General features: G+C 57.2%; 47 protein-coding genes and 4 tRNA genes (1 of these 51 cut by a window edge). 28 read left to right on the forward strand and 23 right to left on the reverse strand.

Annotation, left to right across the window (positions count from 1 at the left end):
* The first annotated feature begins 209 nt into the window (after nucleotides 1-209).
* The gene (locus RVM24_RS02720) at nucleotides 210-1802 is read left to right on the forward strand and encodes a BCCT family transporter (RefSeq protein ID WP_106695358.1); all 1593 of its coding nucleotides are present in this window, start codon (nucleotides 210-212) and stop codon (nucleotides 1800-1802) included.
* A 67-nt stretch (nucleotides 1803-1869) separates the two neighbouring features.
* Here RVM24_RS02720 and RVM24_RS02725 read toward each other — a convergent pair whose 3' ends face one another.
* The 4 genes from RVM24_RS02725 to RVM24_RS02740 all read right to left on the reverse strand — a co-directional run bounded on the left by RVM24_RS02725 (nucleotide 1870) and on the right by RVM24_RS02740 (nucleotide 5666).
* On the reverse strand, nucleotides 1870-2817 hold the full coding sequence (locus tag RVM24_RS02725) for an alpha-L-glutamate ligase-like protein (RefSeq protein ID WP_106695359.1): 948 nt from the start codon (nucleotides 2815-2817) through the stop codon (nucleotides 1870-1872).
* A 1-nt stretch (nucleotide 2818) separates the two neighbouring features.
* Entirely contained in the window at nucleotides 2819-4336 is a 1518-nt protein-coding gene (locus RVM24_RS02730) for an inactive transglutaminase family protein (RefSeq protein WP_431474919.1), read from the reverse strand.
* Complete coding sequence (locus RVM24_RS02735) at nucleotides 4333-5133, reverse strand: ATP-dependent zinc protease family protein (RefSeq protein WP_431474920.1); 801 nt, start codon at nucleotides 5131-5133, stop codon at nucleotides 4333-4335. The genes RVM24_RS02730 and RVM24_RS02735 overlap by 4 nt, the downstream gene beginning before the upstream one ends.
* Nucleotides 5134-5279: 146 nt before the next feature.
* On the reverse strand, nucleotides 5280-5666 hold the full coding sequence (locus RVM24_RS02740; RefSeq protein WP_431474921.1) for a hypothetical protein: 387 nt from the start codon (nucleotides 5664-5666) through the stop codon (nucleotides 5280-5282).
* Nucleotides 5667-5934: 268 nt separating this feature from the next.
* On the opposite strand from RVM24_RS02740, the gene rmuC reads away from it, so the two are divergent.
* Together rmuC and RVM24_RS02750 are read left to right on the forward strand one after the other, a co-directional pair.
* Nucleotides 5935-7602, forward strand: coding sequence for a DNA recombination protein RmuC (rmuC, locus tag RVM24_RS02745; protein ID WP_431474922.1), 1668 nt, complete (start codon nucleotides 5935-5937; stop codon nucleotides 7600-7602).
* Between the two features lie 4 nt (nucleotides 7603-7606).
* A complete protein-coding gene (locus RVM24_RS02750; protein ID WP_431474923.1) occupies nucleotides 7607-8488 on the forward strand; it encodes a tetratricopeptide repeat protein in 882 nt (293 codons plus the stop codon).
* A 27-nt stretch (nucleotides 8489-8515) separates the two neighbouring features.
* On the opposite strand, the gene RVM24_RS02755 is transcribed toward RVM24_RS02750, so the two are convergent.
* Nucleotides 8516-9535 (reverse strand): AraC family transcriptional regulator, encoded by a 1020-nt coding sequence (locus RVM24_RS02755; RefSeq protein ID WP_106695362.1) that lies wholly within the window; start codon nucleotides 9533-9535, stop codon nucleotides 8516-8518.
* A gap of 189 nt (nucleotides 9536-9724) precedes the next feature.
* On the opposite strand from RVM24_RS02755, the gene RVM24_RS02760 reads away from it, so the two are divergent.
* Together RVM24_RS02760 and RVM24_RS02765 are read left to right on the forward strand one after the other, a co-directional pair.
* Entirely contained in the window at nucleotides 9725-10795 is a 1071-nt protein-coding gene (locus RVM24_RS02760; RefSeq protein WP_431474924.1) for a CaiB/BaiF CoA transferase family protein, read from the forward strand.
* Nucleotides 10796-10966: 171 nt separating this feature from the next.
* Nucleotides 10967-13546 (forward strand): penicillin acylase family protein, encoded by a 2580-nt coding sequence (locus RVM24_RS02765; RefSeq protein ID WP_431474925.1) that lies wholly within the window; start codon nucleotides 10967-10969, stop codon nucleotides 13544-13546.
* A 114-nt stretch (nucleotides 13547-13660) separates the two neighbouring features.
* Here RVM24_RS02765 and RVM24_RS02770 read toward each other — a convergent pair whose 3' ends face one another.
* Nucleotides 13661-16570: a hypothetical protein gene (locus RVM24_RS02770; protein ID WP_431474926.1), complete on the reverse strand. Its 2910-nt coding sequence runs from the start codon at nucleotides 16568-16570 to the stop codon at nucleotides 13661-13663.
* A 377-nt stretch (nucleotides 16571-16947) separates the two neighbouring features.
* Between RVM24_RS02770 and RVM24_RS02775 the strand changes: the two genes are divergently transcribed.
* Nucleotides 16948-18462, forward strand: coding sequence for a fumarate hydratase (locus RVM24_RS02775; RefSeq protein ID WP_058091821.1), 1515 nt, complete (start codon nucleotides 16948-16950; stop codon nucleotides 18460-18462).
* Between the two features lie 43 nt (nucleotides 18463-18505).
* Here the strand turns inward: RVM24_RS02775 and RVM24_RS02780 are convergent, their stop codons facing one another.
* The gene (locus RVM24_RS02780) at nucleotides 18506-18829 is read right to left on the reverse strand and encodes an MGMT family protein (protein WP_106695367.1); all 324 of its coding nucleotides are present in this window, start codon (nucleotides 18827-18829) and stop codon (nucleotides 18506-18508) included.
* 23 nt (nucleotides 18830-18852) lie between these two features.
* Nucleotides 18853-19614, reverse strand: a complete 762-nt coding sequence (locus RVM24_RS02785) for an SDR family oxidoreductase (RefSeq protein ID WP_058091817.1) — start codon at nucleotides 19612-19614, stop codon at nucleotides 18853-18855.
* A 72-nt stretch (nucleotides 19615-19686) separates the two neighbouring features.
* Here RVM24_RS02785 and RVM24_RS02790 point away from each other — a divergent pair, with 72 nt between their 5' ends.
* From RVM24_RS02790 to gspD, 6 genes are all read left to right on the forward strand, one after another.
* Nucleotides 19687-20256 carry an FxsA family protein gene (locus RVM24_RS02790; protein ID WP_431474927.1) on the forward strand — a complete coding sequence of 190 codons (570 nt, stop codon included), beginning with the start codon at nucleotides 19687-19689 and terminating at the stop codon, nucleotides 20254-20256.
* A gap of 196 nt (nucleotides 20257-20452) precedes the next feature.
* Nucleotides 20453-20740 carry a co-chaperone GroES gene (gene groES / locus RVM24_RS02795; RefSeq protein ID WP_058091815.1) on the forward strand — a complete coding sequence of 96 codons (288 nt, stop codon included), beginning with the start codon at nucleotides 20453-20455 and terminating at the stop codon, nucleotides 20738-20740.
* Between the two features lie 76 nt (nucleotides 20741-20816).
* Nucleotides 20817-22466 (forward strand): chaperonin GroEL, encoded by a 1650-nt coding sequence (gene groL, locus RVM24_RS02800; protein ID WP_106695369.1) that lies wholly within the window; start codon nucleotides 20817-20819, stop codon nucleotides 22464-22466.
* 168 nt (nucleotides 22467-22634) lie between these two features.
* Complete coding sequence (gene gspN, locus RVM24_RS02805; RefSeq protein WP_061331775.1) at nucleotides 22635-23426, forward strand: type II secretion system protein N; 792 nt, start codon at nucleotides 22635-22637, stop codon at nucleotides 23424-23426.
* A 1-nt stretch (nucleotide 23427) separates the two neighbouring features.
* Nucleotides 23428-24282: a type II secretion system protein N gene (locus RVM24_RS02810; RefSeq protein WP_061331724.1), complete on the forward strand. Its 855-nt coding sequence runs from the start codon at nucleotides 23428-23430 to the stop codon at nucleotides 24280-24282.
* Nucleotides 24283-24314: 32 nt separating this feature from the next.
* Nucleotides 24315-26270: a type II secretion system secretin GspD gene (gene gspD, locus RVM24_RS02815; protein WP_061331725.1), complete on the forward strand. Its 1956-nt coding sequence runs from the start codon at nucleotides 24315-24317 to the stop codon at nucleotides 26268-26270.
* Nucleotides 26271-26382: 112 nt separating this feature from the next.
* Here the strand turns inward: gspD and RVM24_RS02820 are convergent, their stop codons facing one another.
* From RVM24_RS02820 to purE, 6 genes are all read right to left on the reverse strand, one after another.
* On the reverse strand, nucleotides 26383-28380 hold the full coding sequence (locus RVM24_RS02820; protein ID WP_431474928.1) for a M48 family metallopeptidase: 1998 nt from the start codon (nucleotides 28378-28380) through the stop codon (nucleotides 26383-26385).
* Between the two features lie 10 nt (nucleotides 28381-28390).
* A complete protein-coding gene (locus RVM24_RS02825; protein WP_058091810.1) occupies nucleotides 28391-28978 on the reverse strand; it encodes a LemA family protein in 588 nt (195 codons plus the stop codon).
* Nucleotides 28979-29001: 23 nt separating this feature from the next.
* Nucleotides 29002-31062: a putative bifunctional diguanylate cyclase/phosphodiesterase gene (locus tag RVM24_RS02830; protein WP_431474929.1), complete on the reverse strand. Its 2061-nt coding sequence runs from the start codon at nucleotides 31060-31062 to the stop codon at nucleotides 29002-29004.
* Nucleotides 31063-31317: 255 nt separating this feature from the next.
* Nucleotides 31318-31896: a superoxide dismutase [Fe] gene (gene sodB / locus RVM24_RS02835; protein WP_431474930.1), complete on the reverse strand. Its 579-nt coding sequence runs from the start codon at nucleotides 31894-31896 to the stop codon at nucleotides 31318-31320.
* 74 nt (nucleotides 31897-31970) lie between these two features.
* Nucleotides 31971-33089: a 5-(carboxyamino)imidazole ribonucleotide synthase gene (locus tag RVM24_RS02840; protein WP_106695374.1), complete on the reverse strand. Its 1119-nt coding sequence runs from the start codon at nucleotides 33087-33089 to the stop codon at nucleotides 31971-31973.
* Between the two features lie 174 nt (nucleotides 33090-33263).
* On the reverse strand, nucleotides 33264-33755 hold the full coding sequence (gene purE, locus RVM24_RS02845; RefSeq protein WP_061331731.1) for a 5-(carboxyamino)imidazole ribonucleotide mutase: 492 nt from the start codon (nucleotides 33753-33755) through the stop codon (nucleotides 33264-33266).
* A gap of 173 nt (nucleotides 33756-33928) precedes the next feature.
* Here purE and RVM24_RS02850 point away from each other — a divergent pair, with 173 nt between their 5' ends.
* From RVM24_RS02850 to RVM24_RS02875, 6 genes are all read left to right on the forward strand, one after another.
* Entirely contained in the window at nucleotides 33929-34885 is a 957-nt protein-coding gene (locus tag RVM24_RS02850) for a hypothetical protein (RefSeq protein WP_061331732.1), read from the forward strand.
* Between the two features lie 146 nt (nucleotides 34886-35031).
* Complete coding sequence (locus tag RVM24_RS02855; protein WP_061331733.1) at nucleotides 35032-35892, forward strand: DUF2846 domain-containing protein; 861 nt, start codon at nucleotides 35032-35034, stop codon at nucleotides 35890-35892.
* 49 nt (nucleotides 35893-35941) lie between these two features.
* A complete protein-coding gene (locus RVM24_RS02860) occupies nucleotides 35942-36199 on the forward strand; it encodes a hypothetical protein (protein ID WP_061331734.1) in 258 nt (85 codons plus the stop codon).
* Between the two features lie 190 nt (nucleotides 36200-36389).
* Nucleotides 36390-36465, forward strand: a tRNA-Val gene (locus RVM24_RS02865).
* Nucleotides 36466-36515: 50 nt separating this feature from the next.
* Nucleotides 36516-36592 (forward strand) — tRNA-Asp (locus tag RVM24_RS02870).
* A 10-nt stretch (nucleotides 36593-36602) separates the two neighbouring features.
* A tRNA-Val gene (locus tag RVM24_RS02875) sits at nucleotides 36603-36678 on the forward strand.
* A 136-nt stretch (nucleotides 36679-36814) separates the two neighbouring features.
* Here the strand turns inward: RVM24_RS02875 and RVM24_RS02880 are convergent.
* The gene (locus RVM24_RS02880) at nucleotides 36815-38221 is read right to left on the reverse strand and encodes a 3-oxoacyl-ACP reductase (protein WP_061331735.1); all 1407 of its coding nucleotides are present in this window, start codon (nucleotides 38219-38221) and stop codon (nucleotides 36815-36817) included.
* Nucleotides 38222-38473: 252 nt separating this feature from the next.
* Between RVM24_RS02880 and RVM24_RS02885 the strand changes: the two genes are divergently transcribed.
* The 4 genes from RVM24_RS02885 (at nucleotide 38474) to RVM24_RS02900 (ending at nucleotide 41788) form a co-directional block, all read left to right on the forward strand.
* Nucleotides 38474-39748, forward strand: coding sequence for an acetyl-CoA C-acetyltransferase (locus tag RVM24_RS02885; RefSeq protein ID WP_061331776.1), 1275 nt, complete (start codon nucleotides 38474-38476; stop codon nucleotides 39746-39748).
* A gap of 97 nt (nucleotides 39749-39845) precedes the next feature.
* Nucleotides 39846-39922 (forward strand) — tRNA-Met (locus tag RVM24_RS02890).
* Between the two features lie 139 nt (nucleotides 39923-40061).
* Nucleotides 40062-41282 carry a serine/threonine transporter SstT gene (sstT, locus tag RVM24_RS02895; protein WP_286922443.1) on the forward strand — a complete coding sequence of 407 codons (1221 nt, stop codon included), beginning with the start codon at nucleotides 40062-40064 and terminating at the stop codon, nucleotides 41280-41282.
* Entirely contained in the window at nucleotides 41282-41788 is a 507-nt protein-coding gene (locus RVM24_RS02900; RefSeq protein WP_286922442.1) for a shikimate kinase, read from the forward strand. Before sstT ends, RVM24_RS02900 begins: the two co-directional genes overlap by 1 nt.
* Nucleotides 41789-41811: 23 nt before the next feature.
* On the opposite strand, the gene RVM24_RS02905 is transcribed toward RVM24_RS02900, so the two are convergent.
* Genes RVM24_RS02905 through RVM24_RS02915 form a run of 3 tightly spaced genes read right to left on the reverse strand, consistent with a single transcriptional unit; the run spans nucleotide 41812 to nucleotide 45403 of the window.
* Entirely contained in the window at nucleotides 41812-42819 is a 1008-nt protein-coding gene (locus tag RVM24_RS02905) for a hypothetical protein (RefSeq protein ID WP_286254677.1), read from the reverse strand.
* 53 nt (nucleotides 42820-42872) lie between these two features.
* On the reverse strand, nucleotides 42873-44081 hold the full coding sequence (locus tag RVM24_RS02910; protein WP_061331794.1) for an acyl-CoA dehydrogenase family protein: 1209 nt from the start codon (nucleotides 44079-44081) through the stop codon (nucleotides 42873-42875).
* A 17-nt stretch (nucleotides 44082-44098) separates the two neighbouring features.
* Nucleotides 44099-45403 carry an acyl-CoA dehydrogenase family protein gene (locus RVM24_RS02915; RefSeq protein WP_061331795.1) on the reverse strand — a complete coding sequence of 435 codons (1305 nt, stop codon included), beginning with the start codon at nucleotides 45401-45403 and terminating at the stop codon, nucleotides 44099-44101.
* Between the two features lie 217 nt (nucleotides 45404-45620).
* Between RVM24_RS02915 and RVM24_RS02920 the strand changes: the two genes are divergently transcribed.
* On the forward strand, nucleotides 45621-47369 hold the full coding sequence (locus tag RVM24_RS02920; RefSeq protein ID WP_106695382.1) for an autotransporter assembly complex protein TamA: 1749 nt from the start codon (nucleotides 45621-45623) through the stop codon (nucleotides 47367-47369).
* Nucleotides 47366-51145, forward strand: a complete 3780-nt coding sequence (locus RVM24_RS02925; protein ID WP_431474931.1) for a translocation/assembly module TamB domain-containing protein — start codon at nucleotides 47366-47368, stop codon at nucleotides 51143-51145. Before RVM24_RS02920 ends, RVM24_RS02925 begins: the two co-directional genes overlap by 4 nt.
* Nucleotides 51146-51155: 10 nt before the next feature.
* Here RVM24_RS02925 and RVM24_RS02930 read toward each other — a convergent pair whose 3' ends face one another.
* Genes RVM24_RS02930 through RVM24_RS02940 form a run of 3 tightly spaced genes read right to left on the reverse strand, consistent with a single transcriptional unit; the run spans nucleotide 51156 to nucleotide 53582 of the window.
* Nucleotides 51156-51842, reverse strand: a complete 687-nt coding sequence (locus tag RVM24_RS02930) for an SIMPL domain-containing protein (RefSeq protein WP_431474932.1) — start codon at nucleotides 51840-51842, stop codon at nucleotides 51156-51158.
* A gap of 2 nt (nucleotides 51843-51844) precedes the next feature.
* A complete protein-coding gene (locus tag RVM24_RS02935; RefSeq protein WP_431474933.1) occupies nucleotides 51845-52588 on the reverse strand; it encodes a gamma-glutamyl-gamma-aminobutyrate hydrolase family protein in 744 nt (247 codons plus the stop codon).
* Nucleotides 52581-53582 carry an amidoligase family protein gene (locus RVM24_RS02940; RefSeq protein WP_431474934.1) on the reverse strand — a complete coding sequence of 334 codons (1002 nt, stop codon included), beginning with the start codon at nucleotides 53580-53582 and terminating at the stop codon, nucleotides 52581-52583. Before RVM24_RS02940 ends, RVM24_RS02935 begins: the two co-directional genes overlap by 8 nt.
* Nucleotides 53583-53748: 166 nt before the next feature.
* On the opposite strand from RVM24_RS02940, the gene lexA reads away from it, so the two are divergent.
* Both lexA and RVM24_RS02950 read left to right on the forward strand, forming a co-directional pair.
* Nucleotides 53749-54357, forward strand: a complete 609-nt coding sequence (gene lexA, locus RVM24_RS02945) for a transcriptional repressor LexA (RefSeq protein ID WP_058090186.1) — start codon at nucleotides 53749-53751, stop codon at nucleotides 54355-54357.
* Between the two features lie 40 nt (nucleotides 54358-54397).
* Nucleotides 54398-54889, forward strand: a complete 492-nt coding sequence (locus RVM24_RS02950; RefSeq protein WP_138436616.1) for a cell division inhibitor SulA — start codon at nucleotides 54398-54400, stop codon at nucleotides 54887-54889.
* A 6-nt stretch (nucleotides 54890-54895) separates the two neighbouring features.
* Here the strand turns inward: RVM24_RS02950 and RVM24_RS02955 are convergent, their stop codons facing one another.
* Both RVM24_RS02955 and RVM24_RS02960 read right to left on the reverse strand, forming a co-directional pair.
* Entirely contained in the window at nucleotides 54896-55156 is a 261-nt protein-coding gene (locus tag RVM24_RS02955; RefSeq protein WP_072677681.1) for a hypothetical protein, read from the reverse strand.
* Between the two features lie 61 nt (nucleotides 55157-55217).
* A complete protein-coding gene (locus RVM24_RS02960) occupies nucleotides 55218-55700 on the reverse strand; it encodes a DUF6586 family protein (RefSeq protein WP_286922437.1) in 483 nt (160 codons plus the stop codon).
* A gap of 222 nt (nucleotides 55701-55922) precedes the next feature.
* Here RVM24_RS02960 and RVM24_RS02965 point away from each other — a divergent pair, with 222 nt between their 5' ends.
* Together RVM24_RS02965 and RVM24_RS02970 are read left to right on the forward strand one after the other, a co-directional pair.
* Entirely contained in the window at nucleotides 55923-57281 is a 1359-nt protein-coding gene (locus RVM24_RS02965; RefSeq protein WP_061331800.1) for a DUF1329 domain-containing protein, read from the forward strand.
* Nucleotides 57282-57371: 90 nt separating this feature from the next.
* A protein-coding gene (locus tag RVM24_RS02970) for a hypothetical protein (protein WP_061331918.1) crosses the window boundary here: on the forward strand, nucleotides 57372-57671 show its 5' portion. Its footprint extends 30 nt past the window's final position; the window shows 300 of its 330 coding nt (coding positions 1-300); it begins with the start codon at nucleotides 57372-57374; its stop codon lies beyond the right edge, outside the window.

Raw genomic sequence — 57671 nt, forward strand, 5'->3', positions numbered from 1 at the left:
CAGTGCGGAGGGGTTCAGATAGATGTCCGGTTGTACTTTCGCCTCTGAAATCTGGTCTATGCTTGAATGTGCAGTGATGACACATGTCAACTTTTGATGTTTTGAGCTCAAAATAATAAGATGACTAGCTTGTAATCTATGAGGATAGATTCACAGCTAATGAACCCGAACGAATATTCAATCGTCACACCAGACCAGGAGGCGCCAACGTGGGCGAGGTAGTGAAAGACGAATATCAGACGGATTACGTCGCAGGCCAGGACAACATAAGACCGTTTGGACTGGACCTCCATAACTGGGTATTCCCGGTCACATCAGTCATTGTTGTGCTGTTTGTCATAGCAACCCTGATGTTCCCGACAGCCGCCAAGGAAACGTTGGACGGCATGAAGTGGGACATTATCGGATCCTTTGACTGGTTCTTCCTGATCAGTGCCAACATCTTTGTGGTGGTTAGCCTGGCCCTGATCTTCATGCCCGTAGGCAAAATACGGATTGGCGGTCAGGAGGCAACGCCGGAATTCTCGACAATGTCGTGGTTTGCCATGTTGTTCGCAGCGGGTATGGGGATTGGCCTGATGTTCTGGGCCGTAGCAGAACCCGTGGCTTACTACACCGGCTGGTATGAGACGCCGTTCAATGTAGAGGCGAACTCGGCCGAGGCCCGTAACATGGCCATGGGCGCGACTCTGTACCACTGGGGTCTGCACCCATGGGCAATCTATGCTGTGGTCGCCTTGTCGTTGGCGTTCTTTGCTTACAACAAGAACATGCCGCTGACCATCCGCTCAGCCTTTTTCCCGCTCCTGAAAGATAAAGTGTGGGGCTGGCCTGGGCATGTCATTGATGTGCTGGCAGTGGTCGCCACCATCTTTGGTTTGGCGACGTCCCTCGGCTTTGGTGCGCAGCAGGCTGCCTCGGGCCTGGACTACCTGTTTGGTATGGGCGCCGGGATCAATGTTCAGATGGCCATTATTGTTGGTGTCACGGCATTGGCGCTGATTTCGGTGCTTCGCGGTCTGGATGGCGGCGTCAAGGTGCTCAGTAACATCAATATGGTCACCGCTGGCGTCCTGCTGGCCTTCGTGATTTTCGCTGGCCCGACCCTGGCCATCGTCGAGACCATCTGGATTACTTCATCCACCTACGTGGCTAACGTGGTGCCTCTGAGCAATCCGTTTGGCCGTGAAGACGAGGCCTGGTTCCAGGGCTGGACTGTCTTCTACTGGGCCTGGTGGATTTCCTGGTCACCGTTCGTGGGTATGTTTATCGCCCGGGTGTCCAAGGGCCGGACAGTGCGCGAGTTTGTAACTGCGGTACTGATCATCCCAACCCTGATTACCACCGTGTGGATGAGTGGGTTTGGTGGCTCCGCCCTGGATCAGATCCAGCAAGGCATGGGTGCACTGGCAGAGGACGGCCTGACAGAAGTCTCGCTGGCGACTTTCCAGATGTTCGCCAACCTGCCGCTGACCGGAATCATCTCCTTTGTGGGCATTGTTCTGGTGCTGGTGTTCTTCGTAACATCGTCGGATTCCGGCTCACTGGTCATCGATAGCATTACGGCCGGTGGCAAGACCGATGCACCGACGGCTCAGCGTGTGTTCTGGGTGGTGATGGAAGGTGCGATTGCCGCAGCCTTGATCTTTGGTGGCGGTGACGACGCCCTGGGGGCCATTCAGGCGGTGGCCATCAGTGCCGGCCTGCCGTTCACTGTCGTGCTGCTGATCATGACATGGGGCCTGTTGAAAGGCCTGACACACGAACGAAAACTGTTGTTGCAACGCGGTGAGCTGCTCTGACGGAGCAGCCTTCACGGCCACAAAAAACCGGAGCCTGGTGCTCCGGTTTTTTGTGGCCTGCCATTTGTCAGAATTTCCCGAAAGCTCCCATCGCGTACTGAACACGCTCCCTGGGGCTGAAATGGGGGCGCTTGAGGGCCTCGATGTTTCTCAGCCTGGGTAACAGCCCCTCCCCGTTAGCCATCTGTATGGCCAGGCCAGGGCGTGCGTTGAGTTCCAGCAGCAGGGGGCCTTTCTGGGTGTCGACCACCAGGTCTACGCCCATATAGCCCAGCCCGGTGGCTTCATAGCATCGGGACGCCATTTCCAGCATGTCTTCCCAGCTGTCAATCTGGATGTTTTCCAATGCCAGGCCAGTGTCCGGGTGCAGGGTGATCGGGCGATTGAACTGAACCGCGTTGAGGCTGCGGCCGGTGCCTATGTCCAGGCCAACACCAACGGCTCCCTGGTGCAGGTTGGCTTTGCCATCGGAATCCTTGGTGGCCAGTCGCAGCATGGCCATCACCGGATAACCCTGGAAGATAATGATGCGGATATCCGGAACGCCCTGGAAGGAGTATCTGGCGAGGGAGGGGGTGGACTGTACCAGATCTTCCACAATCGCGACGTCTGGCGTTCCTGCCAGGGAATAGAGGCCGGCCAGAATGTTGGTCAGATGGCGTTCGAGCATAGCCACGGAAATACGGGCGCCAGAGGCCTTGACGTAGTCATCGCCATCTCGCCCGGTGATCACGGTAATGCCTTTGCCACCGGAACCTTTGGCGGGCTTGATGGCGAAGCCAGCGAGCCCCTCGGCAATTTCCCGAAAATGGGATATTTCGTGTTGCTGGCGAACTACCTGCAACAACTCCGGGGTTTTGACGCCGTATTCGCTGACTGCCAGCTTGGTTTTCAGCTTGTTATCAACCAGCGGATAAGACTCCCGTTCATTGTACCGGGAAATGTAGTCCACATTTCGCCGGTTCATGTTCAGGATGCCAAGCTTTTTCAGTTTTCTGGGGGAAATCCAGTCCATATCAGTCGTAGGCCTTCATCGGGGTAAAGCGCCTTAATTCGCTGAGCTTGTAACCGGTGTATTGCCCCATCAGCAGGATCAATCCCAGCACCACCAGATGCAGTTCCGGGAAGTTGAATGTCAGGTGCCCGGCCAGCGACGTGTTCATGGCCAGATAGGCACAAATTGCGACAAACAGGCTGCCGCTGCCTTGTACCATAACTTCGCGGGCACCTTCCTCTTCCCAGAGTATGGACATTCGTTCAATGGTCCAGGCAATGATCACCATCGGGAAGAAAGTGACGGTCATGCCGGTATTGAAGCCCATTTGATAGCCGATAATACTGAGTCCGGCGGTGATAAAGATCACCAGGATGATCAGCGCAGATATTCGTGAAACCAGAAGCAGGTTGAGGCTGGAGAGATAGCCTCGTAACAGCAGACCAATAGCGACTACCGACAGGAAAGCGATCAGTCCGGGCACCAGGGTTGTCTGAACAAACGCCACGGCAATCAACACGGGCATGAATGTGCCGGAGGTGCGAACCCCGATAACAATCCGCATAAATGCCACGATCAGAGCCCCGATGGGCAGTAGCAGTAGCATCCGGAACATGCTTTGCTCTTCGATCGGGAGTTGGTAGAACCCCAGTACCCCAAGGCCGTTCTTGTTGGCCTCCAGGGTGGCCAGCTGAAGTGCGGGCACCGTCTGCCGGAGCATGGAGAAGCTTACCTGGGAGTTGTCGCCGCCCACCACATCAAGCAGCGACTCCGACCCCTGGCGCCACAGCAGCAGGTTTTCCGGTACCCCCTGTTCGGCGGTTCTTGGGTCAAAGGTGAGCCAGCGGTCACCGTTATGTATCTGCAGGAACTGCATCAATTGCTGGCGGCGGCGGGCATCTTCCAGTTTGAGTGCGTCGGCGGTGCGGGCTGGGATGCCAGCATGATTCAGCATTCGAACCAGCATTTGCAGGTAGTTGTCGTCAGCCACCAGCAGGGTGGTGTTCTGGGTTCGGCTGTCAGGCTGAAGCAGCCGGATTAGCTCCCGTGTCAGGCTTTCCGGAGAGCTGGAGCGTTCGTTAGCCTGGCGCAGTACTTCGCGGACTGCGGTAGCCTGGGGTTCTTCCCAAAAGGTGGGGGTTGGCCTCGGTTTTCGTGACCGCGCGGATTCCCCGGCACTGTCATCAGGCACAAACTGGGCTTTGAAATAGAGTGTCTGGGGGCCGGAGACATCCCGTTTGGTCCACTCGGCGCGCCGGCTGCCAGAGGTTTCGATAATAGAGAAGCCATAGCCGGGGGACGCTGCTTGTTCGGTGAGGATGCTGAACCCCGGCGGGTGCTCGGGAACATGCAAACTGATCTGTGCGGCTTCATCCTGACCCAGAAAATCAACCCGCGCCTCAATCATCCAGACCGGCCGTTGCTCGCCCGTCATCCAGGGGACACCAAGCTCGATGTGACGCCAGGTGGCAATGGAAACGCCGGCGGCGATCAGTAGCATAACAAATGCGTAGAAAGGCGCTCTGGAGCGGACGGTCATGAGTCATCTCCGTTAACGGCTTGCCTACGGTAGGAGTCAGGAAGTTCCGTGGCGTATTCCTTACCCACGTCAATGAGCATGACATCCCGTAAAACGTTCCGGCCAATCAGTACCTCGTAGGTCAGGTTAGTCCTGTCGGCCAGGGTAAACTCGGCCACTTGCTGGTGGTCGCCGATGGCAAACTGGAGCTCAACCACCACGCGCCGTTCGGCTTCTTCGGCACTGGCCTGAATGACCCGAACACGGCGCGATATCTCCCGCTCCATGGTGACCCATTCGCCGTCTGCACCGGGCACAGGTACTTCAAAGCGTACCCAGTTGCTGCCATCCCGCTCGAAACGTTTGACGTTACGTGCGTGAATCGAGGATGTCTCTGCGCCACTGTCAATGCGTGCGGTGTAGATGTGCCCAGGGCCCGCCAGGTAAAACTTCTCTATTTCCCCCACAATCACTTTACCTTTAAGCCTGTCGGCGCGCCCCTGGTTCTCTGCAACTGCAGGGCAAACCGGTGCTGCGGCCGGTGGGCAAACGGGCCTTTCAACCTGGGTAGCGATGGCATCGAGAATGGTTTGTGTGGCAGTGTCACTTTTGTGGAGGAGTTGCTCATGCCTCACGGTGGCGTTGTTTTCCATCGTCACCTGCGTGGCTCTCTGGGTTTGTACCGACGTTCTCAAGTCTTCCATGTTATGTTTGGGGACCATGAAGTAACGATCTGCCGAGCAGCCGGTGATCACAAGCGCCATGGTTGGAATAACGAACATCAGGAAGCGCCGAGTATGGAAGAACCTGTAACCCATTGATTTCCCCTGAGCTGGCTGCAGAAGCGGTTTCTGCGACCGATTGCGAATGCAGCCTGTGAATGTGTTTCTGAATCAGGCGGCAAAGTATACTACACGTGACCTGTGTGAATACTTTACAGTTGGTTAAGGCCTTGAAAATCGACTCAGGGCGAAATCAGGTGTTCCTGTCCAAGGGCGGTTTCCGAGCGGAGAAATTCCTGGATCACCGGGGAGCAATTCAGATAGAACAGCAACAGTTCGCGCTGGATATCCTGATCCTGAATGCGGGAGGCAAAGCCTACGATGTCTTTCAGCGTCTGGTCGCTCACAGCGCTGTGTTCATTTGTGGGCACTGACTGGCCATAGCGAGAGTTGAGAAGTTGGGTCAGGCGCTCAAGGTGAAATTCGCCGGTGTGGGTGATGTGAGGCAATACCCGTACAGACTCGCGCCCCGAGTGCGCATCTGAGGTGCAAAGTGCGTCATCCATGCATCCCGCACCTGTTGCCGGCATGTTATCTACGCCCAGTTTTCTCCAGAGTGCCTTGAGCATGTGCTGGTCCTGCCTTGGCGCGTTCAGGGTTCGGAACCCTGCGCCGTTGAGAGATCCTTTTATTCCTTGTAGAGCAATTTACGTTAGCCGTAAAGAAGCGGATCCCGTCACTTGCCGGAAATGCCGATCAGTCGAGGGCGGAACTGAGATCGGCACAGGTAATGAGGGTTTAACGGGCAAAAAGTTCCGCGCTTGGGGTAGACTGGTTCGCTAACACTAACCATTGAAAATCTTTGGTGTTAACACGCTACGAAAGGAGTTTCACGCTGTGGTCGATACCCTGACCAATCTTATGGAGCTACGCCCCGAATGGCTGGCCGGCTGGATTATCACGCTTCTGGTGGCGTGCGTCGCCTTGTTTGCTGGCCTGGTCTGGGCCGCTTTGACAGTGCGCAAAGTTCGTGCCGCGCTGGATCTGAAGGCACAGGAGTTGTCTGATCAGAATGTCCTGTTGCGCGAATCGGATCAGGCTCAGGCGTTGCACCATCAACAGGTAAGCCATCTGGAACAGCAGATAGAGCAGCAGCGGCAAACCCTGCTGGAGCGGGATAACAGTCTCGAGACCTGGCGCCAGAAAGCCACCAGTCTGGAGAACCGATTGGCCTCTACAGATTCGGAGTTGGCCAGTCGCCGGGACCGGTTAAGCCAGCTGGAGCAGGAGAACCGGGATCTCCGACTGCGGGCCGAGAGCCTGAGCTATGAGTTCAACCAGCTGAAAGTGGAGCTCCGGGAACAACAGGTGACCCTTGACAAAGAGCGCCGCTCGGCAGCGGAAAAAATGGAGCTGCTTGAGAAAAACCGGGACGCCCTCAAACAGGAGTTCGAGAACCTGGCCAACCGCATCTTTGACCAGAAAAGCGAGCGCTTCAGTCAGCAGTCGAAAACCAGCCTGGATTCCCTGCTCAACCCGTTCCGGGACCAGCTCCAGGACTTCCGCAAACGGGTTGAGGATGTATACATCACCGAAACCCGGGATCGCCAGGCCCTGCGAAGCGAAATTAAATCGCTGCAGGATCTGAACCGCCAGATTACCGAGGAAGCCGCCAACCTGACTCGCGCCCTCAAAGGCGACAAGAAAGTACAGGGCAACTGGGGGGAATTGATTCTTGAGCGAGTGTTGGAACGCTCAGGCCTGCGCAAAGGCGTAGAATACGAAACCCAGGGCAGCTACCGGGACGAAGACAACCAGTTACTGCGCCCCGATGTCATCGTACATCTGCCGGACCAGCGCAACCTGGTGGTAGACTCGAAAGTGTCACTGCTGGCTTACCAGCAGTGGGTAGTGGCCGAGGAAGACAGCGCCCGTGACGAAGCCCTCAAGCAACACGTAGAGGCGGTGCGCAGCCATATCCGGAGCCTCAGTGAGAAAGACTACAGCCAGCTTAATGGCCTGCATTCTCCGGATTTCGTGCTGCTGTTCATGCCAATCGAGCCAGCCTTTGTGGCAGCATTCCAGCAAGACGAGAACCTGTTCGCAGAAGCCTTCGAGCGAAAGATTATTGTGGTGACTCCCACCACCTTGCTGGCGACCCTCAGGACGATTGAAAATATCTGGCGTTACGAGCGACAAAGCCAGAACGCCCGTCGGATTGCCGACCGGGCTGGCGCCGTTTACGACAAACTTCGGGTGTTTGTGGAGGCCATGGAGCGTTTGGGCACCCAGCTGCACACGGCTCAAGGCACCTATGATAACGCCATGAATACGCTGACTCGTGGCCGTGGTAATCTGATCTCCCAGGCCAACCGGTTTGTGGAACTTGGGGTTCGGGTAAAGAAGGAACTGCCCAAGGCCATTGTGGACCAGGCCGAGGTGGATGCGGATGACGAAGATGCCGATTCCGGCGAGCCGAAGCATGCCGAGCTTGACGCGCCTACAGACGCAGGTAGCGACGCACCAGAAGTGGCGGAAGAAGGCACCAATGACAATCAGGAGTAGCGGTATGTTGTCACCCAGAATTGTAAGCCTGGCCGGTGGGCGGTCATTATTGGCAGGCCTGGCGATGGTGGTCTCGTTGGCCACAGTTCCAGCCCAAGGGCAGTCGTTGGCGCCGGAGCATGAGATCCGTCGCCTGATGCTGGCGACTGAAGAAGCCGTTGCGACTGAGCGCTGGGGCGAGGCCAGTGAATACCTGAACCGTCTGCAGAAGATGGATGGCGAAAAACCAGCCGACTATTTCTTCTACCGGGGCCGGGCCATGCTGCAGGCTGGGCATCTTAACGAGGCCCGGGCTGCCCTTGAAGCATATGTCAGCCAGGCAGGGGTAGATGGGCCGCACTATCAGCAGTCTCTCAAGCTGATCACCGATATCGAGAAACAGAACCGGGAAAGTGTGAGAGCACTCGCCGGCGGCAACGGCGAAGTGAGAGAACCGGTGGCCATCATCGAGCCTGCGGGCGGCGAGGAGCTGAATAGCCTGCGCCAGCTGTACCTGGCCGGCTCAGACCGGGAGGCGTTGACCATACATCTGAATGCACTGCTGGACACCGCTGGCTGGCGCAGGGACAAAACCGTGGTGCGGTTGGACCGGCCGGCAGACATCCGGTACCGGGTGAGCGTTGCCAACGGTAACCTGAATATTCAGGAAATCACCCGGAACACCGATGACACAACCGTCCGGAAGTCTGTTTCATTGCCGGTATTTGGCGTAAACCCACAGCCCCGCTGGGACTGTGAACCCGCAGTGGGTGCCTGCTGGATTTATGATCCCAGGGATGGCTCCCGGCTGTTCCAGCTGGCTCAAAGCCGAAACCAGGTGAATGAGATTGCCCTTACCCTGGGCCGGCTGATTCGCAATTTGCAGCAGGGCAGTTCCGGCTCCTGATCCGCACCGGTTGGCAGGCTCTGGACGTTATTCGGCCAGGTCACCCCGTTCGCCCTCCCTCCAGGCGCCCGGGGTGACACCGGTCCACTTCTTGAAGGCCCGGTGAAACGTTGACGGCTCTGTAAAGCCCACCCGCTCGGCAATATCGTTGATCGGCAACTCCTGATGGCTCAGGTAGTAAATGGCCATATCCCGGCGCAGCAGATCCTTGATCTCCTGGAACGACGTATTCTCCTGCTTGAGCCGCCGCCTGAGTGTTTGCGGGCTGGTGTGAAGCTCCTGGGCAATCCAGTCAAAATCTGGCATGGGCTTGGAAAAATCCCGGCCAATCAGCCCCCGAATTCTACCTGTCCAGGTGTTGCTTTCGTCCGGCCGGGATAACAGATCCGCAGGCGAGGTTTTCAGAAACTGGCGCATCTCCGGCTTGTCGCGAATCACCGGGGCGGAGAGAAAACGCTTGCTGAAGGTGAGGGCGATGCAGTCGGAGTCGAACGCCAGTGGGCAATGGAAGATATGGCGGTACTCATCGCCATGCTCGGGGCGGGGATAGTTGAACTCCGCCTTCTCCAGCTCGACCGGCTGGCCAATCAGCCAGCTGCCCAGGCGGTGCCAGATCACCAGGATGCTCTCGCGCAGGAAATAGCTTGGGTCGTGAATCTCGCCCTCGATACGGGCCACCAGCCGGGCGTTGTCCTCGTTAACTTCCAGTTCCATGCTCACCATGGGCTCAAACAGGCGGGAGAAGCGGAACGCCTGCTCGTAGACTTCTTCCAGCGTCTGACAATTAATCACCAGGGCGCACATGGTGGCAAAGGTACCGGTGCGGGCCTTACGCGGCCCCATGCCCATAAACTCGTCACCGGTGCGGTTCCAGATCACCTGCATCAGCCGGCTGAACTGGTCGCTGCTTACCCGGGCCATGTCTATGCGCAGCAAATCCGGCGAAATGCCGGCCTCCTGCAGCAGCGCACGGCTATCCAGCCCCAGGCGCTCCGCGCCGGAGAGGGATGCTTCAACGAAATGCTTTGAAACCGTAAGGGTAGACATAACCGGTGCCATTGATGGAAACGATGTTCATCATAAGTGCCCCGAGGGACAATGCAACCATCTGATTTCGCGAAAGATGGAAGATTCTGCCAATGGGAATGAAGGAACCGGCAGTTGGCCCCCTCTGCAAAACCCGGCAGCATGAGCCACAGTAATAACAATACCTCAGATCAACCAATGGAGACGACCATGGCAGGACCACTGAACGCCCTGAAAATACTCGATTTCAGCACCCTGTTACCCGGCCCCTACGCCACCATGATGCTTGCCGACATGGGCGCGGAGGTGCTGCGTGTGGAAGCGCCGGACAGGGTAGACCTGGCCAAGGTAATGCCCCCGTTTGATGGCAAGTTCAGCACCACCTTCTCGTACCTCAGTCGTGGCAAGCAGACACTCCAGCTCAACCTGAAACAGCCTGAGAGCGTGGAGAAGGTGAAAGAACTGGTCAAAGACTACGACATCGTAGTGGAGCAATTCCGCCCGGGTGTGATGGATCGGCTGGGCATTGGCTACGAAACCCTCAAAGCCATCAACCCGAATCTGATTTACTGTGCCATTACTGGTTACGGCCAGACCGGCCCCTACAAAGACCGCGCCGGCCATGACATCAACTACCTGGCCATCTCCGGCGTCGCCAGCCACTGCGGCCGCGCCGACAGCGGCCCACCCCCCATGGGGATCCAGATTGCCGACGTGGCCGGCGGCTCTCACCACGCGGTGATGGGCATTCTCGCTGCGGTCATCCAGCGCCAGCAAACCGGGCAGGGCGCCTTCATCGACATCAGCATGACCGACGCCGCCTTCTCCCTCAACGCCATGGCCGGCGCCGCCGCCCTGGCCGGCGGCCAGCCCCAGAAGCCGGAGGGTGGAATGCTCAACGGTGGCACCTTCTACGATTACTACCAGACCAGCGATGGCCGGTGGTTGTCAGTAGGCAGCCTGGAGCCGCAGTTCTCCGCAAGGTTATGTGACACGCTCGGGCTCAGCGAGATGAAGAGCTTTGCACTGAGCCAGAACCCTGAACATCAGCAGAACTTGAAAGATGCCATTAAAGAGAAGATTGGAGCGAAAACGTTTGCCGATTGGCGGGCAACTTTTGCCGAGGTGGATGCTTGTGTGGAGCCGGTTTTGACGATTGAGGAGGCGGCGGAGCATCCGCAGATTAAGGCTCGGCGGATGGTGGTTGAGAGGGATCGGGGGGATGGTGTGGGGCAGCGGCAGTTAGGTTATCCAATTCGGCATGTTGCGGCGTCAGATTAAAGAGTGAATTGGCGTTCATTTACGGGCAAAAACTAAAGTCGTCTGCTAATTTGTGATAGTGAGTCAGGTTTTTGGCTCCTATCCAACAATTACAATGGACGATTTATTATGAGATGGCTAAGCGATAGTTCTCAACACGCCCACCTGGGTGTATTGAAAGCTGCTGGAGTAATGCTTGCTTCCAGCATGTTGTTAGTCGGTTGTTTTGGCGGCAGCTCATCGGGTTCCGGTTCAAGTGTCGACGAAACGCTATTCCCCGCAGACGGTAAGTTCAACGCTACCATTCGCAGAACCACCAATGGTGTGCCTCACGTCAAAGCCGACAACCTCGCATCGGCGGCATTCGGCGCGGGTTACGCCCAAACTCAGGACAATGTGTGTTTGTTGGCGGAGGCAATCGTCAAGGCCAGGAGCGAGAGAGCAAAGTATTTTGGGCCAGGGCCCGGGGATATCAACATCATCAATGATTTCAGTTTTAAGGCCCAGAAAATTCTGAGTGGCGCCGAAGCTGAATATCCGAGCCTCAGTAGTGAGACCAGAGCCCTCATCGAGGGATTTACCGCTGGCTACAATAAGTATGTGAAAGAAACAGAGTCGGCAGATTTACCTCCGGAGTGCCGGAATCAACCTTGGGTAAAAGAGATCACACCTGTTGATCTGTTTGCTCACTACCGGATCGTCGGTCAATACGCCAGTGGCGCTTTGTTTGCCACGGGAGCCGTATTCCTGGCAGTGCCGGACGGCGAATCACCTTCTCCAACACCGGTGATGGATGCGGCCTCACGAGATACCTCTTCCGATGAAATGCTACGGAAACTGGTTGCAAACGCAACGTCAAACGCGGCCAATCAAATCGATTATCAGGATTTCGGGCTTGGTAGTAACGCCTGGGGTGTTGGTGGAGATCTGACGGAGCAGGGTAAAGGTGCGTTGCTGGCAAACCCGCATTTTCCCTACACCGGCCACAGGAGGCTATACCAGGTCCAGATGACCGTTCCTGGCTACCTGAATACCAACGGAGCGGGGCTGCTGGGTACCGCGATTCCATTGATTAATTTCAATGAGAATCTGGCATGGTCTCATACGGTAACCACTAGCCGCCGTTTTACGTTATATGAATTGAAACTCAAAGACGGCGATAACTTCACTTACCTGAAGGATGGTCAGGAGCGGCCCATAACCTCGGAAACCTACAGAATCGAGGTGAACAACGGCTCTCCAACACCAACTATTCTTGAGAAGACGTTCTACTTCTCAGAGTATGGCCCTATGTTGGCCGCTGATGCGGTAACCAGCGGCGGCCTCCCCGCCTGGGGCGCAGCGGGTACTGCATACACCTATCGGGATGCGAATGCCTCTACTCAGCGGCTATTGGATACCTGGCTGCAAATGAGCCGGGCCAGTACTTTGGCTGAGTTCCGGCAAGTGTTCCAGAATTGCGGCACCACATTCTGGACAAATACCACCTACGCGGATGATCAGGGCAACGCCTATTACATTGACAGCAGCTCGGTGCCGCATCTTTCGGATGCTGCGCTGGCGGTTGTAGATTTTAAGCGAAAGGTCAGCCCCGAATACAATCAGCTCTTTAATGCAGGCCTGACTTTGCTGGATGGAAGTAAGTCCCGCGATGATTGGGTAGAGGGTGAATGCGGCGGTTTGGTGCCCTATGAAAAACGGCCTCAGTTACTTCGTACCGATTGGGTGCAAAACTCCAATGACAGTTACTGGGCAACCAACCCGGATGCTTTCCTGACAGGGTTTTCCCCACTCTTCGGCTCAGAAGAAACGCCCCTGAACCCAAGAACCCGTATCGGCATCAAAATGTTGCAAAACCCTTCTGATCCGGGATTTGCTGCCGGCGCGCCGGCTGGGCAAGATGGGAAGTTTGGGGCGATTGATCTGATCAACGTGATCTACAACAACCGTACCTGGTACGCAGAGGAGTTCCTGCCCGTGTTGCGGGACCGTTGTACGTTGATTGGCAGCGACCCCGTGAATCTTTCGGGCGGTGGCTCCAGGGCTGTGGAGGAGGCCTGTGATGTCCTGCAGGACTGGAATGGCGTATATGATGTGGATAGCGTTGGCGCCCATGTGTTCCGGGTATTTATTGCTAACTACCGGAACAGTTTTGGGGCGGACCTGACCGTTCCGTTTGATCCTAGCGATCCCGTTGCAACCCCCGCGTCGCCGTCAGAAGCTACTAAAGGTACGGCGGATGATGCAATGTTGATAGCGCTTGCCGAAGGGCTTGAAGCTCTGGATTCCGTTGGAATTGCCTACGATGTGGCGCTCGGGCAGGTGCAATACTATCAGCCGAGCGGTGGAGTGCCGCCTGGTGGTACCCCAGTTGAGCAGCTTCAGTCGTTTCCCTGGCATGGAGGTGACGGGACTATTGATGGCGCCTTTAATGCGATTGGCGTAGTGGCCTCGCCTGTTGCCGAAGACACGGTATTTCCAAGGATTGCCCCTTCGACCATTGGTAACACGGCGGGGCTTTCTGATCAGCCTGGCGAAGGTTGGTTGATGGCCAGGGGGACCAGTTGGCATTTCGGTCTGGAGTTCACAGACGAGGGCCCTCAGGCTTATGGACTGGTGAGCTACTCCCAGTCGAGTGATGAGGGATCCCCATACTTCAATGATCAGGGACTGCGTTACTCGGAGAAGGATTATCGGAAGCTGTACTTCAGTGATGGTGAGATTGAGGCGAATCTCATTCCCAACGGGACGATCCAGATCATGACTGAGTAAGGCGGGAAGAGCGCGGGCGTTGCAACAACGGACGCCCGTGCTATTTGCTAGCTAGAGGTACAAAAAAAGAGGCGGCCTGAGAGGCCGCCTCTTTTTTCTTTACGAGTTAAGTGTTCAATCCTGCTGGACGATGTTCTCGTAATTCGCGTTACCGAGAATGTTAGGAAAGACGGTTCCAGCCCCTCCCAGTTCTTCGATGATACTCACAGTCTGGCTTACCATCTCTGTAAAGACAAGCGCGTCGAGAGGGCCGCCCTGCGGAAGCACAGGCGTACTGTGGGTGCCTTCGGTGTAGCGAGTTATCGCAGGAAGGTCAACCGGGACACCGGCAGTTGTGACATTGTTGGCATTTAACAGTCGTGCGAGTGGTTCTGTGCCAGACAGGTAAGCGTCAAATGCGTTACCCAGAGGGGCTGCCAACGCATCGTTTGGAATTACATTGTCACCATTTACCTGAGAGAGCAGCACCGGTGTAGCCGATGCATTCAGGCTGCCAGTGAAGTTGATCGGGTCCACGGAGTCCACGGTAGCCTGGAATACATTCAGGAACGTCTCCAGAGCGCCGTCGCCTTGCTCAAGACCTGCGGCTGCTTGAAGGCCACCCAGAATCCGTGGTGCGAAGGTCGGGGAGTTTTCAAGCATACGAACGATGCCGGCGCCAGGCGTCAGCAGTTGAGCGGCAATAATGTCATCCTCAGTGGCTGCGGTTTCGTTGGCGACTGCAACGAAAGGCGCTCCCACGATCGTGCCGAGTGAGTGACCGACAAAATAAACGTTATCTGCATCCAGATCGGCACCTGCGGTGCCGTCAAAGTCAAGGCCTGCAAGTGATGCACGAACGTTGAGTAGGTCAACCACTGCCTGACGGTTCTTGTCCCGGGTGTTGGTAAAGTTCGTCAGGTTAATAAACAGACTACCGGACTCCCCGGAGGTTGCCGTCATGGCAGTCGGCTGGGTTGCAGCGTTGGCGGTGAAATCGAAGTGCCTTTCGTGCTCGGTTTTGGCAATGCCTGGAACGGTTGAGCCTGCGTTAGCCACGGTGTTTTCGAAGGATCGAAGAGCGCGAACGGCCGCGTCGAGCTGTGCAGCCTGGACAGGATCCGCTACGCCGAGCACGTCAGCAGAACTCATGCCTCCGGCTATGGCGTTGACAACACTTGGGGCTGCAGCAGCGGCATCTTCTGGGGTTTCACCGAAAGTAATCAGGGTCTGTGTGACGAAACCGACGGCGATCTGTCCATTGATTACCGCTTGCACATTAGTGTCGTTCGGAGCAAGGCTCTCCGGTAAACCGCTGGACTGCCCCGAAGCAAGCAACTGATTTGCCAAGCCAGCCTGAGCTTCCGCACTGAACGGAGTCACACCGTGAACCGGTTGATCGATAACGACGACGGCAACCCCGGAGTTATGAGCAAGTGCACTACCAAAGGTAAGTGCGGTACTACGGTCAGTGGTAATGCCGTGCATGTACATGACGGTTTCAAGCGGCGTGCTGCCATCGTAATCGGCCGGGTAGAGAACCATGATGGGAACGGTGACGTCTTGAGTCTTGGCCGGGAACGGGAATCGATAGTTCACGACCTCACTAACCATTGGGTCTGATTGCGCAAGTTCAACGCCAAGCTGATCGCCGGCGACAGCCGCCAAGGCTGCATTGGCTTTCCAGCTTTGAGTGTTAATTACGGAACCTTCGGCATCCGACGATCCGGTTGGAACCCCGAGATAGTAGGGAAGGTCGATGGTACCCTGAACAATATTAACGTCACCGAAATCGACAAACTGGCTCGCGATTGCCGATACCTGAGTCACATCCTGCGGGGCACCGAACTCTGCGGTAGAGCTGAGGTCAGCAGGTGTTGGCAACAGTTCACCGGCGGTGAATGCTCCAACCAGTGCGTCCGCTTGGCCATCAGCAGTGGGCTCTTCTGCAGCTACGGCAGCATTACCGATGCCAAACAAAGTAAAGAAGTCAGTTTCTCCTTCATCCCGCGCCTCTTTTACCGCATCGAAACGGATGGATGCGAGGATCGTCTCTTTAAAAAAGGTCTTCGGGTCAGCGATGTACTGCAGAACACGCTGATCATTTGAAGTTGTGAAGCTGTAAGAGATAGCGATGCTTTCTTCAGTGAGCGCCGTTGGTCTCGCCTGATTGGGTACACCAAAGAAGCTGGCCGCTACCTTCTCCCAGAAGCCATCCACGATCTGACGTACAGGAGCAAGAGCAGTTGGGTTGCCCAGAACTCGAGTGGGATCAGCTACATCGCGATAGAGTGGCGACTGAACAATCGGGTCGCCGTTAACGTCGAGCACTTCTTTGGTGACAACTACCAGGTAGCGCTTGAACGGGTTAAGTGGCTTGGTCGGGTTGATGCGTATTGCGGAATTGCCGTCAAGCGTGACTACTTCAGCCACATAATCAGGTGATTGGGTTAAACCGAAGAGATAGGCTCCGGCCTGCGCCTGATTGCGGCCACTCAGATCCTGTGGAGCGGCACCAGCAGCTACCTGGGCTGTGATGGCCAGCGGAATGGTTGGCGACTCGCCGGCACCCAGACCGCGAACCGGATCACCGCTTGCGTATTCAAGCTCAATCAAGAATACGTTCTGGTTTGGGTTCGGAATAACGCTGGTAGGATCTGCTGGGTCCGTGAGAATGAAGGCGCGAGAATCAACAGAATCTTCATCGATCTGACCGTTAAACTGCACAACAGCGGGAGCGATGGATGATGCACCGCTCAGTTGATTAAGGGCTGTTGTGACAGGGGGGGCGGAGTCGGCCACGCTGAACGAGCCGTCCGCTTCGTTGATGCTTGTCGCCGGGTTGTCCGAACGGAAAATCAGGTCATTGGGCAGCGGCAATTGGCCAGTCACCGGATTGAACAGCGGCCACGTTTTGCCATCCAGTTCAGGATTACTGATCTTATAATTGGGATTCGCATTACCCCCATCGCCGGCGCTATCGAAGCAACCAGTCAACCCAAGGGAAGAAGCCACGGCAAGACTTATTAGAGTTTTCTTGAACATGGGTGGAACCTTTTCCTGTTGTTGTGTCGTTATATCCGGCGTAGACGGAACCGGTCGGCCCCTGAATTCCGTGCTTTTGCCTGTTCTGCTTTTATGAATTCGTTCGTTGTCTGAAATTGTAGCCAGCACTTGAGCCAATTTCTGTAGCTTTGACTATAGCGACAGTCTGGCAAGTGTTGATCAGCCAAAAGTGTGATTCTGCTTTCGGAATCCCTCCCCGCACAGTCGGAGTGGCCTTTCTGAAAAATAGTGGGCACCGGCGGGTTTGTCGAGTCCTATCGGGTTCATTTCTGGTAAACTCACGCTTCCTTATATAAGCAGGGGCTGCCTGGGTGGCTCCGCACACTTCCGATAATCAGAAAGCTGATGAGGCGACTATGACCACTGTTATCCGCCAGGACGACCTGATCGAAAGCGTAGCCGATGCGCTGCAGTTTATTTCCTACTATCACCCCAAGGATTTTATTCAGGCTGTGTACGAGGCCTATCAGCGCGAAGAGTCCCAGGCTGCCAAGGATGCCATGGCCCAGATCCTGATTAATTCCCGGATGTGTGCCCAGGGCCATCGCCCGATCTGCCAGGACACCGGCATTGTGACCGTATTCGTGAACATTGGCATGGATGTGAAATTCGAGTGCGACATGCCGCTGGACGACGTGATCAACGAAGGCGTGCGCCGTGCTTACACCCACCCGGACAATGTTCTTCGTGCCTCCGTGCTGGCAGACCCGGACGGCAAGCGCCAGAACACCAAGGACAACACCCCCGCCATCATCCATTACAAGATGGTGCCGGGTAACACGGTAGACGTGCACGTGGCAGCCAAGGGCGGCGGCTCTGAAGCCAAGTCCAAGTTTGCCATGCTGAACCCGTCTGACTCGGTGGTGGACTGGGTGCTGAAGATGGTGCCGCAGATGGGTGCCGGCTGGTGTCCGCCTGGTATGCTGGGTATTGGTATTGGTGGTACCGCCGAGAAGGCAATGGAACTGGCCAAGGAAGCCCTGCTGGACCCGATCGATATTCACGATCTGCAGGCCCGTGGCGCGTCCAACCGATCTGAAGAGTTGCGCCTGGAGTTGTTCGAGAAGGTCAACGAGTTGGGTATTGGCGCCCAGGGTCTGGGTGGTCTGACAACGGTTCTGGATGTGAAGGTTAAGGATTTTCCGACACACGCGGCCAACAAGCCGGTGGCGATTATTCCGAACTGTGCCGCCACCCGCCACGCGCATTTTGTGCTGGATGGCTCTGGCCCGTCCCTGCAGACACCACCGAGCCTGGACGACTGGCCAGAAATCACCTGGGAAGTGGGTGAGAACGTGCGCCGTGTAAACCTGGACACCGTGACTCCGGAAGACGTGAAAGACTGGCAGCCCGGTGAAACTGTTCTTCTGTCTGGCAAAATGCTGACTGGCCGTGACGCCGCCCACAAGAAGATGGTGGATATGATCGAACGTGGCGAGGAGCTGCCGGTGGATCTGAAAGGCCGCTTCATCTATTACGTAGGCCCGGTTGATCCGGTACGTGAAGAAGTGGTTGGCCCGGCTGGCCCCACCACGGCCACCCGTATGGACAAGTTCACTGACACCATGCTGGAGAAAACCGGCCTGACCGGCATGATCGGTAAAGCCGAGCGTGGCCAGGTTGCTATTGATGCGATCAAGAAGCACGGCGCGGTATACCTGATGGCGGTGGGCGGTGCGGCTTACCTGGTATCCAAGGCGATCAAGGGTGCCGAAGTGGTGGCCTTCGAAGAGCTGGGTATGGAAGCCATTTACGAGTTCGAAGTGGAAGACATGCCGGTAACCGTAGCGGTGGATTCCCGTGGCAGCTCCGTGCACCAGACCGGCCCGGTTGAGTGGCACGACAAGATCATTGCTGCCAAAGCGGTTTGATCTGAGTCTTTGTTAGTCTCGGTGGCAGCCTTGGGCGTTCGGCTCAGGGCTGCCACTGAAAGTCCTTCATCTTTACCTTTCCTTTATACACCTCCACCCCCTCCAGTCTCAGCTTCTCGGTTTGAAGCTGGCAGGTTTCTGTGCCTCCAGGAAAAGCGATCTGGCCGTTGCTGCGGATAACCCGGTGCCAGGGGATGCTGTGGCCGGCGGGCAGTTTGCCCAGGGCCCGACCAACAAAGCGCGCCTGGCGGCCCAGGCCGGCCATGGCGGCGACCTGGCCGTAGCTGGCCACTTTTCCTTGCGGAATGGCGGCCACTACCTGCCAGATTTTCTGCTCTTTTGTCGGTTCCTTGTCGAACTCGTCCATTCAGAGCCTCATGCGTCTGCGCACTAGAGACGCAGTGCGCCGTCCACTTCGATCATACGGCCGGAGACGTAGTCGTTCTCGAAGATGAACGCCACGGCAGAGGCGATTTCCTCCGGCTTACCCATGCGCTTGAGCGGAATGCCCGCGGTCATTTTCTCCAGGGCTTCGGGTTTCATGGAGGCTGTCATTTCGGTTTCGATGAAGCCGGGGGCGATGCCCATGCAGCGGATGCCGTAGCGTGCCAGTTCCTTGGCCCAGACCGGCACCAGGGCCGATACGCCGGCCTTGGCGGCAGAGTAGTTGCTCTGGCCCATGTTGCCGGCGCGGGAGATGGAGGCGATGTTGATAATGACGCCCTGGTCACCGTTTTCGATCATGCGGGTGGCGGCTTCGCGGCCGCATAGGAATACGCCGGTGAGGTTTACATCAATGACGGACTGCCACTGGGCCAGTTCCATGCGTTTTTCCAGTTTGCCGTCCTTGAATTTCACCATCAGGCCGTCGCGCAGAATGCCAGCGTTGTTTACCAGACCGTTCAGGTGACCAAAGTCGTTGATGATAGCCTGGAAGGTTTTCTCAACATCGTTTTCTTTAGCGACGTTGCAGACATAGGTTTTTGCATCGCCACCGGCTTGTTTGCAGGCGTCGGCGGCTTCCGCCAGTTTGTCTTCCATCAGGTCGATGAGCGCGAGCTTGGCGCCTTTGGCTGCCAGGTATTCTGCCATGGCGCGGCCGAGGCCCTGGCCGCCGCCGGTGATTGCGATCACTGAATCTTGAAGTTTCATGGTTTGCCCTAATTAAGTTCAGAGGTGGTTTACGTTCTCTGTGTGTCTGCATCGTTTTTATAAGGAGGCATTTTGCCCGTTTTCCTTTTTCTTTTCATTATTCTGCCCATCGCCGAGATGGTGGTTCTGATCAAGGTCGGCGGCCTGATCGGGGTGTTGAACACCATCGGGCTGGTGCTGCTGACCGCCGTCATTGGCGCCTGGCTGTTGCGCCAGCAGGGGTTGGCCACGTTATTGCGGGCGAACCAGCGCTTGAACAGCGGCGAATTGCCAGCAAGGGAAGTGGCTGAGGGGCTGATTCTGGCCGTGGGCGGGGCCTTGTTGCTGACACCGGGGTTTATTACCGATGCGGTGGGGTTTGCCTGTTTGCTGCCGGGGTCCCGGCACTGGCTCGCGGCGAAGGCTTTGAGGCGAATGACGGTAGCCGGCCAGAGTCGGAGCTTTTATTTTGGTGCTGGCGGCGGTGCCGGGCCATTCGGGCAGGGTCCGTTTGAAGGGCACGGACCGTTCGGGCCGCAGCGGCCGTTTGATCGGGATGCCAATGGCGACATTATTGAAGGTGAATATCAGGATCAGACGGAGAGCGATCGGGAACGCCTCGAGCGGGCACGGGAGCGCGGTGAGGGCGACGAAAAAAAGTGAAATTTTTTTCGCTCCGGGTGTTGAAAACGTTGGTGGCAGCCCCATTAACTCACCACAGATTCGTCTCAGGCTGAAAACTGCTGTCTATCAGTGGCTTGGATGCCGGGGCAATTTGTCCGGTCCGGGGTTCCGGCCAGACACTTTTAACATGCAATTGTCATTGCCACATTAATCTGACTATTGGAGAAACCGAGCAATGAAAATTCGTCCGCTACACGATCGTGTTGTCGTACGCCGTAAGGAAGAAGAAGAGAAAACTGCGGGTGGCATCGTGCTGCCGGGTAACGCCAAAGAGAAGCCTTCCCAGGGTGAGGTAGTTGCTGTGGGCAATGGCCGTATTCTGGATAACGGCGAAACCCGTGCACTGGCGGTCAAGGTGGGTGACACCGTGGTCTTCGGTCAGTATGCCGGTAACACCGTAAAGGTTGACGGTGAAGAGCTGCTCATCATGAGCGAAAGCGAAATCTACGGCGTGCTTGAGTGATCGCAGCAGCGATAAGTACGAACGCTCATTAATCCGATCTTATTCAACTTCGGTTTAACGAACAGGAATAGAAGACATGGCAGCAAAAGACGTTAAATTCGGTGATAGCGCCCGCAAACGCATGGTTGCAGGTGTAAACATCCTGGCAGACGCAGTCAAGGTAACCCTGGGCCCGAAAGGCCGTAACGTGGTTCTGGAGAAGTCTTTCGGCGCTCCGACCGTGACCAAAGACGGTGTGTCTGTGGCCAAGGAAATCGAGCTGAAAGACAAGTTCGAGAACATGGGCGCGCAGATGGTCAAGGAAGTTGCTTCCCAGGCCAACGAAACCGCTGGTGACGGTACCACTACCGCAACGGTTCTGGCCCAGTCTATCGTCAATGAGGGCATCAAGGCAGTGACTGCCGGCATGAACCCGATGGATCTGAAGCGCGGTATCGACAAGGGGACGGCTGAAGCCGTTAAAGCCATTCGTGAAATGGCCAAGCCCTGCGACGACAGCCGCATGATCGCCCAGGTTGGCACCATCTCCGCCAATGGTGATGAGACCATCGGCAAGATCATTGCAGACGCCATGGAGCGCGTAGGCAAAGAAGGCGTCATTACCGTTGAGGAAGGCCGTGGCCTGGAAGACGAGCTGGACGTGGTTGAAGGCATGCAGTTCGACCGCGGCTACCTGAGCCCGTACTTCATCAATAACCAGGACAACATGTCTGCCGAGCTGGATGACCCGTACATCCTGCTGGTTGACAAGAAAATCTCCAATATCCGCGAACTGCTGCCGGTGCTGGAAGCTGTTGCCAAGGCTGGCAAGCCGCTGCAGATCATCGCCGAAGACATCGAAGGCGAAGCCCTGGCCACTCTGGTTGTGAACAACATGCGTGGCATCGTTAAGGTGAACGCGGTTAAAGCGCCTGGCTTTGGTGACCGTCGTAAGGAAATGCTGCAGGACATCGCCATTCTGACCGGTGGTACTGTGATTTCCGAGGAAGTAGGCCTGACTCTGGAGAACACCACTCTGGATGATCTGGGTACTGCCAAGCGCGTTAACGTGACCAAGGAAAACACCACTCTGATCGGCGGTGCCGGCGCTCAGGGCGATATCGAAGCCCGCGTTGAGCAGATCCGCAAGCAGATCGAAGACAGCACTTCTGACTACGACAAAGAGAAACTGCAAGAGCGCGTAGCCAAGCTGGCTGGCGGTGTTGCCGTGATCAAGGTTGGTGCCGGCTCTGAAGTCGAAATGAAAGAGAAGAAGGCCCGCGTTGAAGACGCGCTGCACTCCACCCGCGCTGCCGTTGAAGAAGGCATCGTAGCCGGTGGTGGTGTGACCCTGATCCGCGCCATTGCGGCCCTGGACAAGGTAGACGCCATCAACGAAGAGCAGAAAGCCGGCGTGAACATTCTGCGCCGTGCCATGGAAGCGCCGCTGCGTCAGATCGTATTCAACGCAGGTGGTGAATCCTCTGTTGTGGTTGCCAAGGTGAAAGAAGGCGAAGGTTCCTTCGGCTTCAACGCCGCAACCGAGCAGTACGGCGACATGCTGGAAATGGGTATCCTGGATCCTGCCAAGGTCACCCGTTCTTCCCTGCAGGCGGCTGCCTCCGTAGCATCCCTGATCATCACCACCGAGGCGATGGTCGCGGACGAGCCTGAAGACGAGAAGTCTGGCGGTATGCCAGACATGGGTGGAATGGGCGGAATGGGAGGCATGGGCGGCATGATGTAATGCCGGCCAGGTCCCGACCAGATCTCAGTTTCTGAGGTCTGGCCCGATCTACCCCTGAAAAACCCCGCGCTGGTTCACACTGGTGCGGGGTTTTTCGTTATTTTTGTCATGAAGTTGCCCAATGGCTTTGTTAGACTCGGTTACCCGTTCATTAACGTGCAAAACTCAATGACTGAACCCCAAGCCAAGCCTTTCCTGCGCCCTGCCAAGATCCTGCTGATGTTGCTGCTTGGCTTGCTGGTGTATGGCGTGGTTCTGGTGCTGTGGGTGCCGGCGGGATGGGTTTGGCATCAGGCTTCCCGGTATGTCCAGTTGCCACCGCAGGTAGTGGTGCAACAGGTGTCGGGTCGGCTCTGGGATGGCGCCGCAGGCGTTGTGGTTGCCGGTTTTCCGGCCCGGGTGCAGTGGACGTTGGGGTGGCCCTCGCTGACCGGATTGGAGTTACCGATTGGAATTTCCCTGGCGTCGTCACAATCCCGGGTGGAGGGAACTGCTAGTATCGGTTGGCCGGGTAACCTGGATGTTACGGCCCGCGGCCGAATAGCGGTAGAGGAATTCGAAGATCTGATTCGCCAGAGCGGCGGAGCGATGATTGAAGGGGACGTCAGTATCGATCGACTACGCCTGGTCTTCGCGGATAACCGATTACAGCAAGCCGACGGTGTCGGGCGCTGGAATGGAGGGCTGGTTACCTGGCCTATGGGGAATCAGACCGGGCAGGCAGAGTTCCCGCCTATGCAGGCTAATGTAGATACCACCGAGGGTGGCGTTGCTTTGACGGTATCGGAGCAGGGCGGCGATGGCCCAGCTGCGGATGCCAGTATTCTTTGGGACGGCATGATGGAGCTCAGGGTATATAAGCGCATGGTTGACCTGGCGCAGCAGCCATGGCCCGACAGTGCGCGCCCGGGTGATGTGGTGTTCCGGGTTCGTCAGCCAATACTGCCGGGAGGGTTCTGACGTGGCAGGATTGGCAGTACATCATCAGGAGCGTCTATCCAGAGCCCTGGCAAACATTATTCTGGTCGCCCTGGTGGTTTATCTGAGTATTTCGGCGGCCAAACTGACCTGGTTGTATGCATGGTCTGATCGGCCGGTTCCGGATGTCCCGGCACAGTTGGGTGGCCAACCTGGCGCCCAGAACCGGGTGCCCCAGGCTTCCATCGCCGGTTACGAATTTTTCGGCCGGCCAGAGCGGCAGGCCGGTGTGGCAGAGGTTGTTCGCCGCAGCGCACCTGAAACCGGGCTACGGTTGCGCCTCGAGGGGGTGCTGATAGGGCAGCGGCCGGAAGACTCCGGTGCTATAGTTGCCGGAAGCAATGGTGAAACCGAGTATTACCGGGTAGGTGAAACCCTGCCCGGTAATGCAGAGCTGGCCGAGGTGGAATCAGACCGCATTCTGATTCGGCGTGGCGGCCGCTATGAATCGCTCGCATTTGAAGAGCAGCTGGACTCTTCGGTAATGGTTGCGGACGCACCGGTTCAGGCGGCAGAATCGCCCGATGATTTCCTGGCCGGGGCCAGGCAGCAGCTGGATGCAGAAGGGGCTGCGGCATTGGCGGCTTACGGCTTACGGCCAGCGGATGACAGCGGCGCTTCTGGGTATGTGTACGATGGCTCCAACCCGATGCTCAATGCGGTCAATCTGCGCCAGGGCGATGTCATTACTGCCATTAACGGTCAGCGCCTGGGTGATGTAGAACAGGATAAATCCCTGCTGGAAGACTGGCGTAGCCAGGCCCAGCTGGATATCGAGATAGAACGAGACGGCTCCATACTGACCGTTAGCTATGCCATACCCGAGCAGTGGCGCTGATCGGGAACATTACAACAGGACGATATCGCCAGATGTATAACCACAAGACCAACGTACTCCGGACTCTCGTGTTTCTTCTGCTGTTGCCAATCCTTTCGGTGGCTCAGGCACAGGATGAAACCTGGCGGTTGAACCTCAAGGATGCGGACATCCGGGCTTTTGTCACTCAGGTGGCGGATATTACCGGGTACAGTTTTGTGGTGGACCCCAGGGTTAAGGGCAAGGTGACCGTACTGTCCAGTGCGCCCATGAACAAGCACGAAATCTATGATCTGTTCCTGGCGGTATTGAATGTGCACGGTTTCACCGCCATTCCCGGGGAAGAAGTGATCAAGATCATCCAGCAGGTGGATGCAAAGCAGTCTGCCGAGATTCTGGATCGATTCGAGGTTACCCCATCTGAACAGCTGATTACCCGGGTTATCCAAATTGATAATGCCAATGCCCTGGAGTTGGTGCCCATCCTGCGCCCGCTGGTGGCCAAGTATGGACATCTGGCCGGCGTGGCAGCAGCTAACGCGCTGATTGTCAGTGACCATTCTTCCAATATTCAGCGTATTGAGCAGATCGTTCGCGAACTGGACAGCCCTTCCAAATACGAGGTTGAGGTTATCCAGCTCAGGGAAGCCTGGGTGGGCGATATGGTCAAACTCCTGCAGGAACTCGCGCCCGATGAATTACGTCGCGGTAGCGGTGACAGTTCCGCGAGAAAGTACAGTGTGACTGCGGATGAGCGGAGCAATCGGCTGATTCTCAGGGGCGACGAGACTTTTCGTGACAAAATGCGGGGCTTGATTCGCCAGCTTGATCAGCCCTCGGCAACTGGCGGCACGACAAAAGTCATCCGACTCAAGCACGCTGACTCCAAAGCCCTGACCGAAATCCTAAAGGGCGTGATGGGCGAAGTGGTGCGGGAATCGAGTACCGGCAGTGGTTCCGGGGGCAGTGGCTCATCGGGTAGCCGTTCCGCAAGCTTCTCGGTGTTCGCCGATGAAGGTTTGAATGCGCTGGTTGTCCGTGGCGAGCCGTCGTTGATGCAGGAAGCCGAGCAAATTGTGGCCGCTCTGGATGTGCGCCGGGCTCAGGTGATGATTGAAGCGGCGATTGTCGAGATCAGTGACGAGCTGGGAGATCAGTTGGGTGTCCAACTGGCGGCTGGTGATGAGTCTGCCAACGCTTTCCCGGTAATGGGCACTAACCTTACCAGTGGTGAGGGCATGCTGGGGCTGAACTCGGTGATTGGTGCGCTGGTAGGCGATACCCTGCCGCAGTTGGGCGGCGGCATTACCGTTGGCGCTGGCCAGCGGGATCGGGACGGTCTCACCTGGGGTATTCTGATTCAGGCGCTGTCTTCCTCATCCGCTGCCAACCTGCTTTCGACACCGAGCATCATTACCTTGGATAATCAGGAATCCGAGATTATTGTGGGCCAGAACGTGCCGTTCCGGACAGGGCAGTCGACGGTCACCGGTGATGGAACCACCAACCCGTTTACCACCATTGAGCGCCGTGATGTGGGCCTTTCCCTGAAAGTAACACCGACCATTAGTGCCGACGGCCTGGTTCGGCTGGTGGTCGAGCAGACCACCGAGGATATCTCTACTACGACGGTCTCTGGCGCCTCAGATCTGATCACCAACAAGCGTGAAATCAAAACCACCGTGCTCGCCGATGATGGTGAAACCGTGGTTCTGGGCGGGCTGATCAAGGATGACTTCCAGGTCAACAAGAGTAAGGTGCCGCTGCTAGGGGATATCCCGTTGCTTGGGCGCCTGTTCTCATCGGAGTCTGAAACCCGCATCAAGCGCAACCTGCTGGTCTTCCTGAGGCCGACCATTATGCTCGGTAAAGACGAGAGCGTGGCTGCCACTACCGAGAAGTTTAACCAGCTGTGGGACGTAAACCTTGAAGTCCGCGAAAAGCTCGGCCTGCCCGCCCCGGAAGACCAGCCCTCGGTGGATATGCTGTTCCAGGGGCGTAGGCAATAGGGTCTGTCCCAAAGGGTCTGTCCCTCAGGGTCTGTCCCCGCATGGGGACTGACCCATTTTGGAAGGCCGAGTAGGTAGTTAGGCTGGGGTGCAACAGACGGGCAAAAGTGGGTCAGTCCCCGTTCGGGGACAGACCCCGGAGAGGCATCGGGCAATCCAGCTGGTCTGCCACCAGCCGCATTAATTCATACTCCCGAACATCCACCTTGCCATCGTGGGTCACGCAGTATCCGCAGGCGTCTATAACGGCGGGCTTCAGTAGCGGCGACAGCCGATTCAGTATTTTTAGCGCTTCTCTCAGTTCTCGCATGGACACCTTCCCGGCTCTGCTTTCTTCCTGACTGGTGCCAAAGCCGGCCATGGCTTCAAGATACAGTTTGTCGGCGTCCTCAGGGGTGTCGGTGCCGGCGCGGGCGAACAGGCTGAGCAGGCGCCGCAGGGCCGGCATCACCTGGCGATAGTTTCGGTATTTGACCGGTACAACCTGTTCTGCGCCAAGCTCGAGATGCCGGTTCAGGAAGGTGGTCAGGGCCATCTCGAACAGGCTCACCCGGTTGTCGGCTGCGACCAGCTTCTGAACGTTTTCAAGCAGGGCGTCGCGTTCTTCCGGGTCCAGTTTCCGCAATGCCGGCATGGCCAGTTCCAGTACCGGGAAGCGTGCAGTTTCACCCAGCCTTGCCAGGGCTGGCAGCATTTTGTCCAGCAGGTCTGGCTGAGCGCCCAGTAGCGGGTGTTCGGTTAACAGCGTCAGTCGTTGTTTCTGGATGCTCGGCGAGAGATCAAAGATCAGCAGGGCATAGCACAGCTGAATCGCGCCGGAGCGGGTGTAGAGCAGGTTACGGAAGGTGGATGGCAATTGTTCTAGAAGCTGGACAGCAAAGGCTTCGCTCTGGGCGCTGACGGTGCCTACCCGTGTGGACAGCTTTTCAGCCGGCTGTGGCGTATTGGGTGCCAGGGAAGAGCGCACCGGTGATGAGCTACTACGGCCCCTAGCAGGCGCCACAACCTGATTGACAAGGTCGTTCAGGCCCGCTTTACCGGCAGTCCTGGAGGTGTCCTGGCGCAGCTTTTGGCTTGGTTCAGTGTCTCGCAGGCGGCTGCGTAAGCGTGCCAGCATACCCGGTTGGATCGCATTGATGCGTTCGTTGATGGGCGGGTGGGACGCGAGCAGGGTGCTGAACTTCATCCGTGCCGACTCGCCAAAACACATGTGGTTCATATCGCTGGCATGGCTGGTGGTGTCCAGGTAGCCGCCCTTCATGCCAATCTTGAACAGGGCGCTGCCTATGCCTTCGGGGTTACGGGTAAATTGTACGGAGGAGGCGTCGGCCAGCATTTCCCTTTGCCGGGATACCGCTGCCTGAATCAGCCGGCCGAAGAACACACCCACATAGCCGATGATCATCAGGGCTAGACCTATCAGGCCCATTGCAGCCTGCGCCCGGCCATCCCGGTTTCGGCTTCGGCCGCCGCTGTAGAAACCTGCCCGAAGCAGGAACTGGCCAATCTGACCTAGCATCAGAATGCCGGCCAGCAGCGCAATCAGCCGGACGTTAATGCGCATATCACCATTCAATATATGGCTGAACTCGTGCCCCACCACGCCCTGAAGCTCGTCTCGGGTGAGGTGGGTAAGTGCGCCGTGCGTAACCACCATAACGGCCTCACCAGGCGTGTAGCCTGCCACAAAGGCGTTGATGCTAGTCTCGTTGTCCATCACGTACAGATCTGGCACGGGCACACCACTGGCGATGGCCATTTCTTCCACGATATTGCGAAGTTTGCGTTCTTCGGGATCGTTGGTGTCGGGCTCAATCGGGCGGGCGCCCACCATTTTGGCCACCCGGCTACCGCCACCAGCCAGGTCTGCCCAGCGCACCAGCGAGCCAACGCCTATAAGCAACACCACCGCGAGTGCGGTGGTGAGTCCGTGGCTGGAGGTGAGCCAGTAATGGAAAGGCAGAACGGAGGTTTGGCTGCGGGTGACCAGATACCCGACCAGGCAAACGGCCAGGGTAATCAGGGTGACTGCTGTCAGAAACAGGACGATTAACAGGCCGGTATTGCGCCGGGCATGGGCCTGGCGCTGGAAGAAACCGGGGTTTGCCATGATTCAGGCCTCAGAAGCTGACTTTTGGTACCTGGCGCGCTTCCGGGGTTTCCAGTTGCAGCTGGGCGGTTTCCTTGAAGGCAAACATGCCGGCAACAATATTGTTCGGGAACTTCTCGCGGAAAATGTTGTACGTCATCACGCCGTCATTGTAGGCCTGGCGGGCAAAGGCTACCCGGTTTTCGGTGCTGGAGAGCTCTTCCATCAGTTGCTGGATGGTTTCGTTGGCTTTCAGTTCCGGGTAGTTTTCAGAAACGGCGTAGAAGTTTGCCAGGGCTTTGGTCAGCAGGTTCTCGGCACTGCCCAAACGCTGGATCTTGGTGCCGTCCCCCGGGTCTTTCGCCGCGTCTTTCTGGGCGCTGACTGCGTTGTTGCGGGCTTCCATCACCTGGGTCAGCGTCGATTTTTCGTGAACAAGGTAGGCCTTGGCGGCTTCCACCAGATTGGGAATCAGGTCATGGCGGCGCTGTAGCTGCACATCAATCTGCGCAAAGCCATTCTTGAACTGATTACGCAGCGATACCAGGTTGTTGTAGATAAACACCAGGTACAGTATGACAACGGCAATAACAACAAGGCCGATGACGGTCGTTCCCATGACTACTCCTCAGGGTGAAAGGTTCAGGCGTTATTTTCCACGATACGGGCATGGAAAGTCTGTACAAACGTCTCAAATTCCTTGGGTGGCAGTGGCTTGCTGAAAAAGTACCCCTGGGCCAGTTTACAACCACGCTGGCTGAGATAGTACTCTTGTTCAGCGGTTTCAACCCCTTCGGCCACAACGGTGAGGTTCAGGCTTTTGCCAAGATCAATGATGGTGTTGGCAATTCGTGTGTCTTCCTCATTGACCAGCAAGTCCCGAATGAACTGCTTGTCGATTTTCAGGTGCTGAACCGGCATCTGCTTCAGGTAGGTGAGAGACGAGTATCCGGTGCCAAAATCGTCCACCGCGATGCTGATGCCTGCCCGATGCAGGCGATGCAGCTTGGCCACGGCATCGCTGAGATTGGTCATGAAGCTGGTTTCGGTGACCTCAAGCTCTAGCCGGCCGGCGGGAATGTTGTGGCGTTTCAGGGTGTTCAGGATGTCATCGACGATGGATTCCTGGCGAAGCTGAACAGCAGACAGGTTCACAGCAATCCTGAGGGGTGACCCTTCACTGGCCCATCGGGCGGCTTGCCAGCAGGCCTGGTCCAACACCCATTGGCCAATCTCGACGATGGCGCCATTGGACTCGGCAACGGGGATGAAGTGATCCGGGGGAATCATGCCGCGCTCGGGATGTTCCCAGCGCAGCAGTGCTTCGGCACCGATAATGCGTTTGGTCTCGAGGTTGATCTGAGGCTGGTAAACCAGATGGAACTCGTGGTTTGCCAGTGCGTTACTCAGGTCTTTCTCAAGCTGTTTGCGTTCTCGGATTTCCTGATCAATGCTGGCTACGTAGAACTGGAAATGATTGTGTCCATTCTGTTTGGCCAGTGCCATGGTCTGTTCGGCGCTTTGCAGAAGACGGTCGGCCTGGTCAGCATCAGAGGGGAACAAGGCAATACCGAGGGTAGCCGTCATGGATATGCGGTGGTTGCCGGCGTTGATCGGGGTGGCGAAGCTGCCCAAAATCTTTTCGGCGGTATCGGCTGCCTGAAATCCGTCACGCAGCCGCTTCTCAACAACCACAAACTGGTCGCTGCCCAGCCGGGCAACACTGAACCGTTCCGAAGGCAGGTTGGCGGTCAGGCGACTGGCGACCGTCTGCAATATGGTGTCGCCAGTTCGGAAGCCACACTGTTCGTTCACGGATTTGAAGTCATCAATGCCGCAAACCATCAATGCCAGTGTGCCATGGGATTCCCTGGCAGCCACGATGTCGTGTTGCAGGTCTTCCATGAATGCGTCGCGGCTGGGTAGCCCGGTCAGAGTGTCATAGCGTGCCAGGCGATTGACCCGATCTTCGGCTTCCTGATGCTTTTTCTGGCTCTCAGCGATAGATACCAGCAGATTATTGGTGGCGTTCACCCATAGCCCAAGCTCGTCTGCCCGATGTCCGTCCGGAACCGCAATCAGCCGGTCGTCGGGCCGTGCCGGGTCGACTGTGCGAACGGACTGTACAATGCGCAAAAGGGGGCGGGTAAGTACCAAATGGAAAACTACAAACAGTACAAGGCCCAGAATCATTGCCAGTGCAATACCCGAACCAAAAGTGATCAGTGCACGGTTCAGCCAGTTCTCAGCAATGGGTGCGGTGTCGTAGTGCACCTCGAGGTAGCCGTAGACCGTGTCTGGGCTGGTGCCTCGGTGCAGGCTTTCGCGGTATTCACGGATGCTGCCGAAAATCGGGTCGGTAATGGGACGGAATGCCCGGTCTTGCAGTGGCCTGAGCCGGCCGCCCAATTGGTCGCCATCCGGGTGGGAAATGCGAGCAAGGTGAATGGGCTCCAGCGCGAAAAGGCCATCAACCACTTGCTGGGCCAGGGTGTCATCAATACTGAAAACGGACTGGGTGGCGGCGTCACGAACCATTGCCATGGTCTGGTTGGCCTGGCGTTCCAGTTCCATGGATACCCGCCTGGCGTCGAGAACAACCTGAACGGTGCTGACCAGGATGCCTGTCAACAGGGCGACAATCAGAACCCAGCGCAGGATTCGGTATCCCAGGTGATTTTCAACTTTGAAGGCGGTTTGCATTCCGAGTCTTGTGGCTCATCTGTCCGGATTGTTCTTGGGCGCAGGCGCCAGGGTCAGGCCTGCCATGTACGACAGTATGGTTCAGATTTTTTGCAACTGCATGGAGTATGGCCGATTTTTTCAAATAATCATGGGTGGGCGTGTATCGATTTGTTGCGGTTTCGTCGCATTTGGATACAGAAACGCCCGCCAGGCTGACCTGGCGGGCGTTCAGGCGGAAGCGGCCGGGCAGCTTCCGACGACACTACTCTGTGATCAGGCCAGGTTTTCGTTAACGAAATTCCAGTTGACCAGGTTCCAGAAGCCTTCGAGATAGTTCGGGCGGCTGTTCCGGTAGTCGATGTAGTAGGCGTGTTCCCAAACGTCAACAGTCAGTACCGGCTTGTCAGCGCCGGTCAGCGGAGTTTCCGCGTTGCTGGTATTAACGATGGCTACGCTGCCGTCGGCCTTCTTCACCAGCCAGGTCCAGCCGGAGCCGAAGTTGTTGGCGGCTTTGTCGTTGAATTCTTTCTTGAACTCTTCGAAAGAACCAAACGCTTTCTCGATCGCTTCTTTGGCAGCGCCAATGGGCTCGCCACCGCCGTTCGGGCTCAGGCAGTTCCAGAAGAAGGTGTGGTTCCACACCTGCGCAGCGTTGTTAAACAGTGGGCCGCTAGCGCTCTTGATAATGTCTTCCAGGGATTTGCTGGCATTATCGGTGCCGTCAATCAGGCCATTCAGCTTGGTGACGTAGGTCTGGTGGTGCTTGCCGTAATGGTATTCCAGGGTTTCCTGGGACATGTGCGGTTCCAGAGCGTTTTTTTCGTAAGGCAGTGCGGGAAGTTCAAATGCCATGAGGTCGTTCTCCCTGTCTCTCTGTTTATGTTGAATGTGTACGTCACAGCAATATAGGGGCGATTTGAGCTAAATCAACCCCTTGGTGTAAGAGTACTTGTAAACTCGGGGCTGCCGGGCAGGAACTGTGCGCAGTTCCGGACCCGCCAAACCAGTTCTTCGTAGCTGTCGGCCAGAATGTTTACATGTCCCAGCTTGCGCCCCGGGCGCTCACCTTTATTGTAGAGGTGAACATGAGCGTAGGGCAGTTCCAGTATGCGTTCAATGTCTCCATGCTCGCCGATGATGTTAATCATGCAGCTAAGCCCTCTGGCTGCCACGTTGCCCAGGGCATGGCCGCTGACAGCGCGAATGTGGTTTTCAAACTGGCTGGTCATGGCACCTTCGATGGTCCAGTGCCCGGAGTTGTGTACTCGCGGCGCCATTTCGTTGGCCACCAGGCCATCATCGGTCTCAAAAAGCTCGAGGGTTAATACGCCCACGTAGTTCAATTCGTTCAGCAGAGATTTGATGTATTTCTCTGCGTCTTGCTGAATGTGTGCCTGAAGCGCAGGCGCGGGAGCAATGGAATAACGAAGGATGCCTTCGTGGTGGGTGTTCTCGGCAATGGGGTAGAAGGCCAGGTCGCCGTCCTCCGCGCGCACGGCAATAATCGATACTTCACGTTTGAAGTTGACGAACTTTTCGACGATCACCCGTGGGTGCCCGATGCTGCTCCAGGCGGCTTGTGCTTCTTCCGGTGTTTTCAGTACTGCCTGGCCTTTGCCGTCGTAGCCTTCGGTGATGGACTTGGCAACCACCGGGCAGCCGAGTTCTTCGGCAGCGGCTTTGAGTGACTCGGCGCTGTCTGCGATTTGCCATTGGGGTGTGGGGATGCCCAGGCGGCCGAACAGGGTCTTTTCGGCTTCGCGGTTCTGGCAAACTTCCAGGGCCCTGGGGCAGGGATGCACGGGTTTGTGTTTGGCGAGTTCTTCTGCCACGGCGACGGGCAGGTGTTCGAATTCGTAGGTAACGCGGTCCACCCGGGAGATGAAGTCGTCCAGGTATTGGCCGTCACGGTCGATGATGACTTCGCCAAGGCCGGCGCTGGGACTGCCGGACATGTCATAGAACACGAAGTCTTTGGCCAGGGGGTAGCCTGCGAGGGCTAGCATGCGGCCTAGCTGGCCGGCGCCAAGTACACCAATTCTCATGTAATTTCTCCTGCCACGGTTTCGGCTCTGACATTGGTGGTGTGAGCAGTTCGGGGAAGGCTTTCCAAAACACGCTCAAGCCCATCCATGGGGCGCTTGGGCTCCGCCATCCATGGCTCCGCACAGTTTTGGAAAGCCTTCCCCGAACTGCTCATCCAGCCTTGGGAGTTGGCTTCACTGATCTCTTGGATCAGGGTTATCCAGAATTGTTTGTGTCTGTGTTGCTCTGAACTCGTCAACAGCCTTTCGGACGCCATCGTCAGACGTGCCAATAATCTGTGCTGCCAGCAGGCCGGCGTTGGTGGCGCCCGCTTTGCCGATGGCCAGGGTGCCAACGGCGATGCCGCCAGGCATCTGTACGATAGACAGCAGCGAATCCAGGCCGTTCAGGGCCTTTGATTGTACAGGAACGCCCAGGACTGGCAGAGAGGTCTGGGAGGCAACCATGCCGGGTAGGTGAGCTGCACCGCCGGCGCCTGCAATGATGACTTTCAGGCCGCGGTCGGCTGCGGTTTTGGCGTAGTCAAAGAGCAGGTCGGGTGTGCGGTGGGCGGAGACCACCCGGGTTTCGTAGGCGACGCCGAGTTTTTCGAGCATGTCGGCGGCGTGTTCCATGGTGGGCCAGTCGGATTTCGAGCCCATGATGAGTCCTACAAGCGGCTGCATATGCAACTGTCCTGTGATAATTGGAAAGCCGGCCATTGTATGTTTTGCCTACCTACCATGCAACACAGGGCGGGCGTGGTTCCGGTAATCTTTAAAAGGCTTCATTTTAACGGATTGTTAAGTGCGGGTATTATCGTGGCTGACATTTTGACCATCCCGATTCAGGAGTAGTAATGGAACCCATTCGCCCGGACGATGACGAGCTGAGAGCTGAGCCCCCTATTGGTGGCGCCGAGCCCAGAAAGCCTGATGGGCAAAAAGGTAAATCCGCCAGTAACCGGCAGAAGCCTCCTAAGCCCCCAAAACCGGAGAAGACGTCTGGCGGTGGCGGCCCGGGAGGTGGGTTGTTGATGTGGCTTTTGTTGGTGGTCGTGGCCGCAGGCGCGGGTGCCGGCTGGTATTTTCAGAATGAGCGTATTGAAGCCCTTGAGGGGCAGCTGGAAGAGGCGGATTACTGGGCTCGGCAGAGTAAGTTGGCGCTGGCGCGCTTTGAGGGTGAGTTATCAGAAACCGGGGAGTCGCTGCAGGAGCGGGGAGCTTCCCTGGAGGAGAAGATTGCGGCTAATGACGAGCGCCTGGATTCCGCAGACAGTGAAATCCGTAAACTCTGGGTGATTGCCAACGAGCGCAACAAAAAACGGCTTGATGAGCACCAGCAAAGGTTGGCGGATGTTGATGATCAGCTTGCCCAGGCAAACAAGGCTGCGTCTGATTTGACCGCATCGTTGGAGCAGGCACGCACGGGGTTGTCGGCGGATGTGGCGCAGGTGCGGCAGCGGCTTGACGATTCCGTCGCTTCGCTGGAGCGAGCGAACCAGGAGGCAACGCAGCAGTTGACACGGTTGAGTCAGCAGATCGGTGATGTGGACCAGGTGGTTGAGAGCCGGATAAGGCGCTTTGAGCAGGAGCAAAAGCTGGGGATCAGTGGCATGGAAGGCCAGATTGCGGCGCTGGAACAGAAGGTGGACTCCATGGCGGGCGACGGCGAGGTCCGGGCTTTGAGGAATCAGCTGTCTGAGCTCAAGAAAACCGTTGATGCGGTGGATGCGTCGCGGTCTCAGCTTACTTCCCGGCTGGTCCGGTTGTCCGAAGAGGTTAACCAGCTTCGCTCGCAGGTTTCCGGAAACTAGGCTCTTGCCTTCTCCAGAAGACTCGGCTTCCAGGGTGTAGGGGGTGAATGTAACGATTTGTATTCATCCCTTGCGGTAGCTCTCATTTCTATTGAGTGGCAGTTGTTATCATCGGCTAACTCGATAGGGATGAAGAGTGCATAACAATGAAAAAACGAGTGCCTTACCTTCGGAACGCTATCGCCCTGTTGTGTGTGGTGGCGCTCTCCGGCTGTACCATCTATCAATCTATTGGCAAGAGTGTGGGGGCTTTCCTGCATCCTGTGTCGGGGCATGACTTTGTCCATATCGACACCGATGCCTGGGATCAGCGCAATGCTGTTCTTTACTTCTACCGCACTCACTCCCAATGGGCTGCGGATGAGATCGAGTCGCCCAGCGTCTACATCGACGACAAGCACTACTTCAACATCCGCAACAACAGCTACACCTGGCTTGAGGTGAAACCCGGTGAGCGCCACATCGCTATGCGCAGGCCGCTGTTGGGACTGGAGGGGCTGAATTCGTTCAGCTTGAGCCTGATTGCCGATGCCACGCTGCGGGTTGAGCCCGGCAAGATCTATTACCTGCGTTACAACGAGCTGACCGAGCCGGAGCGGCGCCATCCGGATCTGGACCCGGATCATCCCCTGGCCAGTGGCGATCTGCAGCTGGTGACCCGTGACTACGCCATGCAGTCCGGTCAGATTGTTTCCACCCTGTTCCTCAACAGCGACCTGCTGGCGCCGAATCATGCTGGTGCTTCCATTGTTGAGGTCAATGAAGACATGGATTACAAGAAGCGAAAGGCGGCGTTGGAGGAAGAGCGGGAGCTTGAGGTTGAGCAACTGAAACAGCAGGGTAAGTATGAGTCTGCCTCCTGGTACTGGCCGTTCGGTGGTGGCCCCACAGAGCCCCTGGAGGCGGATCAGAAGCTGGAGGCGTTGGAGCGGGATTACGCAAAGCTGGAATTGGAGCGTAAGCGGCGCCGTGAAGAGGAATCCGGCGGCGGCTGGTGGATTTTCTGAGCGAGGGTTGTCTACACTGGAGTTGGTTGACTGCGGTGAGATAAAAACAATGTCGCTCAAAGATAATCTGGTAGTTCGATTCGAGAAAGTGGCGGGGCGCCTGGTGCCCTATCTGGAAGAGTCCTGGCGGGATGTCAGGGTCAAGCTGGATGATCTCAACCGTTCGCTGGCCAGTCAGGCGATACCGAATGAACGGAGAGACAAAGTCAGTGAGTTGGCGTTGCGTCAGAAGGGCGAGCAGGCGGGCCAGAAAACCGGGGAGGTGCGCGACTTTCCTGGCGGGCGCAAACGGCACACAAGCCCCTGATTTTGATTAATAAATGCTCAGGTAATGCCGGGTCAGAAAAAATTCATGAATTTTCCGGAAAACATTTGACACGGTGAGTGAAATGCTTAAAATGCGCGTCTCACTTGGTTGATGCAGCAATGCTGAATCAACAAGCGCCAAGCGCGACAAGTGACCGCTTTGAGCCTGAAGAACAGTAAGGCCACGAAGTGGGTGGTTAGCTCAGCTGGGAGAGCATCGCCCTTACAAGGCGAGGGTCGCAGGTTCGATCCCTGCACCACCCACCATTTTCAAGCGGTTTCAGGTTTTGCGTTTATTTGCAGCGTTGAACCGATGCGGAGCGGTAGTTCAGTTGGTTAGAATACCGGCCTGTCACGCCGGGGGTCGCGGGTTCGAGTCCCGTCCGCTCCGCCAACTTTTTCCCGGGTGGTTAGCTCAGCTGGGAGAGCATCGCCCTTACAAGGCGAGGGTCGCAGGTTCGATCCCTGCACCACCCACCAGATGTGAAGAAAAGCAGATCCAAACGGATCTGCTTTTTTTTCGCCTGAAGGAAAGTCTGACCGCTTCCCCGATACAAAAAACCGGGAGCTCGATGCCCCCGGTTTTTCGTCGTTCAGGTTGGTGCAAGGTCCGGCATCATTTGCCGATCAGCGACTGCCCGCACACCCGCACAACGTTGCCGTTAACGCCGGCAGAAGCCGGGTTGCAGTACCAGGCAATGGCTTCTGCCACGTCTACCGGTTGTCCGCCCTGAGACAGGCTGTTCATTCGCCGGCCCGCCTCGCGGATGGTGAATGGCATGGCGGCGGTCATCTGGGTTTCGATGAAACCGGGGGCAATGGCGTTGATGGTTATGCCGTTTTTCAGGTGCTTTGCCATAGATTCCACATAACCGATCACACCGCTCTTGGCGCAGGAATAGTTGGTCTGGCCGAAGTTGCCGGCAATGCCGCTGATGGAGGAAATGCAAACAATACGGCCGTTGTCGCGCATCAGCTTGCGCTCGGCCAGTTCTTCATCGATCAACTCCTCAGCAGTCAGGTTGACAGCGATCGTCATATCCCAGAAGTGCTCTGGCATGTTTCCGAGGGTTTTGTCGCGGGTAATGCCGGCGTTGTGAACCACAAAATCCACCCCGCCGGTTTCTTTTTCAATGAAATCTGCAATCAGCTTGGGTGCCTTTTCTTCGGTAATGTCGCAGGCCAGCGCCTTGCCTTTGATGGCGTCGGTTACTTTCTGCAGTTCCTCCAATGCCGGGGGGATATCCAGGCCGATAACGGTTGCGCCGTCGCGGGCCAGGGTTTCTGCAATGGCTGCGCCAATGCCCCGGGAGGCGCCAGTGACCAGGGCTACCTTGCCGGCCAGCGGAGCCACCGGGTTGGTGGCTTTGGCTTCCTCTGCTTTGCCAATACGCACCACCTGGCCGGAAACATAAGCCGAGCGTGCAGACAGGAAGAAGCGAACCGTGGAATCCAGCTGGTTCTCGGCGTTCGGAGCCATCCATGCCAGGTTGGCCGTGCAGCCCTTCTTGCCAATTTCCTTGCCAGCGGCGCGTACAAAGCCTTCAAGGGCTTGCTGGGCGGCGGCCTGGGGTGCCTTCCGGCAGGTGTGAGGGTCCAGGCCTATCACCAGCACCCGGCCATTGGAGGCCAGTTTGCGGATGGTCGGATGGAAAAAGTCGTACAGAGCACGTAGTTCCTGAGGGTTTTTGAGACCGGTCGCGTCGAATACCAGGGCTGAGAACTTTCCGTTCACTTCGCCGGACACATCCAGCGCCTTGGCTTTGTTGCCCGCCTGAGCGGAGTCCGCCAGGGTTTCGATGCCCGTGGCATGGTGCAGGCCCGCCGGGCTGGCGCCAATGATTGAGCCAAGGGTGGCGATAGCGCGGGCACCGGCGCCTGCGCCAATCAATACGTCGCCTTCAATAAATGGCTGGTCGACCCGCTTCAGGCGGCTGAGGGGCGCCGGGGAGGGCAAGCCCAGCGACTGTGCGGCGGTTTTGCCAACCGGAGTGTTAACCAGTTTCAGGTAGAGGTCAGACATGATGTTCTTCCTTGTGAGTTTGGTTGAGTATGAAATAGCCCAAAGGGTAAAGCTTCTGCCAGTTATTGGATTGACTCAACTCAGTCATGGCGTTGTCAGAGTTGCCAATGAGCAACGGGCGCCAGGCGCTAGACTCTGGGCTAACCTGAATCAAACCACTTATGATCACCACTGAAGGGACAGTTTGCTATGGCACAGGCACCAAAAACCACTCGTACTGGCACGAAATCCGGTTCTCGGGCTACCAAAAAGGTGCCCGGCATTCGCCGCGTCGCTGTTATTGGCGGTAATCGTACGCCGTTTGCCCGCTCCAACACCGCCTACAGCAAAATCAGTAATCAGGAGCTGCTGACATCCACGCTTCGGGGCCTGGTGGATCGCTACAACCTCCAGGGCATGAGGCTGGGCGAGGTGGTCGCTGGTGCGGTGATTAAACATTCCCGGGACTTCAACCTTACCCGTGAGTCGGTGTTGAGCTCGGGCCTGGCACCGGAAACGCCGGCCTATGATATCCAGCAGGCCTGTGGTACCGGGCTTGAGGCAGCCATTCTGGTGGCGAACAAAATTGCTCTTGGGCAAATTGAATGCGGCATCGCCGGCGGTACCGATACCACGTCGGATGCGCCCATCGGTGTGGGTGAGGGCTTGCGGGAGATTCTTCTGGACCTGAACCGAGCCAAAACCGCCAAGGAGCGCCTGAAGATTCTTGGCCGTTTCCGCCCTGGCCACCTGATGCCGGAGATTCCGGAGAATGGCGAGCCGCGTACCGGACTGTCCATGGGGGATCACTGTCAGGTCACGGCGAAGGAGTGGAATATTGCCCGTGAGGACCAGGATCACCTGGCCTGGGAAAGCCACCAGAAGCTGGCCAAGGCCTATGACGAGGGCTTCTTCGAGGATCTTCTGACACCGATGGCGGGTCTGGATAAAGACAACATCCTGCGCCCGGATACCACCCTTGAAAAATTGGCTACATTGAAGCCCTGTTTTGATCGTGAAAACGGCACCATGACTGCTGCCAACAGCACCGCCCTGACGGATGGCGCCTCCTGCGTGTTGCTGGCAAGTGAAGAGTGGGCAAAAGCCAATAATATGGAAGTGAAGGCCTGGCTGACGTTCTCTGAAGTGGCAGCGGTGGACTTCGTGGACAAGAAAGAGGGCCTGCTGATGGCGCCGGCCTATGCCGTGCCGCGCATGCTGGAGAAGGCAGGCCTGACCCTGCAGGATTTCGACTTCTACGAAATTCACGAAGCCTTCGCCGCCCAGGTATTGTCTACCCTGAAGGCGTGGGAAGATCCGGTCTTCTGCAAGGAGCGCCTGGGCCTGGACACGCCGCTGGGCAGTATTGACCGGGCAAAGATGAACGTGAAAGGCTCCAGTCTGGCAACCGGGCACCCGTTTGCCGCCACTGGTGGTCGTATCGTCGCAACCCTGGCCAAATTGCTGGAAGAAAAGGGCAGTGGTCGAGGCCTGATTTCCATCTGCGCGGCGGGTGGTCAGGGCGTGACGGCGATTCTGGAACGCTAAGTTACGGGAAAACCGTAATTTCCTTTGACAGGGGCAACTTCACGCCGTATTATTCGCGCCACGTTGATCGGGGTGACCCGGTAAACAGCCAGTTTGATGCGGGGTGGAGCAGTCTGGTAGCTCGTCGGGCTCATAACCCGAAGGTCGTTGGTTCGAATCCAGCCCCCGCTACCAATAAAAAAGGCAGATCAGTACTAACTGATCTGCCTTTTTGCTTTTTGTATCCAAAAAATACGATTTACCGATCTGAAGGTCGCCGATGGGTGTGCCCGCCTGGTGGACGGCCCCTTAGTCAACAAACAGGAGCTTTTACATGTCCAGCCGGCTGCCCGCTTTCCTCCGCCCGTTACTGCAAATGGGCTTGATCCCCCAAATTACCATCGGCATTTTTGCCGGCATACTGTTGGCCATTGTTGCGCCAGAGGCGGCGCGGTCAGTATCGCTGCTTGGGCAATTATTCATTTCGGCTCTGACAGCCGTGGCGCCGATTCTGGTATTTGTACTGGTGGCGTCGGCTATTGCTGCCCATCAGAAGGGGCAACCTACCCACATTCGCGGGGTGTTGTTGCTGTATGTGGTTGGCACCCTGCTGGCCGCTGTGGTGGCCGTTTTTGCCAGCTTTGTGTTCCCCTCTGAGCTTACTCTGGATATGCCGGAAGTGGCCGGCAATCCGCCGGGCAGCATTGTTGAGATTCTGCAGAACCTGGTTTTGAGTGTGGTTACCAATCCGGTCACGGCACTGATGGATGCGAACTTCATTGCCATTCTGGCCTGGGCTATCGGCCTTGGGTTGATGTTGCGACAGTCCGGCGATGCTACCCGGTCGGTTCTGAACGATTTGTCTGACGCTGTTTCCGGTATCGTGAAGGTGGTCATCCGGCTGGCACCTTTGGGCATTTTTGGCCTTGTCGCCAATACCCTGGCGGAGTCTGGTGTGGCGGCCCTGCTCGAGTATGGTCATTTGCTGGCCGTGATTGTGGGCTGCATGCTGTTTGTGGCGCTGGTGACCAATCCATTGATCGTCTTTGCTTACACACGCAGGAACCCGTACCCCCTGGTGTTTACCTGCCTGCGGGGGAGCGCGATTACCGCCTTTTTTACCCGCAGTTCGGCCGCCAATATTCCGGTCAATCTCAACCTGTGTGAGCGCCTGAAACTCGACCCGGACACCTACGCGATTTCTATCCCGCTGGGGGCAACCATCAATATGGCCGGAGCAGCCATTACCATCTCGGTGATTACCCTGGCCACAGCCCATACGCTCGGCATTCCGGTTGACTTGCCAACGGCGCTGCTGCTTTGCGTGGTATCCGCGGTTGCAGCCTGCGGCGTGTCCGGAGTGGCAGGTGGTTCCTTGTTGCTGATTCCTCTGGCTACCAGTCTGTTCGGCATCTCCGCCGAGGTTGCCATGCAGGCGGTGGCCATCGGGTTTGTAATCAGCGTGGTGCAGGATTCCACTGAAACGGCCCTGAATTCCTCCACCGATGTCCTGTTTACCGCAGCCGCCTGCCATGCAGCGGAGGATCGGGTGTGATGGTGGATCCTACTGGCCGCAATCTGATTTTCATCGGCATGCCCGGCAGTGGCAAAAGCACCATTGGTGTGCTGGTGGCCAAGCGCCTTGGCATGGGGTTCATCGACACCGACCTGCTGATTCAGGAGCAGGCTGGCCGTACCCTGCAGGAGATTGTTGATCAGGACGGCTATGTGGCCTTGCGTCAGATCGAGGAGCAGGTGCTGCTGGCGCTGTACGTTCACAATCAGGTGATCAGTACCGGCGGCAGTGCAGTGTACAGTGATGCTGCAATGCAGCATTTGAAGCGCAACGGTACTGTGGTGTTCCTGGACATTTCACTGGAGACGGTGATTCACCGTATTGGCGATTACAGCCTTCGGGGGATTTCACGGCGGCCGGACCAGTCTCTGGCCGAGTTGTTCGAGGAGCGTTTCGCGCTTTATACCCGCTATGCAGACCTGACCATAAAAGGGGAGGGCTTCAATCAGGACCAGTTGTGTGAGGCTATTATCCGCAAGCTCTGAAGGTATTTGTCCGGGGGGACAGATTACGGCAGGTTTGCCCGCCAGTGTTTCACTCGTACCTGGTCCTTGATGGCGTCAATGACTTCCAGAATCAGGTTGATCAACGCCTCTTGTTCCTGGTCTGCTCCTTTCTCTTCTCCCGGCTCCGGCAGCATCACGTTCACAATATCTTCGATAAAAGCGTGATTGCTGGAAGACGCCAGATCTTCCAGGATCTGGTGGATCACGTTTGCAACAATATCGCCAACGGCATTTTCCAGCGTGTCCTGTATGGTTGGGCCAACCACCGGCAGGTATTTCAGTCTCGACAGTTCAAGATTCTGCTTCAGGGCGTTGTCTACACGGTCTTCCAGATAGACTCGCAGGGCACCTCTATTGGGAATATAGCCGTGCTGCGCAGCCAGGGCGACGCGTTCCGATAACCAATCCGACAACATGGACCGTCTCGGGAACAGAATGTCAGTCTGGATACGTTCGAACAGGGGCGAACCACGCTTTACCTCATCCTGAACGCCGCTCAGAACCTTCAGAACAATCCGGTCTGATAACTCTTCCATGAAGGCTTCGTAGTAGAACGACACAAACTGGTACAAGCGAGTGCTGGTGAAGTCAATGATCTTGTATTGGTGCAGGCGGTAGATGATCGAAATGATCCGCAGCGCCCGCAGGAAGCGGAAGCCGCCAACGGGGATGCAGCCCACCAGATCGTACCAGTGTATGAACGGGTAGAAATACCAGCGGTCGTAGACCTTGGCTTTGACGGAGTAGCCCCAGCGGACAAAAAACTCGGTCAGGAAGATGGAGACGAAGATCAGATCATAGAAAATAAAGCGTTCATGGATCGGCTGGTAGATCGCATTGACGGCGGGGAGGTTTTCTTCCAGCAGGTTCTGAACCGCAACGAAACTGTATATCGAGTCCCAGATGATAAAGGCCAGGTTGATGATCAGCAGGCCCAGCATCAGGAAATCGATAAGGAACCAGATCAACTGATGGCTGGACCGAAGGTTTTCGCGGTTAATCCTGAGCATCCGGGCTACCTGTCATTGGTCAGGGGCATAATATAAGTCCCTGACAGGTTAGCTTATTTCAGCTCGGAGGACGACTTTCCGAGTAATCGTCGGGCGATGATCAGAAGCTGGATCTGCTGGGTGCCTTCGAAAATATCGAGTATTTTGGAGTCCCTGGCCCATTTCTCGAGCAGTTCCGTTTCCTGGTACCCCAGTGATGCACACAGCTCTACGCAGCGGAGCGTGATCTGGTTACCCACCCGGCCGGCCTTGGCTTTGGCCATGGACGCTTCTTTGGAGTTGGGTTGGCCGTTGTCGGCCATCCAGGCGGCTCTGAGCGTCAGTAGCCTGGCGGCCTCCAGTTCCGCTTCCAGCAAATGCAGTTCCCGGACAGCGGCGGTGGTTGTCCAGCTTTGTTGCTGGTAGGCCAGGTCCAATCCTGCTGTCTTCAGAATTTCCTGAGTGCGCTCCAGGGCGGCCCGAGCCACTCCGATGGCCATTCCAGCGACCACCGGTCGGGTGTTGTCAAAGGTTTGCATGGCGCCGGCAAAGCCTTTGTCCACGCTGATCTCGGGATCACCCAGCAGGTTTTCTTTGGGAACCCGGCAATTGTGAAAACGGATAGCGGCCGTGTCTGAGGCGCGGATTCCCAGTTTCTTCTCCAGTCGCTCCACGGTCATTCCTGGTGTCCCTTTCTCCACCACGAACGACTTGATCGCGGCCCGGCCCTGGGATTTGTCGAGTGTGGCCCAGACCACAACGGCATTGGCCCTTTCACCGGCGGTCACATAGATCTTCTCACCGTTGATAATATAGTGGTCGCCGTCTTTGGTGGCCGTCGTCCGAATGGCGGCGGAATCCGAACCGACACCGGGTTCGGTGATCGCCATAGCTGCCCAGGTCTTGCCAAACCGTTGAAGCTGTTGCTCGTTGGCAACGGCGGCAATGGCGGAGTTACCCAAACCCTGGCGAGGGATGGACAGAGCCAGGCCAACGTCGCCCCAGCAGAGTTCCGTGAGACCCAGAACGGTTTTCATGTTGGTGCCATTCTGGTTGCCGGTGCCGGTGTCTCCGGCGGACCGGGCCAGGCGGCCAGCCCCGGCACCACCATCGGCCGCGCCATCGTTCATGCCGTCCATGATGGAGGCGAACATATCCAGTTCCTTGGGATAGGCGTGCTCGGCGCGGTCATAATGTCGGGAAATCGGTCGGAAAACTTCCCGGGCCACCTGTTGGGCCTGATGAACAATCGGTGCAAACTTTCCAGGAATGTCGAGATTCATAGCGAATGTCCTTGGTGTCAGGCGTGAACGCCGCCATGGTGAGTGGCGGTGGAGCGAAGATCCCGATACCAGCGCTCTACCGGGTGTTCTTTAACAAAGCCGTGGCCACCGAGCAGTTGGACACCGTTGGTTCCAATCTCCATGCTTTTCTCATTGCACAGCAAGCGGGCCAGGCAACTTTCCCGGTGGAAGCTTCGGCCGGTTTCGGCCCTACTGGCGGCGCGCCAGGTGAGCATGCGCATACTGTCGGTCTCAATGGCCATATTGCTGATCATGAACGCCACCGATTGCCGGTGGCTGATAGGCTCGCCAAAGGCCTGACGGTCGTTACAGTAGGGAATGACATAATCCAGCACGGCCTGCGCTGTACCGATGGCCAGGCCGCAGCGCATCAGGGCGGCTCTGTCGATGAAAGCCTGAAAACAGAAATCGTCATCGCCGAGCAGTGCGTCGGCCGGTACGTCCAGGTTGTCGAACCGGACTGAGGTGGCCTCCGCCGCGCGCAACCCCATCCCCGGGGTATCCGCTATTGCCAGGTTTAGGCCAGTGGTTTCAATAATAAAGACCCGGGGTGTGCCATTGAGGGCAGCCGAGACCAGCAACAACTCGCACTCGGCGCCTGCAATCACAAATGATTTTTCGCCGTTAATCCGGTAGCCCTGGTCGGTCTCGGTAGCCGTGGTGGATGGTTGCATTGGGTCAAACAGCGGCGTTGGTTCGTCAATGGCGAGACTGGCCACCGGAGGCGTATCCTCGCAGAAGGCCGGCAGATAGCGGGACTGTTGCTCTCCATTGCCCCAGCAACTGATTGCCTGGGCGACACTGAAGGGTGCCAGTAGCCGAATTGCCAGAGCCATATCGCCCCAGGCCAGTTGCTCAGCAATCAGCACGCTGGTCACCGGTGACTGCTGTTCGGCCACCCCACCGAATTCGCTGGGTACCGCGTACATGGGCAAGCCAAGGGCAGCGGCCTCGTGTTTAACGGCTTCAGGCAATCGGCCCTGTTCGTCGGCCTCCTGGGCTGCGGGCCTGAGGACATCCCGGGCCAGGCGTTTCAGGCTGTCGACAATCATTTGCTGGTCGTCGTCGAGGCTAAGGTCAAACAGGTCGCCTGGGGCCCCGGGTGGCAGTCGCTTCCGGGGTAGCCAGTTGCGAACCCGTTTGAACTCACGGCCCGCCAGGGCAATGGTCCGGAAGCCGGTCCGAGTGCCTTGGTATGCCGTACGTTCAAGGGGAGATCTCAAGCCCAGTCGATCGAGCAAAGGGTTGCCGGATATCCGGTTCATGATCGAGAGTGCAAGTCCGATTGGATCCCTGGTCACGCTGAACTCCTGAGGTTGTCTGATTGATCGCACCACGTGGAACCGAGCATGGCTCCGTAGGTCACAATGGCCATTGGCAGGTGTAGCATTCCCTGATGGCATTGTGGTCAATTGTGATTTTGGCGCGCCAGGCGTAGAAGCGCGCATCCGCTATCGGTAAACTCACCCCCTGACTCAGGGATTCGTCAATCATCCAGGTGGGAAACCCAAACACCGCATGCTGTTACCCCGACATCACATACAGAGAATCCTGAAGCTGACCGGGCTTGCGGTGCTGTTGAGCGCGTCTGCCAGCCATGCCAGTCAGGTCAGGGTTGAGGTTGAGGGCGATCACAGTGACTTGAGAGACAATGCCCGGATTTTTGTGGGTGAGGTAGAAGGCCGCTCAGCCGATGGCCTGCGCCGTTACGCCTCCACGGCGATAGCCCAGGTTGAACAGGCCATTCGGGCCCTGGGGTACTACAATCCGGTGATCACATTCGAAGTCACTGAAAATGCGGATGGGCTGGCCGAGCTGGTGTTGACGGTTGTGCCGGGGGAGCCCGTCCGCATTCGTTCCAGGTCAGTGCTGATCGAGGGGCCAGGCAGTGAAGATCCGGCACTGGTTGATCAGATTCCGAAAGAGCCGGCGGAAGGAGATGTGCTTCATCATGGCCGCTACAACACGCTGCGGCAGGCCATACAGAATCGGGCGCGACGTCTGGGTTACTTTGACGGTGAGTTTGTGACCCGCCGACTGGAAGTAGATCCGTCCGAGAATCACGCAGATATTACCTTGCACTACCGTACCGGAGAGCGGTATCGCCTGGGCGCGGTTACCTTCCTGGAAGGCCACGGTTTTGACGAAGGTTTACTGAACCAGTTTGTGACCTTTGAACCCGGCATTCCTTTCCACGCCGATGAAGTGGCGAAGCTCAACGGCGATCTGTCCAACAGTGGTTACTTTTCCGGTGTGGATATTGATGCTTCACCGAACCGGGCAGAGGATGGAGTGATACCGGTGGATATTGGCCTTACCCCCAGGCCGCCCCGGTCGGTAGGCGCCGGTGTTGGCTTCTCAACAGACGTTGGGCCACGCTTTCGGGGCAACTGGCGTGAGCACTACATTAATCCAATGGGGCATCGCCGTGGCGCAGACACGGAGCTTTCGGAGCTGCGTCAGAATGTCAGCGGCTGGTACGAACTTCCACTGGATCCCCCAATGTCGGACTCCCTACGGTTGGGCGCGGGTTACCAGCGGGAGCATATCGAAGACGTGGAATCGGAACGGCTGACGCTGGGGCAACAGTGGCGGCATCGGCTGGATACCGGCTGGATGCAGGTGTTGTCCATTCGATGGGAAGGCGAGCGCTTCAAAATTGGCGAAGATGAGCGGGGCAACTCCAGCCTGTTGCTGCCGGGGCTCAGTTACTCCAAACTCCAGGCCAACTCGCCCCTGGACCCGTCCCGGGGCTACCGATTGCAGTTTGATGTGACCGGTGCCCACCGTGCAATCATTTCCGACGCGGACATCCTGCACGTGAATGTGCTGGCCAGGGGGCTGTATACCCTGGCTGATAATCACCGGTTCCTGACCCGTTTCAACTTCGGTGGGGTGGCGACCAACAGTTTTTCCGATGTGCCGCCCTCATTGCGCTTCTTTGCCGGTGGTGATCAGAGCGTCCGGGGCTATGGTTATGAAACCCTGTCGCCCCGTGATGACAACGGTGTAGCCGTCGGTGGCCGTTTTCAGCTGGTCGGTGGTGTCGAATATCAGTACGAGTTTGTCCGGAACTGGCGGGTGGCGGCGTTCGTCGACAAGGGCAACGCGGTGAATGATGTGTTTGACCGGCTGGCGACAGGTGCCGGCCTGGGGATTCGCTGGGTGAGCCCGGTAGGGCCGCTGCGTCTGGATTTGGCGAAAGGCCTGGACGAAGAGTTTGGCGGCGGCTGGCGTATTCACTTTTCCATGGGGCCAGAGCTGTGACCGATCATCCACCGGTGCCACCAGAGCAGGCTGAAGGTCAGCCGAAGAAACACAAAAAGCCGCTGCGCCGGCGCTGGTGGTTCTGGCTGTTGCTGGTCGTCACATTGTTGCTGTTTTTGCCCCTGGTGCTCGTTGGGCTGATTTTGCTGGCCCTGCATACCGAAAAGGGAACGGCCTGGACCATTGATCAGATTCCCGGGTTGCAAACCGAGGCCGACCGAGGCTCCCTGCTTGGCCAGTGGCAGGCCGACCGCCTTGAATGGCACGGCTATGGTGTGGGCGTGGTGGTTGAGGCTCCGGAAGTAGACTGGTCTCCGACTTGCCTGTTCGAAAAAACCATCTGCCTGGACACGCTCAAGGCCGATCGGATTGCAGTGACCCTGCAGCCCTCTGAATCTGATGATGAAAGTTCCGGTGATATCAGCCTTCCCAGGATTAACCTGCCGCTGGCAGTGGTGATCGGGGATGTTGCCCTGGGGCCGCTGACTGTCAATGACGGAGCCATCTGGGACCGGTTTGAGCTGCAATCCCGGGCCTCCGGTGCCAGCCTGGAGCTTGAACACGTGCTGTATCAGCTGGACGAGATACGGGTATCGGCGAGTGGTCGCGCTGACATGCGGCGGGATTGGCCCCTGGATATTGATGTTGACGTATCCTTGCCGCCGCCATCGGGAGATGACTGGCAGATCACCGTTAACCTGGGTGGCAGCGTCAGGGACTTGCGGTTGCGAGGTGCCAGTAGTGGTTATCTTAATGCGAATATACAGGGGCAGGTTCAGCCGCTGGAAAGCCGTTTGCCAGCGTCCATCAGACTCGAATCCGAGCGTTTTCTTGCCCATCATGATCTTCCGGAAACACTGACGCTGAAGAACTGGCGATTAACCCTTGACGGTTCCCTGGCCAACGGTTTCAGGACCCGCACCCAGGCGCTACTGCCGGGTACCGAGGGTGATATCCAGACTTCTATCCAGGGATTGGTCACCACAGAGAAGGTGACAGATCTGGTACTGTCCATGGCCGGCCCGGAACGGGAGGGCGGTGAGCCACCCGGAACCCTGGAGGTGCAGGGCGAAGCCTCCTGGGCCGATGGTCTGGCCGCTGACGTGGGGCTGGCCCTGGACCGCTTCCCCTGGTACAGCCTGGTGCCGGAGCTGGACGAGCCTCCGGTTTCGCTGAACCGTCTGGAAGGTCGGGCAAGTTACCAGGAAGACCGCTACCAGGCGGATCTTGACGCCCGGGTTGCCGGTCCCCTTGGGGACGCCGAGCTGAAGGCCCGCCTTGATGGCGATACGCAGGCTGTCCGTATCACCCAGCTCGACATGACGACCGGAGCGGGTTCCCTGTCTGGTGAAGCCGAGCTCGATTTTTCTTCCCAGCTGGCTTGGCAGGCTGCCCTGGTTCTGGATCAGTTCAATCCGGGCTATTGGGTGCCTATGCTGGAGTCCCGGTTGGACGGCAACGTAACCAGTGAAGGCCGGCTTCAGGGCGATGCATTGCCCCGAATGACGGCGGGCTGGAATCTGCAGGGACGATGGCAGGGGAACAATGCTCGCGCCCGGGGCCAGTTGGTCAGTGACGGTCGCGAATGGCAAGTGGATGATCTTGTGCTTGTCGTGGGTGAGAACCGTGTTGAAGGGCAGGGTCGTTACGGCAGCCAACTGACAGGTAACTTGTCCATCCTGTTGCCTGAACCGGCGATGTTTGCCGAAGGTCTGGCTGGTGAACTGAAAGCCAGCCTGCAGTTTGCTGGCACCGTGGATGATCCCACCGCCGAGCTTGTCATGGCTGGCCGCGGATTGAGCTGGCAGGATCTGTTGCAGATTGAGGCCGTGGATCTTGATGCCAGTCTGGCCACAGGCGGTGTGCTGGATGCAGCACTGGAGATTAATGAGATTCGTGCTGCCGACCAACAGCTGGAGAACGTGTCCCTGCGCCTTGAAGGTACCCGGGATGAGCATCAGCTAACAGTCAATGCCAGCCACAGTGAGGCGACCCTGCTTGCCGTATTCGCCGGCGCCCTGGGTGAGAGCCTGGATGCCTGGCAGGGTGCACTGAACCGTGGTGAAATCGACATACCCGGACCGGGCCAGACGTGGCAACTGGAGTCTCCCGCTGACCTTGCCTACACCGAAGAAGGCAACCTGAGCCTCGGCGCTCACTGCTGGCGCTGGCAGGAAAGTTCGGTGTGCGCTGACGATCAGCAGCTATTGCCGGATGCCCACATCGCCTTCCAGATTCGCCAGTTTCCGACAACGGCCCTTGAGCCACTGTTGCCTGATACTTTCCGATGGAGTGCGCACCTGGATGCCGACGTGGATCTGTCGCTGACCGACGCAGGGCCGGATGGCAGAGTCACACTGGATGCCGGTGAGGGAACCTTCGAATTCCTGGTGCTGGATGACTGGGAAACCCTGAGTCATGAGCGCCTGACCGTTGATGCCCGTCTTCAGCCCAGCATAGCTGAGCTTTCAGTTGCCCTGCGGGGGCCAGAGCTGGGCGATTTTACTGCCGAGCTGGCGGTTGATCCAATGGCCGAAGAGCGGCCGGTACAGGGCCGTTTCAGCTTGAACTCACTGGATCTGGCTTTTGCTTCCGCCTTTGCCGGGGTGGAAGAGATTGGTGGTCAGGTTAACGGCCAAGGCGAGATTACCGGCCCATTGTTACGCCCCATGATTCATGGCGAGCTGGCTCTTACGAATGGTCGTTTTTACGATCCGGGCCTGCCACTCCCACTGAATGATGTGGTTCTGGTGCTCGAGTTTCTCGGGGATTCCGCTGATATCAGCGGGCGCTGGAACAGTAACGACCGCAGTAGCGGGCAACTTTCGGGGATGATCAATTGGAAGCAGGAGCCAGAGATTGAGCTGTCGATTGTTGGCGACAGGCTGCCGGTGAATTTCGAACCCTATGCCCGGGTTGAAGTTGGGCCAGACCTCGCCATTGCTTTCCGCAGTGGTGAACTCTCGGTGTCGGGGCGTGTGGAAGTACCCCGTGGTGAGATCGAGATCAAGGGGCTTCCGGAGTCAGCGGTTTCTATCTCCGAAGATGAGGTGATTGTCGGAGTTGAAACCGAGGAACCGACCATCCGGCGTATGGTGATGGACGTGACTGTGGTGGTCGGCGAAGACCGGGTAGCGTTTGATGCTTTCGGTGTGACCGGGAATCTCGAGGGGACCCTGCGGATTGGCAACGACATGGATACCCGGGGTGCGCTACAACTGGTGAATGGCCAATACCAGGCATTTGGGCAGGATCTGGAACTGCGGCGAGCGCGAATCCTGTTTGTTGGTGCTCTGACAGAACCCTACCTGGACATCGAGGCAGTGCGCAGGGTAGACACTGTTGTTGCCGGTATCAGGCTTAGCGGCCCCGTGAACGCCCCTGAAACCGAGGTATTCTCAGAACCCTCCATGCCCCAAAGCGATGCGCTGTCCTACATCATTCTGGGCCGCCCGCCTCAAAGCCGCGGTGACGACGGTCAGATGGCGCAAGCTGCTCTGTCGCTGGGGCTGACCCAGGCAAGCCGCCTGACCCAGGGCATTGGAGACGAGTTGGGCATTCGCAATCTCACCCTGGAAACTGAAGGTTCCGGGGATGAGGCTTCGGTGGTGGCCAGCGGATACATAACCGATGAATTGAGCCTGAGGTACGGCGTCGGGATATTCGAACCGATCACCACGGTCGCACTGCGTTATGATCTGGGCCGGTATTTCTATCTGGAGGCGGCCAGTGGTCTGGCCGCCTCACTGGATATCTTCTACACTCGGGATTTCTGATCGACGGTTGTTAATCCAGGTTAAAGGTGGCGTTGACGCTGGCCTGGATTTCCCGGGGGGCGATACTGGAAACGGTATCGCTGGCGGATTTTGCTTCTGCCATCATCATGGGCATCGGGCGGTGCCCGCCATTGATGTTGATGGTTTTCACCTCACCACAGGTTTTGCCCAATTGCTTCGCCACAAAGGCACACCGGCTGCGAGCATCCTCGATGGCCCTGGCCAGAGCCTGGCGTTGCAGACGCTCTTCGTCGGAATGGAAAAACTGGTGTTCGCTGAGATGGTATTGCAGGCCGACCTTGTGGGCCTGTTCCAGCAGGGGGTTCAGGAGTTCAAGATTGTCGATGGAAAAGCTGACCGTCTGGCTTGCCACCGCCATTCGCTCCGGTTGTTGCCCACGCTCCTGAACCGGTAGCGACCGGGTATACAGGTTAACGTTGGCGTCTGAGTAGTCCACCAGTTGGTCGCGCATGCCCTGTATGGCCTTGCGCCATTGCTCCATGGTCTCGGAAAGGCGATCGGAAGCCCGTTCTGGCAGGTTGTGCTCGGCACTGGCGGTAAATTGCAAACGGGCGCTGTCCGGAGTGTAGCGAATGCTGCCCTCGCCACTCAGGCTCACTTCGCCAGCGGAAACGGCCAGTGGCGCGAATGAAGCCACGAACACCGTTGCGGCCAGAGCTTTGGTGTATTTTTTCATGATCAGTCTCCTTGTTGGCCAAAGGCCATATCTTGGCTTTGCAGCCGCTGCAGTTTCCGAGCCCGGGCGGCGTGCACAAAGTGGCTGAAAATCCGCCGGTGGCCGGTGTGATACAGCAGGTATTCCGGATGCCACTGAACCCCCATCAACCATTGTTGCCCGGTGTTTTCGATGGCCTGCACAAACAGGTCGTTGTCCAGTGCCGTAACCCTGAGATTCCGCCCCAGGTGTTTAATCGCCTGGCTGTGAATACGGTTCGCACCAATCAGGGTGCTGTGCATCAGCCGGCCTATCCGGCTGTCCTGGACCAGCTGGACTGTTTGAAGGGGGAGCAGCAAAGGGCGGTGACGGGTTTTCATTCGCAGCGGGGTCACGTTCTGGCACAGCGACCCGCCATGAAAGACATTGATGAACTGGGCGCCGCGGCATATACCCAGTACCGGAATGTCTATTTCCTCGGCTTGCTTGAGCAGCCTGAAGTCGGTTTCGTCCCGTTTCAGGTCGTATCTTGCGGTCACTTGTGGCTGTTGGCCATAGCGGTTGGGGTGCACGTGGGTGCCACCAGACAGCACCAGGCCATCGAGCAGGGAGACGTCCGTGCTGGATCCGGGGCGAATGTAGTGCGTGTGGGCACCGTGCAGCCGCAGGCCCAGATTGATCAGTCTGTGGGCGGTGCTGCGCCGGGCGGGGCCGCTGATGCCAATGGTGATCCCCGGCGATTCTGGTGCTTCCTGGGTCTCAGACATAACCGCGCTGTTCAAGCCATTGTTCCGTGGTGTCACGCCATGAGCGGGTGAGGTTGCGAAAACTGAATGTCTGGGCTTCGCGGAACAGTTCCCTGAGTTCTTTCAGGTGCTCTGGATGGTTTGCGATCTGCTCCAGTACCACCCAGTCGTTCCAGACCGTGGAGAAATGCCATCGGGGGTTGTCGATATCGCAATCGGGTAACCGGTAGTGCAGCGTCGGCCGGCTCTTGATTCTCGGGTCGTCTACATAGTCGTGCAACAGCTCTGAATCCATGTGTGCAAACAGTGGCAGAAGATCCAGGGCCTTGTTCCGCGTCGGGTTGAAGTTCAGATAGTCTTTCATCAGCGAGGCCTGGTCGGGAGCGTAATTTTCCGCCATCAGCATATCCGTGTAACGGCTGCTCCAGGGCTCGATGTAAGTGGTAAATTTTCGGCTTATGTCAATCTGATGCCGGGATTTGAGCCAGTCATAAAGTGCCGCGAAGGCCTGCAGGTAGGTGACAATGGTTGCGGGTTCCAGGTCCGGCAGTTCGGGATTGAGTTGCAGGCCGAAAGCAAAATAAATCGCTTCCCTGCTGCCTTCCGCGCCAAGGTCGCGAAGCTGGTCTACCAGTTCCTCTATCAGGTCCAGTCTGGAAAAGGGCAGAGGCGGCCCGACAATCTCAAGAGGCACAATGCGCTCTGCAGCAAAATCGATGACATCCATGGCGTGGGTGCCCAGCTCGCGGATTGACTCGGGCAGGCGTTCGTCCGCCAGGTCAAGATCCTTCACGGGGTCAGAGTCCAGCTCAATGGTGAAGGTTCCGGCGTCAGTCTCCAGGCTGGTGACATAACGCGACTCCAGCTCCGGGGTGCCCTTGAGCAGGCGGGCGACATGTTCGACCAGTTCATCGTAGCCCAGTCCGGAGAGTTCAATCTCCACGCCAACTCTACGCTCTTCTCCTTGATGATTACGAAGCCGCTCCGGCATCGCACAACGCTCTGTCGAATTCATTGGCACCTTGCATCCATATAATTCACGGACTTAAACCATAACACACCGATATGCTGCGGCCCGATTACATGGCAGAAAATTTCAATCGGGCTTTACACTGGATAAAACACTGTATATAGTCAAATCACTGTATATAAAACCAGGATGAAAAACCCGGAGTACATGCATGAAGCTGACCGCGCGACAGTCCCAGGTGCTGGATATCATCCGGCGTTACGTAGACGAAACCGGTTACCCGCCAACGCGGGCAGAAATCGCTGCCGAACTGGGGTTCCGCTCCGCCAATGCGGCAGAGGAGCACTTGCGGGCCCTGGCCAGGAAAGGCGCCATCGAAATGGTGCCCGGTGCCAGCCGGGGGATTCGACTGCCGGAAGTGGAGCAGGACCCGGGGTTACCGGTTGTCGGCCAGGTTGCGGCGGGCAGCCCGATTCTCGCCCAGGAACACATTGAAGAGCACTGCACTTTGCAGCCGGAATTTTTCTCGCCATCCGCCGATTACCTGCTCCGGGTGCGCGGCATGAGCATGAAAGACATTGGCATTCTCGACGGTGATCTGCTCGCAGTGCATCGCACTCAGGATGTCCATAACGGGCAGGTGGTTGTTGCCAGGGTTGGTGAAGAAGTGACGGTAAAGCGGTTTCGCAGGGACGGCTCAAAGGTCTGGTTGATTGCGGAAAACGAAGAGTTTGCCCCGATTGAAATTGATCTGGCTGAACAGGAGTTGTTTATCGAAGGTCTGGGTGTGGGCGTGATCCGCCGATCAGATTTGCATTGATAACCAGCAATAAGAAACGATTAGCGCAGGTAGGTGAGCAATGGAACAGTTAAGCTTCACTCAGAACATGGCGTTCCAGCCGGCGGCCATCATGCCCGCCCGCACGGTGTCTACAGGAAAAGCACGGTCCACAGCCCTTCACTCATCGTCAGACGTCGGTCGGGGAACCAGGGATTTTGGCGGTAACGTGACGGAAATTATTCTTCCTGAAGGCCAGGTAGAGAACGTCCAGTTGCTGCTCCCTATGCTCACCCAGCTGAACCAGGAGAAGCGCTGGCTGGCACTGATTGACCCGCCACAGTCCTTGGTTGGCAAGTGGCAGAAAATGCACGGTATTGTGGCCAGTGAATTGCTGGTATTGCGCTCAACCAACGATTACTCAGCACAGCAGCTGGCTGAGCGTGCTTTGAGTGCCGGTACCTGTCATGCGGTGGTGCTCTGGACTAACAAGCTCGGGCGTTCAGCCTTTGAGTCCCTTCAAAAGGCTTCGGCGCAAGGTAGCAGCCACGGCGTGGTGCTGCGTCATCGGTAAAGGAGTTCAGTGGAGGGTGTATTGGGGCTGGGGTTCGGCCAGATCATTGTCGTCATCGTCCCAGTCAATATCGTGTGCGATATTGCCGGCGGCCTCAATCCCTGCCGCAATCATCGCCTTGGCTACGCTCATGTCGCGGTCTTCCATCATTTCCCTGGCCTCCTGCGAGAAGGAAATGCGCACCAACGGCGCTGCGTCGTCATCAATGCGGCGCAAGGCGTAGTCGCCATTGGCAAGTTGTACGATTTCAAAAAACGATGGTGACATTCGTTCAACCTTTGTCTTGGTGTATTCGATTCGGTGTGGGAATTTAACCAACAGGGTGGGGCTACCACTCGCTGTGTTGTTCCTCAAGCCGTTTGGCCAGTTCAGTCATGGCCGTCAGGGTCTTTCTAAGTGTGGCGGCGGACCGGTTCGGGCCCTGTTCGACTGAAACCGCGATGATATTCTCTTCGGTAACATTCTTGCGTGTGGTCGGAGGCTGGCTCAAAGCCGATTCAACCTGATCAAGATGGTTCCACCAGCTTCCCGATGTCTCTGCCAGTTCTCTCAAAAGCCGGGTCTCGTGTACCTCGTAAGGAAACAGTGTTTCCAGTTCTGCCAGTGTCTGCGGTTTTTCGGCTTTGTGCTGATGGTATCGCGCAATCATCACCAGCAGCGTTCGCCTTGCCCGTAGCAGGAGCTCGGCGGAGCCCTGAGACAGCGCTTCCGTTTCCGCAGCGGAGCGCTTGGTGTCCGACTCAAGCCTGGCGAGTAAGGTGTTGGCCAGAAAAAGCTTTTGGGCTACCAGTGAGTACCATTGTGATGCCATCTACCACCCGCACTACGTGAGCGTTCAAGAGTCCAATCAGAACAACCGCCAGAGTCTATCATTTTTGCGCGCAAATTTCTCCTCCCCTGGGCTCCCCGTAGTAGCTGCATTTCACAAGAAACTACAAACAATCACTTGAAACGGTCGTTTGAAACTGGCAAAAAGGCGCACAGATTGAACAAGCTTTGATCGTCTTGTGGTCCATTATTGGAGGTAATAAGGATGCGGAACCGGATAATTGCTGCTATTGCAGCGGCGGTATTGGGGTGTTCAGGTCCGGCCTTGGCAAAGGTGTCGCCGGCAGAGGCCGAGCGTTTGAAGAATGATCTCACGCCGGTGGGTGCAGAGCGGGCGGGTAACGAGTCTGGCACCATTCCGGCTTGGACTGGCGGGTTGGCTTCACCCCCGGCCAATTGGCGCGAAGGCACCGTAGAGATTAACCCGTTCCCGGAAGACGAAGCGCTGTACGTTATTACCCGTGACAATCTGGACCAGTACCGGGACATACTGTCGGACGGCCACATTCAGATGCTGGAGCAATACGGCCCGGAATTTTTCATGCCGGTGTACCAGGCCCGCCGAACAGCAGCGTTCCCCGAGCATGTCTACGAGAAGTTTTACCAGAACGCACTGACAGCTGAACTTCTGGATAACGGTAACGGTGTTCGAGACACCATCATGACCAGTCCGTTCCCCATTCCACAGAACGGCCTGGAAGCGATCTGGAACCATATTCTCCGGTACCGGGGTGAGGAACTGTCGTTCCGCAGTGCATCGGCTACGCCGCAGCGGGACGGCTCGTTCAACCCGGTCGTTAACCAGTACGACTATTTCTTCGCCTACAGTCGCCCCGGTGCTGAGCTGGAAGACATTGATAACAAGATTTTCTACCTGAAAACCGAAACCGTCGCGCCGTCCAGCCTGGCTGGCACTATTACCCTGGTTCATGAAACCCTTGACCAGGTTCGCTCACCGCGACTGGCATGGCGTTACGATTCCGGTTCCCGCCGTTTGCGCCGGTCCCCGAATCTGGCCTATGAGACGGATCTGCCGAACTCATCGTCACTGCGTTCAGTCGACCAGAAGGACATGTACAACGGTGCCCCTAACCAGTACGACTGGGAACTCAAGGGCAAGCGTGAACTGATCGTTCCCTACAACGCCTACAAACTGCACGATGAAAGTGTTCGTCCAAATGACGTGATCCGGCCGAACCACATCAATCAGGACCTGACCCGATACGAGCTTCACCGGGTGTGGGTAGTCGAGGCGAAGCGACGCACCGGCATCAGCCATATCTATGATCGCCGCGTTTACTACATTGATGAGGACAGCTGGCAGATTCTGGCCACGGAAGAATATAACGAGGCTGGCGAACTCTGGCGTGTATCCGAAGCCCACAACATTGTCTATTACAGTGTGCCGGTCTTCTGGACCACCATGGAAATGACGTATGATCTGAAAGCACAGCGTTACTACATCGATGGCCTGGATAACGGCTACCCGGCCTATAATTTTGAGCCTGGGTATCGGGGCAACGAATTTACCGCTGCCGCCGCCCGCAGGGCCGCGCGCCGGTAAACCTTCCCCGGGTGCTGCCTGCTTATGGGCAGCACCCGCCTCAACCGACTGCCAGGCTCCGACATCCTGTTGAAATGTGGAGTACATCCCATGGCAGACCCCCAGGCTCTTCTTGAAAGTCTTGATCAACTCCGGTCCGAGCTGGACCAGGCCCTCGCTGCCCAGGACTGGGAGCAACTTGCGGAACTGAATGCCCGCGTTAAACCCGCAATTGAACCGTTAATGGTGGAGCTGGAACAGGGGCGCATCGATCCGGCCCTGATCAGGGACCGCCTGGACGCTTTGAATCAGTTCGTGGAAGCGGCAAACCAGGCTGCGGTCAAGGCCCGGGATGAAGCCCGGGAATCGCTCAAGGGCGTCAATGAAAACCGTACGGCGGCCCGTGCTTAT

The organism is Marinobacter sp. KM021 (genome assembly GCF_050707965.1).
Classification (GTDB): Bacteria; Pseudomonadota; Gammaproteobacteria; order Pseudomonadales; family Oleiphilaceae; genus Marinobacter; species Marinobacter shengliensis.

Coding starts and splice junctions, on each gene's coding strand:
- RVM24_RS02725 (WP_106695359.1), bottom strand. CDS start 2,817: ATGGACTGGATTTCCCCCAGAAAACTGAAAAAGCTTGGCATCCTGAAC.
- RVM24_RS02730 (WP_431474919.1), bottom strand. CDS start 4,336: ATGACCGTCCGCTCCAGAGCGCCTTTCTACGCATTTGTTATGCTACTG.
- RVM24_RS02735 (WP_431474920.1), bottom strand. CDS start 5,133: ATGGGTTACAGGTTCTTCCATACTCGGCGCTTCCTGATGTTCGTTATT.
- RVM24_RS02740 (WP_431474921.1), bottom strand. CDS start 5,666: ATGCTCAAGGCACTCTGGAGAAAACTGGGCGTAGATAACATGCCGGCA.
- RVM24_RS02750 (WP_431474923.1), top strand. CDS start 7,607: ATGTTGTCACCCAGAATTGTAAGCCTGGCCGGTGGGCGGTCATTATTG.
- RVM24_RS02755 (WP_106695362.1), bottom strand. CDS start 9,535: ATGTCTACCCTTACGGTTTCAAAGCATTTCGTTGAAGCATCCCTCTCC.
- RVM24_RS02760 (WP_431474924.1), top strand. CDS start 9,725: ATGGCAGGACCACTGAACGCCCTGAAAATACTCGATTTCAGCACCCTG.
- RVM24_RS02765 (WP_431474925.1), top strand. CDS start 10,967: ATGCTTGCTTCCAGCATGTTGTTAGTCGGTTGTTTTGGCGGCAGCTCA.
- RVM24_RS02770 (WP_431474926.1), bottom strand. CDS start 16,570: ATGTTCAAGAAAACTCTAATAAGTCTTGCCGTGGCTTCTTCCCTTGGG.
- RVM24_RS02775 (WP_058091821.1), top strand. CDS start 16,948: ATGACCACTGTTATCCGCCAGGACGACCTGATCGAAAGCGTAGCCGAT.
- RVM24_RS02780 (WP_106695367.1), bottom strand. CDS start 18,829: ATGGACGAGTTCGACAAGGAACCGACAAAAGAGCAGAAAATCTGGCAG.
- RVM24_RS02785 (WP_058091817.1), bottom strand. CDS start 19,614: ATGAAACTTCAAGATTCAGTGATCGCAATCACCGGCGGCGGCCAGGGC.
- groES (WP_058091815.1), top strand. CDS start 20,453: ATGAAAATTCGTCCGCTACACGATCGTGTTGTCGTACGCCGTAAGGAA.
- groL (WP_106695369.1), top strand. CDS start 20,817: ATGGCAGCAAAAGACGTTAAATTCGGTGATAGCGCCCGCAAACGCATG.
- gspN (WP_061331775.1), top strand. CDS start 22,635: ATGACTGAACCCCAAGCCAAGCCTTTCCTGCGCCCTGCCAAGATCCTG.
- gspD (WP_061331725.1), top strand. CDS start 24,315: ATGTATAACCACAAGACCAACGTACTCCGGACTCTCGTGTTTCTTCTG.
- RVM24_RS02820 (WP_431474928.1), bottom strand. CDS start 28,380: ATGGCAAACCCCGGTTTCTTCCAGCGCCAGGCCCATGCCCGGCGCAAT.
- RVM24_RS02825 (WP_058091810.1), bottom strand. CDS start 28,978: ATGGGAACGACCGTCATCGGCCTTGTTGTTATTGCCGTTGTCATACTG.
- RVM24_RS02830 (WP_431474929.1), bottom strand. CDS start 31,062: ATGCAAACCGCCTTCAAAGTTGAAAATCACCTGGGATACCGAATCCTG.
- sodB (WP_431474930.1), bottom strand. CDS start 31,896: ATGGCATTTGAACTTCCCGCACTGCCTTACGAAAAAAACGCTCTGGAA.
- RVM24_RS02840 (WP_106695374.1), bottom strand. CDS start 33,089: ATGAGAATTGGTGTACTTGGCGCCGGCCAGCTAGGCCGCATGCTAGCC.
- purE (WP_061331731.1), bottom strand. CDS start 33,755: ATGCAGCCGCTTGTAGGACTCATCATGGGCTCGAAATCCGACTGGCCC.
- RVM24_RS02850 (WP_061331732.1), top strand. CDS start 33,929: ATGGAACCCATTCGCCCGGACGATGACGAGCTGAGAGCTGAGCCCCCT.
- RVM24_RS02855 (WP_061331733.1), top strand. CDS start 35,032: ATGAAAAAACGAGTGCCTTACCTTCGGAACGCTATCGCCCTGTTGTGT.
- RVM24_RS02860 (WP_061331734.1), top strand. CDS start 35,942: ATGTCGCTCAAAGATAATCTGGTAGTTCGATTCGAGAAAGTGGCGGGG.
- RVM24_RS02880 (WP_061331735.1), bottom strand. CDS start 38,221: ATGTCTGACCTCTACCTGAAACTGGTTAACACTCCGGTTGGCAAAACC.
- sstT (WP_286922443.1), top strand. CDS start 40,062: ATGTCCAGCCGGCTGCCCGCTTTCCTCCGCCCGTTACTGCAAATGGGC.
- RVM24_RS02900 (WP_286922442.1), top strand. CDS start 41,282: ATGGTGGATCCTACTGGCCGCAATCTGATTTTCATCGGCATGCCCGGC.
- RVM24_RS02905 (WP_286254677.1), bottom strand. CDS start 42,819: ATGCTCAGGATTAACCGCGAAAACCTTCGGTCCAGCCATCAGTTGATC.
- RVM24_RS02910 (WP_061331794.1), bottom strand. CDS start 44,081: ATGAATCTCGACATTCCTGGAAAGTTTGCACCGATTGTTCATCAGGCC.
- RVM24_RS02920 (WP_106695382.1), top strand. CDS start 45,621: ATGCTGTTACCCCGACATCACATACAGAGAATCCTGAAGCTGACCGGG.
- RVM24_RS02930 (WP_431474932.1), bottom strand. CDS start 51,842: ATGAAAAAATACACCAAAGCTCTGGCCGCAACGGTGTTCGTGGCTTCA.
- RVM24_RS02935 (WP_431474933.1), bottom strand. CDS start 52,588: ATGTCTGAGACCCAGGAAGCACCAGAATCGCCGGGGATCACCATTGGC.
- RVM24_RS02940 (WP_431474934.1), bottom strand. CDS start 53,582: ATGAATTCGACAGAGCGTTGTGCGATGCCGGAGCGGCTTCGTAATCAT.
- lexA (WP_058090186.1), top strand. CDS start 53,749: ATGAAGCTGACCGCGCGACAGTCCCAGGTGCTGGATATCATCCGGCGT.
- RVM24_RS02950 (WP_138436616.1), top strand. CDS start 54,398: ATGGAACAGTTAAGCTTCACTCAGAACATGGCGTTCCAGCCGGCGGCC.
- RVM24_RS02955 (WP_072677681.1), bottom strand. CDS start 55,156: ATGTCACCATCGTTTTTTGAAATCGTACAACTTGCCAATGGCGACTAC.
- RVM24_RS02960 (WP_286922437.1), bottom strand. CDS start 55,700: ATGGCATCACAATGGTACTCACTGGTAGCCCAAAAGCTTTTTCTGGCC.
- RVM24_RS02965 (WP_061331800.1), top strand. CDS start 55,923: ATGCGGAACCGGATAATTGCTGCTATTGCAGCGGCGGTATTGGGGTGT.